Genomic DNA, 55,791 nt, shown 5'->3' with positions numbered 1-55,791 from the left:
ACCCGAACGAGGCCGCCTTCGAGGCCGAGGTCGAGGAGAACCGCAGGAAGGGCAATCCCTGGGTGCCGACCAAGGTCGTCGAGGGCCTCAAGGAGAAGGCCAGGGCGGAGGGGCTGTGGAACCTGTTCCTGCCCGAGTCGAAGTTCGGCGCCGGCCTGACCAACCTCGAGTACGCGCCGCTGTGCGAGATCATGGGCCGCTCGCCCATCGCGCCGGAAGTCTTCAACTGCTCCGCCCCCGACACCGGCAACATGGAAGTGCTGGTGCGCTATGGTTCGCCGGAACACCAGCAGCAATGGCTGCTGCCGCTCCTCGAAGGAAAGATCCGCTCCGGCTTCGCCATGACCGAGCCGGCGGTGGCCTCCTCGGACGCCACCAACATCGAGGCCAGCATTCGGCGCGATGGCAACGAATACGTCATCAACGCGCGCAAGTGGTGGACTTCCGGCGCGCCCGACCCGCGCTGCAAGATCCTCATCTTCATGGGCAAGACCAGCCCGGACAACGTCAACCGCCACCAGCAGCAGTCGATGATCCTGGTGCCGATGGACACCCCGGGCGTGACCATGCTGCGCGCGCTGACGGTGTTCGGCTACGACCACGCCCCGCACGGCCACGGCGAGGTGGACTTCAAGGACGTGCGCGTGCCCGTCTCCAACATCCTGCTCGGCGAGGGCCGCGGCTTCGAGATCGCCCAGGGCCGCCTCGGCCCGGGCCGCATCCACCACTGCATGCGCCTGATCGGCCTGGCCGAACGCGCCTTGGAGCTGATGTGCAGGCGGGCGCTGAAGCGCGTCGCCTTCCATCGCCCGGTGGCCGACCAGGGCGTCACGCGCGAGCGCATCGCCAACGCCCGCATGCTCATCGACCAGGCGCGCTTCCTCACGCTGAACGCCGCCTGGATGATGGACGTCGCCGGCAACAAGGTGGCGAAGAAGGAGATCGCCATGATCAAGGTGGTGGCGCCGAACATGGCCTGCCAGGTGATCGACTGGGCCATCCAGGTGCACGGCGGCGGCGGCGTCTCCGACGACTTCCCGCTGGCGCATGCCTACGCCCACGCCCGTACCCTGCGCTTCGCCGACGGCCCGGACGAGGTGCATCGCAACCAGATCGCCAAGTACGAACTGGGACGCTATCTAGAAGAGAAGTAATGTCCGGCCGGCACTTCGCCTTCTGGCCGAAGGGCCAGCCGCGCGGCATGAGCGTGCCGGCGACCTCGGTGTTCTACAACGCCGAGGTTTCGGCGGCGCGCTATCCCGACAAGCCCTACCTGATCTTCTACGACACGCCGCTCGGCTTCGCCGAATTCCGCGACGAAGCCGAGCGCCTCGCCGGCTGGCTGCAGCAGGAATGCGGCGTGAAGAAGGGCGACCGCGTGCTGCTCTTCATGCAGAACAGCCCGCAGTACGCCGTCGGCTACTACGGCATCCTGCGCGCCGATGCGGTGGCGGTGCCGGTGAACCCGATGAACCTGACCAACGAGCTGCGCCACTACGTCAAGGACAGCGGCGCCGCGGTGGCGCTCGTCGCGCAGGATCTGTACGCGCAGATGGCGCCGCTGCTGGGCGAGGGGCTGCAGCACATCCTGGTCGCCGCCTACTCCGACTACCTGAAGCGGCCCACCGACCTCGAGGTGCCGGAATTCGTCGCCGCGCCGCGCCGGGAGATTCGGGATGACGGCGTCGCGCTGTGGGCCGATGTCCTCTCCGCCAATCTCCGCCCGGGCCCGTCGACGGCCGGCCCCGACGACCTCTGCGTCATGCCGTATACCTCCGGCACCACCGGCCAGCCGAAGGGCTGCATGCACAGCCACCGCACGGTGATGCACACCCTGATCGCCGGCGAGTACTGGTTCTCCTCGAAGCCGGACCTCGTGCGCCTGGCGGTGCTGCCGTTCTTCCACGTCACCGGCATGCAGAACAGCATGAGCGGGCCGCTGTTCACCGGCGCCACCGTGGTGCTGCTGCCGCGCTGGGACCGCGAGGCCGCCGCCCGGCTGATCGCGCGCTACAAGGTCGGCGCGTGGACGTCCATCCCGACCATGGTGGTGGATTTCCTCGCCAACCCGCGCCTGGGCGAGCACGACCTCTCCAGCATCCAGCGCATGAGCGGCGGCGGTGCGGCGATGCCGGAGGCGGTGGCGCAGAAGCTCATCGACACCCTCGGCGTCACCTTCGCCGAGGGCTACGGCCTCACCGAGACCATGGCGCCGACGCACATCAATCCGCCCGAGCGGGCGAAGAAGCAGTGCCTCGGCATCCCCATCTACGACGTCGACAGCCGTGTCGTCGGGCCTGACTTTCGCGAGCTGCCGCCGGGCGAGGCGGGGGAGATCGTCACCAGCGGACCGCAGGTCTTCCTCGGCTACTGGAACAACCCGCAGGCCACCGCGGCGGCCTTCGCGGAAATCGACGGCAAGCGCTTCTTCCGCACCGGCGACATCGGCCGCATCGACGAGGACGGCTACTTCTTCATGGTCGACCGCGCGAAGCGCATGATCAACGCCTCCGGCTACAAGGTCTGGCCGGCCGAGGTCGAGGCGCTGCTGTACGGCCATCCGGCCATCCAGGAGGCCTGCGTCATCGGCGCGAAGGACGCCCATCGCGGCGAGACGGTGAAGGCCGTCGTGGTGGTCAAGGAAGCGAGCCGCGGCAAGGTGAGCGAGCAGGACATCGTCGACTGGGCGCGCGCCAGCATGGCCGCCTACAAGGCGCCGCGCATCGTCGAGATCGTCGATGCCCTGCCGAAATCCGCCACCGGCAAGATCATGTGGCGGGCGCTGCAGGAGAAGGAAGCTAGCGCAGCCTGAACACCACCGGCAGGAGCACCTCGCGCGCGCCGGCGTCCGGCAGGCGGCCCATGGCGAAGGCGGCCTTCACCGCCGCCTCGTCGAGGATGCGATGGCCGCTGCCGGCGGCGACCTGGGCGTCGCGGACCGTGCCGTCGCCGTCCAGCGTCAGCAGCAGGCGCACCTCGCCCTCGAGGCCCCGCGCCACCGCCTCGGGCGGATAGAACAGCACTTCCGACAGCTTGCGCTGGGCCGCCTCCTCCGGCGTGCGCGGCGCCGCGCGGCGGCTTTTCGCGTCGACGGGTTTCGGCGGCGCCGGCACTGCCCTGGTGGATGCCGTTTCCGCCAGCGTGTCCTTCAGCAGAGGCTCCGGCGGCCGCACCGTGGCGGGCGGCAGCAGGCGCGCGCTGATCGCCGTGTTGCGGAGACTGACTTTTTCCTGCGGCAGGCCGAGGCCGAGCAGGGCGAGGTGCAGGGCCAGGGAGGCCGCCAGGGCGAACGGAAAGCGGAGGGAAGGCAAGGTTTCCAAATCCGGATCAAGACCCCGAAAGCCATATTTTGCTATAAATGCCCCATGAGATACGCGTTATGCCTGCTGGCCGCCGTCGCCTGCCTGCTGCGCCCGGCCTGGGCGGCGCCGCCCACCCCCCTCGAATACGGGGTCGCCGTCGAGGCCGGCAACAGCCTGGCTGTGAAGAAGTGGCTGGACGAAGGCCTGCCGCCGGACTATCTGGCCGACCGCATCGGCAGCGGCCTGATGATCGCGGCCTGGAACGGCAACCTCGAACTGATGCGCCTGTTCCTCGATCGCGGCGCCGACGTCCATCTCGCCAACCGCTTCGACGAGCAGGCCCTGCAGCTGGCGGCCTGGCGCGGCCACGCCGACGCCGTGCGCCTGCTGCTCGAGCGCGGCGCCGTCGTGAACCGCGACGGCAAGCGCTGGGGGGCCTTGCACTATGCCGTCTTCGCCGGCCGCGACGAGATCGCCCGCCTGCTGATGGCGAAGGGCGCCGACATCAACGCCCGCACGCCGAACGACTCGACGGCACTGATGCTGGCGGCGCGGGAAGGCCAGGCCGACCTCGCCCGCGCGCTGCTCGACGCGGGCGCCGACACGCAGCCGGAGAACGAATGGGGCGACAACGCGCTCGCCTTCGCCATGCGCAACAGGAACTACGGCATCGCGAAAATGGTGTCCAGCGCCGAGGAGTTCGCGCGGGCGGCGAAGCGGCCGGAGGCCTTCGGCGAGGCGAAAAAATCCGTCCTCGCGCCGCCCGAAATCGGCGAGATCGTCGAGAAGATGCGCCAGGCGCAGGCGGCGGGCAAGCCGACCGGCGAACTGCGCAAGGCGCTGCATGCCGCCATCGCGCTGCACCGCCACGACAGCGAGGTGCAGACCCTGAAGACCAAAAAGGGCAAGGGCGGCAAGCCCGAGGTGCTGGTGATCACCGCCGAGCGCAAGCAGGCCGGCCGCGAGCGCGCCGAGCTGCTCTACGAAGCCGTCAAGGCCGGCGCCGCCGTCACCACGCCGGCGGAAGTGGCCGGCAGCACCGGCGGGCCGTCGGAAATCAGCGGCATCCTCGAGCGCATGCAGAAAGAGAAGGGCAGGAAGGGGAAGAAACGCTCCGCCGCCGAACTGCGCAAGGAACTTCACGAAGCCGTCGCCAAATTCAAGCAGGAAGCCCGGGCCGTCCCCGTCAAACCCGCTGAGTAGCGCCCCTCATGCCCGCCCCGGGCGGGGTGGCGGAGTCGGTACTGATTGTCCTATAATTGGTACCGATATAGATACCGTATGAGGCACCCCATGAATACGCTTACCGCCGCCGAACTCAAGCGCCGCGGCATGGCCGCGATTGAAGATGGCCTGCGCCGCGGGCCGGTGCACCTGATGAAGCACAACAAACCTTCTGCCGTGGTGCTCTCCGAAGAGGAATACGCCCGCCTGGCGCAAGGCAAGGCGGGCGCCGCCCCTGTCGGCATGAGCGCCGTCCAGTGGCTGCTTAGCCAACCCGCCACCGGTACCAAACGGAAGGCGCAGATCGACAAGGCGCTGCGCGAGGAACGCGAAGGTTGGGCGTGATCGCCTTTTTCGATGCCAGCGCCCTGATCTATCTGATCGAGGGCGCGGAGCCGTTCGCCGGCCGGGTGCGCGCCGAATTGGCGCAGATCGCCAGGAAGCACCCGAAGATGGGCGCGGCGGTCAGCCGCCTGTCGTGGCTGGAATGTCGCGTACGGCCCGCACGCAACAACGAACTTGCCACGCTGGCGGCATTCGATGCCTTCTTCTCCCGCCCGGACCTGGTCTGGGTGGAGCTCGGCAAGGACGTGGTCGAACTGGCGACCGCCATTCGCGTCAAGCACGGCTTGCGCACGCCGGACGCGCTCCAGGCGGCAAGCTGCCTCCAGCTTGGCGCCAGGCACATTTTTCTCACCGGAGATGCTTCATTCGGGAAGGTTGCCGGCCTGAATGTCAGAGTGCTGAAGTAGCCCTCAGGTCAGCAGCACCGCCACGATCCCCGTCACGAAGATCCCGTCGAAACTGCCGGCGCCGCCGATCGACGCCATCGGTTCGCCGAGCCGGCCGATGTCCTTCAGCCGCAGGATGTCGGCGCCGATCAGCACGCCCAGCGTGCCGCCGATGTAGGCCAGCGCCGGCGCCTGCTCCGGGTCGAGCATCACCGCCGCGACCGCCGCCGTCAGCGGGGCGACCAGCACCGGCATGGCGATGCCGACGCGCGGGATGGAAAAGCTGATGCCGTAGGACACCATCGCCACCGTCGCGACGGCGACGATCGTGTGCAGCACGCCCGGCTGGCTGAGGTTGAACAGATAGAGGGAAAACGCCAGCGGCACCACGCAGCCGCCGACATTCACGGCGATGACGGTCCTGCCCGGTAAGACCTTGATGCGCCCAAGCAGCGCGCGCGGGATGTCGCGCAGCCGCTTCTCCTGCTCGGCGGGATCGGTGCGCACGGTGAACAGCGGCAGGTTGAGCAGGCTGCCGAACAGCGTGACCATCAGCAGCAGCACCGCCGAATCCGCCGACAGCCCCAGCTTGTGGAAGGCCAGCTGGAGGACGCCGATCTGGACGAAGGCGACCAGGAAGGCGAGGGCGACGACGAGCAGCAGCAGGCGGATGGGGGACACGCGGAACGTCCGTGCAGTCCGCTAGCCCTGCTGCTTGTAGGCGACCAGCTCGTGGCGCTGGGTGATGACGAATCGGCCGCGGTTGCGCACCACCCATTCGTGTTTCACGTAGAAGTTCAGGCCGGGCACGACCCACAGGTTGACCTCGAGCTGCGAGCCGATGCTGCGGTTCCAGCCGCGCCCCTCGATCTTGAAGGCATCGAACTCGCCGGCCGGCACCTTGACCTTCTCGCGGCCGACGATTTGCAGTTCGTAGTAGGCATAGGTGACCTGGCCCTTGTCCGTCCGCTTGAAGCTGGCCGTCCATTTCTTGCCGAGCTGCAGCTCCGCCGGCAGGAATTGCAGGGGCGCATCGAATTCGAGCTGCCCCATCTTCAGCGTGTTGCCCATGGTGTCGGTGACGATGGCGCCGTCATTGAACTCGACCCGGTCGGCGTCCTCGTCCACGCGGGTGATGCGGTTGGTGTAGCGCTTGACCTCGGCGCCCGTGAGGTAGTCGGATTCCAGGAAGCTGGCTTCGTCGCCGACCGTGTATTTGCGGCCGAGCGGGTGGGTGCCGGCCGAGTAGGGGTTGGCGGAAGGCGCCGGCAGCGGCGCCGGCGCGGCCATCGCCTTGGCCGCGGGCTTCGCTGCGTCGGCCCGGCCCATCCCGGCCTGCACCGGCGGGGGAAGCTTGGGCGCCGGCGGCGGGCGCCGCTCGACGCCGGCGAGCAGGCGGCCGAGCCGCACCTGGGCGATCTCGCTGAACTTGCCGTTCGGGTATTCGCGCAGGTAGGCGACCCAGTCCTCGGCGTTCTTCGAGTTCTTGATGCGGGCCCAGGCGGCGAGCTCCGCCTCGAACTGCTTCTCCAGCTCCGCCTCGCCCAGCTTGCGCGCCCCGGGGAAAAGGAAGATGTCGCTTTCCAGCGAGGTCGACTCCCAGGGGATCTGCTGGCCGCGCGAGGCGAGGCGGACGTTCAGGCGCACCCGCTTGAAGGCGTCTTCGATGCGCGTCTCCCGCACCGAGAATTCGCGCAGCAGGTTTTCCGTGTACAGCCCGTGCTTGCCGCCGTTGCCGTCGGCGGCGACGTTGCCCGGCGAGGTGGCATAGGCGAGCAGGCTGTCCGGCGGGGCGTCGAACTGGCTGAGGCCCTGCTGCGACGGCTTGTAGGTCGCGCCGAAGGGATTGTCGCGGCAGGCGTCGAGGATGACGACGAAGGCCTTGTCCTTCGTCTTGGAAAGGTGGCCGAGCAGGTGGCCGAGGTCGATGCAGCGGCTCTTGATGTCCTCGGTGGACGCCACGCTGACGTCGACCGGAAGCAGGTAGTTGCGCCAGTCGACCTGCACGCCGTGGCCGGCGTAGTAGAACAGCGCCAGCTTGACGTCGCTGCCGGCGACGGCCTTGCCGAACGCGTCGATGGCGCCGGCGAGCGTCGCGCGCGAGGCATCCACCTGCAGGTCCACGCCGAAGTTGGCCTGGCGCAGCACGTCGGCCATGGCGCGCGCATCGTTGGCGGCGTTGGCGAGCGGCGACGAAGCGTAGGCATTGTTGCCGACGACCAGCGCGATGCGCGAGGGGTCGCTGGCGGCCAGCGCGGAGAAGGGGCGCGCGGCCAGCACGGCAGGGGCCAGCGACATGGCCTTGAGCAGGGTTCTGCGGGTATTCATGTTCCGGTTTTCTCCCGGGCGAAAGGAGCGAGCATTATCCGCGATGCAGTGCGGTTTTCAACAGCCGGCACGGCTTCAGGCATAATGAGGCTCATCCCGTGAGCCACCGGAGCCTTCTCGATGGACCGCACCGAGCGCTTCTACCGCATCGACCAGCTGCTCAACGAAAAGAAGATCGTTCCCTTCTCGGTCCTCGAGGAGAAGCTGGAGGTCTCCCGCGCGACGATCAAGCGCGACCTCGAGTACATGAGGAACCGCCTCAACGCGCCCATCGTCTGGGACCGCGAGGCGGGCGGCTACAAGTTCGCCGGGCGCGAGGGCGGCGCGGCGCAGTACGAGCTGCCCGGCCTGTGGTTCTCGGCGCAGGAGGTGCACGCCCTGCTCACCATGCAGCATCTCCTCATGAACCTCGACACCGGCGGGCTGCTCGGGCCGCACATCGCGCCGCTCTTGGCGCGCCTGCGCGCGCTGCTCGGCACCGCCGACGACACCACCGAGGAGATCCACAAGCGCATCCGCATCCTCGGCATGGCCTCGCGGCGCCTGGCGCTCGACCACTTCGCGGTGGTCGGCTCGGCCCTGCTGCGGCGCAAACGCCTGCTCATCGCCCACTACGTGCGGGCGCGCGACGAGACCATCGAGCGCGAGGTGTCGCCGCAGCGGCTGGTGTACTACCGCGACAACTGGTACCTGGATGCCTGGTGCCACCTGAGGAACGACCTGCGCAGCTTCGCCGTCGACGCCATCCGCCGTGCCGAGATCATCGAGCAGCCGGCGCGCAACGTGCCGGAGAAGACGCTCGACTCCGTCCTCGGCGCCGGCTACGGCATCTTCTCCGGGCGCAAGGTGCAGTGGGCGAAGCTGCGCTTCACGCCGGAGCGGGCGCGCTGGGTGTCGATGGAGCAGTGGCATCCCAAGCAGAAGGCGCGCTTCGACAAGGACGGCAGCTACCTGCTGGAGATTCCCTACTCGGACAGCCGCGAGCTCGTCATGGACATCCTCAAGCAGGGCGCCGGCGTCGAAGTGCTGGCGCCGGCCGCGCTGCGCAAGGACGTCGCGGCGCAGCTGAAGGCGGCGCTCGACCTCTATTGATCTTCCGCAGGCTCACGCCCTGAGCCTGCCGCCTTCTATCCTGTGGCACATGGAAAGGAGGTCGATCATGAATCCCGATTTCGTGGTGTTCTGGGCGACGACGGGCATGTCCGTCGCGCTGTGGATGTTCGCCTAGGAAGTCAGTCGCCGCCTTGCGGCAGGCCCTCGGCCGGCGCCGGGGCGGAGGCGGCGTGCTCGCGCAGGGAGGCTTTGCGCAGGAGGTCGGCAAGCCGGGCGCTGGCCAGGTTGAAGGCACCCTCGGGCGCCAGGTTCTGCTTCACCAGGTCGAAGCGTTTTTCCCGTATGTTGTGCACGATCTCGCCGGCGACATGGTGGAATTCGGCATGCGCCTCGATGATCTGGCCGTGGATCTCGCTCGGCATCAGGCGGTAGCCCTCTTTGGCGAGCCAGCGGCCGAAGTCGCATTGGTCGGTGACGCCCGCCAGTTCGGTGTCGAAGGCGGTCCGGCCGTTCAGGTAGTCCTTGAACCGCGTGCGCCAGGCGGCATGGGCGTGCAATGCCGCATCGATTTCTTCCCGCATTCCCATGACATTCCTCCTGACGGGTTGCCGTCTCGATGGGAAATATCGGCGCTGCCGTGGAATCCTTGAGGGCATATTAGAATCCGGGCAATGAAATCACTCGACCGCCACCACCTGCAGCGCTTCTGGGCCATCGCCGCCCCCTACTGGCGCCACGAAGAGCGATGGAAGGCCTGGGGCCTGCTGGCGCTGCTGGTGCTGCTGCTGCTCGGCCAGACCCGCTTCGCCGTGCTCTTCAACGAGCAGACCGGCGAGTTCACCTCGGCCCTGGCGGCGCGCGAGGAGGAGCGCTTCTGGGCCGCCATCCGCTACTGCCTCGGTCTGCTGCTCTTCGCCGTGCCGGTGTACGCCTTCTACTACTATGTGCGCGACAAGCTCGGCATCCTCTGGCGGCGCTGGCTCACCGGCCGCTTCCTCGACAGCTACTTCGCGCAGCGCCACTACTACGAGCTGAACGCCAACGCCGCCATCGACAACCCGGACCAGCGCATCGCCGAGGACATCAACACCTTCACCCAGCGCACGCTGTACTTCCTGCTGATCCTGATCGGCGCGGTGCTGCAGCTCTTCGCCTTCAGCGTCGTGCTGTGGGAGATCTCGCGGGTGCTGGTGTACTTCCTCGTCGTCTACGCCATCTTCGGCACCACCGTCACGCTGGCGGTGTTCGGCAGGCCGCTGCTCGGTCTCAACTTCATGCAGCTGAAGCGCGAGGCCGACTTCCGCTTCGGCATGGTGCGCGTCCGCGAGAACGCCGAATCGATCGCCTTCTACCGCGGCGAGGCGCAGGAATCGCAGCAGGTGCGCCGCCGCTTCGCCGCCGCCTTCGACAACTACAACCGGCTGATCCGCAGCCAGCTCTTCCTCAACCTGTTCCAGTACGCCTACGGCCTGCTCACCATCGTCCTGCCCAGCGCCATCATTGCCGGCGAAGTGCTCTCCGGAGAGTTGGAGGTCGGCGCCGCCGTGCAGGCCGCCGGCGCCTTCGCCGCGGTGCTCTCCGCCATCTCGGTGGTGATCGAGAACTTCGAGGGCTTGAGCCGCTTCGCCGCCGGCATCGACCGCCTCAACACCTTCTCGCGCGTGCTCGCTGCCGAGCCGACCTGCCGGGCGCGCAGCCCGAGCCTGATCGAACCGGCGCAGGGCGACCGGCTGGCGCTGGAGCACGTCACGCTGCTGACGCCCGGCGGCGAGCGCACCCTGGTGAAGAACCTCTCCGTCGCCATCGACCACGGCGAGGGGCTGCTCATCGTCGGCGAGAGCGGCAGCGGCAAGAGTTCCCTGCTGCGTGCCATCGCCGGCCTGTGGTACTGCGGCAGCGGCCGCATCGTGCGCCCGCGCCCGGAGGACATCCTGTTCCTGCCGCAGCAGCCCTACATGATCCTCGGCACGCTGCGCAGCCAGCTGCTCTACCCGCAGCAGGAGCGGCCGGTGCCCGACGCCGAGCTGCTGCGCCTGCTCGAGCGGGTGAACCTGCCCGACGTCGCCGAGCGCTTCGGCGGCCTCGACGCCGAGCGCGACTGGGAAAAGGTGCTCTCCATCGGCGAGCAGCAGCGCCTCGCCTTCGCCCGCGTGCTGATCACGCGGCCGCGCTACGTCATCCTCGACGAGGCCACCAGCGCGCTCGACGCCGCCAACGAGGAAAGCCTCTACCGCCAGCTCGCCGCCATGCAGACGACGCTGGTCAGCGTCGCCCACCGCGCGAGCATCCTCAAGTACCACAGGCAGGTGCTGGAGCTGTGCGGCGAGGGGGAGTGGCAGCTGCATCCGGCGGAGGGGTACGACTTCCGGCACTGACGAAAGTCAGTCGCTGCAGGACGGCGCCTGCCATGTGTTTTCTTTCGGCAGAGCGGGTGCTATCATTGATAGCATCCTGGTCAGCGTATGGAGGTCCCTATGGCTCAACTCCTGGTTCGTGATGTCGATGAGGCCCTCGTCAAGGCCTTGCGCGAGCGGGCGGCCCGTCACGGCCGCAGTGCCGAGGCCGAGCACCGCGATATCCTGGCAAAGGCGCTGCGCCGGACAAGGCGGAAAAGCTTCGCCGAACTATTGGCTGCCATGCCCGACGTGGGAGCGGACGAGGATTTTGCGCGGGGCGAAGACCCCGTAGAGGCGCGGCGTGTATCTCGTTGATACGGACGTCATCAGCGAAGCCCGCAAGGGCGGGAAGGCCGACTCCGGCGTGCTAGCTTTCCTTCGCGAGGCCGCCGGGAACGACGATGCGCTCTACCTGTCCGCCATCACGGTCGGCGAACTGCGGCGCGGGGTCGAGATCATTCGCCACCGCGGCGATCGCGCGCAGGCCGACCAGCTCGAACACTGGTTGCAGCGCGTGCTCGACGAATACGCGGAGAACATCCTTCCTCTCGATGCGGAGACCGGGCAGGTCTGGGGACGCTTGCGCGTACCCCATCCCGAGGACCCGCTCGACAAGCAGATCGCCGCAACCGCGTTGATCCACGACCTGACGCTGGTCACGCGCAACGTAAAGCACTTCGAAGGCCTTGGCGTCCGGTTGCTGAATCCGTTCGGGCGTACCGGCTGACGGGCGCTGCGCTACGGAGGCACGGGGGAAAGTCAGTCGCTGCGGTACGGCGATGGCTGGCGGCTTTCAACTTTTCGGACAGGAGAGCTTCTTGACGACCCAACGCCAGGCAATCTTTTTGTCCCACGGCGCAGGACCCTTGCCGCTACTGGGCGACACGTCCCACGAAGAGATGGTCCGCTGCCTGAAGCAGATCGCGGCGACGGTGGGCAGGCCGTCGGCAATCGTCGTCGTCAGCGCGCACTGGGAAGCAGGCAACGCCACCCTGACTTCGGCTGCGAATCCGGCGCTGATATACGACTATCACGGCTTTCCGCAGGCATCCTACGAGATCGAGTACCCCTGTCCGGGCGCGCCCGCGCTGGCGGCACACATCGCCGGGCAACTGGCCGCGGCGGGCATCCATGCCGATCTGGACGGCGAAAGGGGATTCGATCACGGCCTGTTCGTGCCCTTGAAGATCATGTATCCGGGCGCGGACATTCCCTGCGTCCAGCTGTCCCTGCTGAAAAGCCTCGATGCGGCCGAACACATCAGGATGGGGCGGGCCCTTCAAGGCCTGGGCGATGGATCGCTGCTCGTCATCGGCTCCGGGTTCTCGTTCCACAACATGAAGGCATTCTTCGCGCCGGAGACGGACAGCACCAGGGCGATGAATGAAGCGTTCGAAGCCTGGCTGCTCGATACCTGTGGCAGCACGGACATGAAGGAGGAGGCGCGGACGCAAAGGCTTGTCGATTGGGAGGACGCACCTTTCGCGCGCCATTGCCATCCCCGGGAGGAGCATTTGCTGCCGCTCCACGTTTGCTACGGGTTTGCCGCAACGGCCTGCCTGAAATCGTTCGAATTGCGGATCCTGAACAAGAAATCGAGCATGTACCTCTGGCAAGCCGGAAGCTGACCGAGCCTGGACGCCGGCCCAGGCCCGGGCGCCGATCCTCGGCGCCCGCGAAAACGAATTCAGAAAAGACCCGCCTTCAGGATATGCCGTAACTGAAGCGGTCTGCGGACCGAATGAAAGTCAGTCGCCGCAGCACGGCGATGGGTTTTGGTAGCCGGCTTTTCGGCCGAAGCAGGCGTTGCCGTGGGCAGCAAAATATTTCCGCTTTGTGCCCTAAGCGGAAGTAGCAAGCACGAAAGAGCGTACGTTCAACGTTCGACGTTGCCGGCCGGCGGAGGCCGAAGGCCGGAGCGAATATGCAAGCGCAGCTTGCAGACGATCCGGTTGACGGAGGGGTTGGGCATCTGGTGCATAGCGACTCGCTAGAGTTGTACGGAAAGCTGCCAGTTCATCGACTTTGTGCGCGCCAAGATCTCAGGAACAGAGGTCAACAGGAGTTCGCCAGAAAGCTTGTTGTAGAGCGCTACACGATGACGCTGCTGCAAAGCTTCGGCTGCGGCAATTTCGCCCTCTGTCAGGGCGAAGAAGAAGCCAGAGAAGCCAGGGCGAACACGCGTCTGATTGGCTGTCTTGATCTCGATGAAAGTCATTTCTGGCAACGCCGCACGCACGGCAGCCGGATTACCGAAGTCGAGGCGGTCAGCATCTTTACAAGCAATAGCATCGAAACTGGAGCCCTTGATCTTTACGCCAGACTCGGACAAAGCGGCTAGGAGGACTTTCAATCCAGCGCCCTTCGGCCTTGGAACCCAATGCTCCATTTCAGCTAGCGCGGTGAGCTCGCCAGCGGCGCCTGATTGATTGGCCAGCCTAGCAAGGTGCTGTCGCTTGGCCAGAATGACAGCGAGCGGATTCATCTAGATGCCCAACGTTTTAAATCACCGGCCTGCGCGGCTTTTCGCGCAGGCCGGTGGATTGATGGGTTGGGCGTACCCATCACGCACCACGATTCCTACAGGGGAATGTTCCCCAGTTCATGTAGAGCATTAGGTGTTGGCTAAGATCACCGAAATCGAAATTTCGTGTAGCCAGAGTGTAGAAGCCATCTTGTACCAAGCGGTAATAGAAGTCTGATAGCGGAGCAAGTGTCGTGGCGGTTGCGAGCTGTTGACCTGCCTCCAACCATACATGGGCACCGAGTGGACCTTCGCTAGTTGTTTGATCTCGATCATGAACTCGAAGAACGCAGATGCTGCTTGCGGGATCTTGGGGTGAATGTCCATCGAAGTAGTGATCTGCAACCGTGTCAAGGGTGATGCCTGCGCGATAGGCAAAGGCCAACTGAATTATGCCGCCCCATTCTCCCGAACTTGGAAATGCCTCGGTCTGCACCCCCGAAACAATTAAAGCGTTTTTTCGAATCTTTAGAATTTCCTTCTTCACCAGTGTCAGCTTCACTTCAATCGTTGCGATGACCGAATGCAACATCGTTAGGACCGAACCATCCTCGTTTTCAGCAAGAAGCGGGTAACGGGAGTCGATGACCATGACGTCTAGTTCGGGAGACAACTGCCCAGAAGGCGTAACGAAGTGCCCTGACACGGAACGAAAGGAAATGGGCAGATACCGATTGAGAAAAGAGCAAAGAGCCGTTTCGCCGTTCTTACCAAAATTTTGAGAATTTTTTGATGAACTGTAAGCCTTGTCGACTGCCGCAAGAATGCTCGCCTCTTCATGGGCGAAGATTGGATTGATGTGTCCGTGACGTTGTTGTTTAAACCCGGTCATGTGATGTGTTGATGGTTCAGTACGCCCAACGTTTAGCTTGAGGGGCCGCCCGGCGGCGCAGCCGACGGGGAACCGAGAAGCGCAGCTTCTCGGCGGTCCCCTCGAAGCGATAGTTAGAACTCATAGATTTCACTGAACGTACGCGGACTATTGAAGATTGCAATTGCCGGCACTTCTGCGGCTAATACCTCAACTATATTATTACCTCCGCATACGATGTAGTGCTCAAGTTTTGCATTTTCAAACACRGCTTTCATTCCAAGACGCAGATTGCGCATGACCAGTGGCGAATTAACCCATTTGTAGCTTGAGCTCGCCTTTAGTGTATGGCCACCAGCTRCCACCCATTGTGGGTCAGTTGGCGCATTGAGTTCTTCATAAACCATCACTAGCGGCGCATCTTTGAAAACGACTGAATAGCCAGGATATTTCCCAAGGCCTTGCGGCATTACGATCACAATCAGAGAGTTGTCAGAAGCTGAGAATATTGGTTGTACAGCAGGGAAAAGCATGTCTACGAATGGTGTATCCCACCGAACAACTGTTGACTGGTCAGAGACGTGCGGCGCCATGAGTTCTAACAGTTATTAGACGTACCCATGGGTCCGGATATGAATTGATATTGAGCCAAGAGTATGCTCCGGTAATTCATTAATACGCAAGGCGTCTTGCGTAACGGGGTCCGTATAACAACTCCAATATCCCGGACAGCAGGAACTAGGCGAATCGGTCCGCTTCTGACCGAATGCGGAAATCTTCGTCCGCTAGTCGCAGCATCCGCTTAGGCCGAATTCCGGCCTGACGGCCTTTCCCGGATCAATAGTCAGTCCCCGCGGAACGGCGACTCAGTTGCTGTCCGGAATGTCGAACGGCCTTGGCGCACCGTCGAAGAGCTGCCGCAGGATGGCCGCTTCGCGCGTGGCGACGGTGTCGAGGAATTCGGTCGGGTCGCCCATGCGGTGGAAGGCGTTGTAGCCGTCCTCGAGGAACATGTGCAGCTCGGCCAGGCCGGCCAGTTTGGCGGGGCCGCGCATCAGGCGCAGGGCGGCATGGATCAGCGGCTTGCGGGTCAGCGCGGCGAGGGCCTCGCCGATCTCGCCGATCAGCCGGAGCTGCAGTTCGCGCTGGGCCCGCTTGCCGCAGCGGCGATAGGCTTCGGCATAGGCCTTTTCGGTGATCTTCGCCATGGCGCGGGCGCGGCGCAGTTCGGCCACCATGGCGGCGTCGAATTCTTCCGAGAGGGCGTCGACCTCGATGGCCAGGGCGATGGTGCGGATGCCGGCGGCGGGCAGGGTGGCGGAGAGCGTCGGCAGGATGCGCTCGACCTCGTGGTCGCGCTCGCTGAAGTCCTTGGGGCCGTAGAGGTCGGTGAGGAAGAAGCGCGCGGCGTCGCGGTAGCGCTCGGAGTCGAGCAGGTCGCGGTAGGTGGCGGCAAGGCGGTCGGCCTGCCAGGCGCGCAGGCGCAGGCGGTCGGCGGCCATGCGCGGATCGGCAGTGACGGCGGCGCGCAGCGCCTTGGCCTGGCCCAGGTGCCGGCGCAGCAATGCGACCCAGCGCTCCTTTCCCTCCTTGTCCATGGGTGGATTATCTTCCCCGGAACCGGGCGCGGAAAGCCTTTAGAGCCAATTGCCTAACCCGCGGCAAAACGGCTCGGCTACACTGGTGCATCGGGGGGACGCCCCCAGTGCGATGGAAGGGCGATGGGCACCATGGAAATGCAACCTGCCGGCAGCCTGACCGAGATCCACGCCCGGCTGCGCGAGGCGGCGGCGCGCGACGCCAATCCGGATTGGCGCGCGCGCGATGCCTGGCTGGCGTCGCTGGAGCGGCTGATCCGCGAGAACCAGCCGGCCATCGCCGAGGCGATCCGCAGCGACTTCGGCAACCGTTCGCTGCACGAAACCCAGCTCCTCGAGCTTTTCCCCAGCTTCGAAGCCATCCGCCATGCCCGCCGCCACCTGAAGTCGTGGATGCGGCCGGAGCGCCGCGCCGTCTCGATGTGGTTCCTGCCGGGCCGCGCCCGCGTGCTGCACCAGCCGCTCGGCGTGGTCGGCATCATCGTGCCGTGGAACTATCCGCTGCTGCTGGCGGTGGGGCCGCTGGTGGCGGCGCTGGCCGCCGGCAACCGCGTCATGGTGAAGATGTCCGAATTCACGCCGGCCATGTCCGCGCTGTTCGCCCGCCTGGTCGAAAAGTATTTCGCCGCCGACGAGGTGGCGGTGGTGCAGGGCGACGCGCAGGTGGCGCAGGCCTTCGCGCTGCTGCCGTTCGGGCATCTCCTGTTCACCGGTTCGACGAAGGTCGGCTACAGCGTGATGCGCGCCGCCGCCGAGAACCTGACGCCGGTGACCCTCGAATTGGGCGGCAAGTCGCCGGCCATCCTCGGGCCGGACTATCCCCTCGAGACATTCGCCGAGCGCGTCGTCGTCGGCAAGACCATGAACGCCGGCCAGACCTGCATCGCGCCCGACTACGTGCTGGTGCCGGCCGGTCAGGAGCATGCCTTCATCGCCGCGGCGCAGAAGGAGGTGAACGCCTGCTATCCGGACATCCTGCGCACGCCGGACTATTCGTCGATCGTCAGCGAGCGGCATTACCGCCGGCTGCTCGGGCTGATCGAGGATGCGAAAAACCAGGGCGCCGAAGCGGTGCCGCTCGCGTCCGCCGCCGAACCGGACGCGGCGACGCGGCGCATACCGCCGGTGGCGCTGCGCAACGTCACGCCCGGCATGCAGGTGATGCAGGAGGAGATCTTCGGGCCGATCCTGCCGGTGGTGCCCTACCGCGACCTCGACGAGGCGATCCGCTACGTCAATGCGCGGCCGAACCCGCTGGCGCTGTACTACTTCGACCGCGACCGCGGCCGCATCGACCATGTGCTGGAGCAGACGCTCTCCGGCGGCGTCACCATCAACGACACCATCCTGCACATCGCCCAGGACAGCCTGCCCTTCGGCGGCGTCGGCGAGAGCGGCAAGGGCCACTACCACGGCTTCGAGGGCTTCGAGGCCTTCTCGAAGAAGAAGGCGGTGTTCTTCCAGTCGCGGGTGAACGGCATGGGGCTGTTCAAGCCGCCCTACGGCGCGCTGTTCGAGCGCATGGTGAAGTTTCTGATCCGCTGATGCCGACGAGAAGACAATTCATCAAGGCAGGCCTCGTCGGCGGCGCGGTGCTGACGGCGGCGGGCCTGTTCTATTCGCGCAGCCTGAGGGAAGCGCCGGGCAGCGCCGTACCGCACAGACTGACTTTGCAGGAGCGCAGCATCATCGGCGCCATCGTGCCGGCCGTGCTGGCCGGCGTGCTGCCGGCAGCGGGCGAGGCGCGCAGCCGGGCCATTGCGCAGACCGTCGATGGCGTCGGCGTCGCCATCGCCGGCCTCTCCGCCGCGGCGCAGAAGGAGCTCGGCGAGCTCTTCGTGCTGCTCGGCTTCGCGCCGGCGCGCGTGCTGCTGGCGGGGCTGCGGCCGAGTTGGGAAGAGGCCGCGCCGCAGGAGGTCGCCGCCTTCCTCGAGGGCTGGCGCTTCAGCCGCTTCGCCCTGCTGCGCAGCGCCTACGCCGGCCTGCACGACCTGGTGCTGGGCGCCTGGTACGGCACGCCCGAGACGTGGGAACGCATCGGCTACCCCGGCCCGCCGGAGATGCTATGACGATCCGCGATCCGTTCATCGAAGGCATCAACGCCGGCTGGCAGGCGATCGACGCGTCGAAGCTCGTCGCCGACCGCGAGCTCGAGGCCGACGTCGCCATCGTCGGCAGCGGCGCCGGCGGCGGCATCGCGGCGGAGATCCTGACCAAGGCCGGCCTGAAGGTCGTCGTCGTCGAGGAGGGGCCGCTGAAGACCTCGACCGATTTCAAGATGCGCGAGGCCGACGCCTACCCGCAGCTCTACCAGGAGTCGGCGGCGCGCAAGACCAAGGACAAGGCCATCAACATCCTGCAGGGCCGCTGCGTCGGCGGATCGACGACGGTGAACTGGACCAGCAGCTTCCGCACGCCGGCGACGACGCTGGCGCACTGGCAGCGCGAGTTCGGCCTGATGGATCTGACGGCCGAGGCGATGTCGCCGTGGTTCGACGCCGTCGAGCGGCGCCTGAACATCCGCTACTGGGACATCAGCCCGAACGAGAACAACAAGCTGCTGCGCGAGGCGGCCTGGGAACTCGGCGTGCCGGTGGCGCCGATTCGGCGCAACGTCAAGGGCTGCTGGAACCTCGGCTACTGCGGCATGGGCTGCCCGACCAACGCCAAGCAGTCGATGCTGGTGACGACGATTCCGGCGGCGCTGGCCGGCGGCGCCATCCTGGTCCACCGCCTGCGCGCAGAGCGGCTGGTGCTGGCGCAGGACAAGGCAGAGGCGCTGGAGTGCACGGCAATGATGCCGGAAGGCATCCATCCGCTGCCCTGGCGCGTGCGCATCCGGGCGAAGCATTTCGTGCTGGCGGCCGGCGCCATCGGCACGCCGGCGCTGCTGCTGCGCAGCGGCGCCCCCGATCCGCGGCGCCTGCTCGGCCGGCGCACCTTCCTGCACCCGACGACGGTGGCGGCGGCCGTCATGGACCACGAGGTGAAGGGGTACGCGGGTGCGCCGCAGACCATCTACTCCGATCATTACCTGGACAGCGTCGCCGTCGACGGGCCGATCGGCTTCAAGCTGGAGGTGCCGCCGATGCACCCGGTGCTGTTCTCCACCACGCTGCAGGGCTACGGCGAGGCGCATGGCAGGCTGATGGCGGAATTCCCGAACACCCATGCGATGCTCTCGCTGCTGCGCGACGGCTTCCATCCGGACAGCCCCGGCGGCAGCGTGCAGCTGGGCGACGGCGGCGCGCCGGTGCTGGACTATCCGATCACGGATTTCGTCTGGGACGGCGTGCGCCGCTCCTGGCTGGCGATGGCGGAACTGCAGTTCGCCGCCGGCGCGAAGCGCGTCTATGTCGTGCACGAGCAGTGCGCGGGGTATGCGAACATGGCGGAGGCGAAGGCCGGCATCGAAGCACTGCCGCTGAAGAACCAGCTGGCGCGCGTGGTCAGCGCGCACGTCATGGGCGGCTGCGGCATGGCGGCGGAAGAGCAGCGCGGCACCACCGATTCCTGGGGGCGCTATCGCGGGCTGGCCAACCTGACGGTGTGCGACGGCTCGCTGTTCCCGACCAGCATCGGCGCCAACCCGCAGCTGTCGATCTACGGCCTGGCGGCGCGCAACGCCAGCCGGCTGGCCGAGGAACTCACGAAACGGCCGGCGCCGGCGCTGGCCTGAGGAGGACATCTTGGCCGCTTCGACACTTCACCGTTTGATGCTGGCCGGCGAAGCCGTGCTGTACCTGCTGCTGGGCTGGCTGCTGGTGAGCCGCTGCGGCTGGGCGGCGCAGCAGGCCGTCGGACTGGCAATGATTCTTGCCGTGCTCGGCCGCGCGCTCATCATCGCCACCACCTTCGCCTTCTCGCGCGCCTATGCCGCACCGCAGCCGGCGGGCTGCGCCATCGGCGCCGGCCGCGGCATCGTCATGGCGCTGCGCGAGCTGGCGGCCTTCTGCCTGCTGTTCTCCGTGGTGATGCCCTTCGAGCGCTTCTTCATGGCGGCCGACCGCGTCGGCCGCGCCGAGGGCGGGCGCCTGCCGGTGCTGCTGGTGCACGGTTACCAGTGCAATCGCGGCTTCTGGTTCGAATTGCGCGGCCGCCTGGCGCGTGCCGGCTGGCAGGTCGGCACGATCAGCCTCGCCCCGGTGTTCAACGACATCGACGGCTACGTCGAGCAGCTTGCGCGCCGCATCGACGAGGTCTGCGCCGCCGCCGGCACGGAGCGGCTGATCCTGGTCGGCCACAGCATGGGCGGTCTGGTGTCGCGTGCCTACCTGCGCCGGCACGGCAACGCCAAGGTGGCGAAGCTGGTGACGCTGGGCTCGCCGCACCGCGGCAGCCGGCTGGCGGTGCTGGGGCTGGGCGAGAACGGCCGGCAGATGGTGCCCGGCAGCGCCTGGCTGGCCGGCCTCAATGCGCCGGGCGCGGTGCCGCTGCCGGAGACGGTGTCGATCTACAGCTGCCAGGACAACTACGTCATGCCGCAGGACAGTTCGGTTCTGGAAGGGGCGAAGGTGGTGCCGCTGGCCGGCATCGGCCACCTCGAGATGGCCTTCTCGCCGGAGATCGAGCGGCTGCTGCTGGCGGAGCTTGAAGCCTAGAGCAGCTTCAGTACTTCCTCCCCGTGGTTGGGGCAGTTGGGATCGTCGAGGACGTGGGCGATCCTGCCCTTCTCGTCGATGATGAAGGTCACCCGCTCGTTCATGCCCGTCAGGGCGCGCGCCACGCCGAACAGCCCCGAGCCCGCCACGCCGTAGGCCTTGGCCATGGTCCGGTCGGTGTCGGCGAGGAGGGGAAAGTTCAGCTTGTATTTCGAGGTGAATTTCTTGTGCGAGGCCTCGTCCTGCGAGGAGACGCCGAGGATCGCCGCGCCCTTTGCGGCGATGTCGCGGTTGAAGTCGCGCAGGCTGCAGGCCTGGGCGGTGCAGCCGGGCGTGTCGTCCATCGGATAGAAGTACAGCACGATTTTCTTGCCGCGGAAGTCCGACAGCCGGATGGTGCTGCCGTCGGTGGCGTGGCAGGAAAAGTCGGGGGCGGGGTCGCCGGGTTTGGGTCGTGCGCTCATGGGGTGCTCCTGTCGGGGTCGGGGTGTCTTTATCGTTAGAAGTGGATGCCGCGCATCAGCTGGCTGAAGGCGATCTGGTCGGCGGTCTGCTGCGCATCGCCTTCCTTCCTGCCGGTGGCCGCGGACGAGTCGGGGAACATGCGGAAGCTGGTGTTCATGATGATCTGCGCCACCTTCGGCGAGACGGCGTGCACCACCTGGCCGAAGACGCCGAGCCGGGTGGCGATGCGCACCGGCTTGCGCACGATGGCTTCCACCACCAGGTCGGCGGCTTCCTCGGGCGTGAGCGTCGGCACGTTCTGGTAGAGCTTGGTCGGCGCGATCATCGGCGTGCGCACCAGCGGCATGTTGATGCTGGTGAAGTCGATGCCGCGGTCGGCGAACTCCGAGGCGGCGCAGCGCGAGTAGGCCTCCAGCGCCGACTTCGAGGCGACGTAGGCGGAGAAGCGCGGCGCATTGGTCAGCACGCCGATCGAGGAGATGTTGACGATGTGGCCCTTCTTCTTCTCGATCATCTTCGGCAGGAAGCCCATGGTCAGGCGCAGCGCGGCGAAATAGTTCAGCTGCATGCAGCGCTCGAAATCGTGGAAGCGGTCGAAGGAGTTCTCGATGGCGCGGCGGATCGAGCGGCCGGCGTTGTTGATGAGGATGTCGACGCCGCCGTATTCCTCGTTGACCTGCCGGACGAAGTCGTCGCACTGCGCGAAGTCGGAGATGTCGGCGGAGTAGGCGACGAGTTCGAGGCCGTCGGCCGCGAACTCGCGCTTGGCCTCGGCCAGCTTCTCCTCGTCGCGGGCGACGATGACGGTGATGGCGCCGGCCTCGGCCAGCTTGCGCGCGGTGGCCTTGCCGATGCCCGAGGAGCCGCCGGTGACCAGCACCACCTTGCCCTTGACCTGGCCCTTGAGGGTGCGGTCGATGAAGAGGTCGGGGTCGAGGTGGCGCTCCCAGTAGTCCCACAGCCGCCAGGCGTAGTCCTCCAGCGGCGGCACGGCGATGCCGGTGCCGGCCAGCGCCTTCTCGGTCTCGCGGCAGTCGAAGCGCGTCGGGTAGTTCACGAAGTCGAGGATGTCGTCGGGCAGGCCGAGGTCCTTCATGAGGGCGTTGCGGATGCGCCGCACCGGGGTGAGGGCCATCAGGCTCTTCTTGACGCCGCGCGGGATGAAGCCGAGCAGGGCGGCGTTGATGCGCATGCCCATGTCCGGCGCGTGGGCGGCGCGGGCGAGGATCTGCAGCACGTCACCGACGCGGTGCGGGTGCGGGTCGGTGAGGTGGAAGCACTTGCCGTCCTGGCCCTCGAGGTGGGCGATGTGGTCCATGGCGCCGACGACGAAATCCACCGGCACGATGTTGATGCGGCCGCCCTCGAGGCCGACGGTCGGCATCCACGGCGGCAGGATCTTGCGGATCTTCTGGATGATCTTGAAGAAATAGTAGGGGCCGTCGATCTTGTCCATCTCGCCGGTGCGCGAGTCGCCGACCACCGAGCTGGGCCGGTAGATGCGCCAGGGCACCTTGCATTCCTTGCGCACGATGCCCTCGGCCTCGTGCTTGGTGCGGAAGTAGGGGTGGTCGAGGTTCTCCGCCTCCTCGAACATGTCCTCGCGGAAGATGCCCTCGAACATGCCGGCGGCGGCGATCGAGCTCATGTGGTGGAAGCAGCGCGCCTCGACGGCCTCGGCCAGGTCGAGGGTATGGCGGGTGCCGACGATGTTGACGGCCTCGTCCTCTTCGGCGGAAGCGGCCAGATCGTAGAGGGCGGCGAGGTGGAAGAAGTGGTCGATGCGGCCTTTCAGCCTTTTCTGCTCGGCCCGGGAGACGCCGAGCTGCCTTTCCTTGAGGTCGCCGACGACGGGAATCGCCCGGCTCCTGTCGACGCCCCAGAATGCGTAGAGGGCTTCGAGCCTCTCCGGGTCGCTGGCGCGGGTGAGGAAATGCACCGTGCTGCCGGGGCGGGCGAGCAGCTTTTTGACGAGACGCTTGCCGATGAAACCGGTCGCACCGGTGACGAAATAGTCCATGCGGGCCTCCTCTTGAAGAAGAAATATCATACATGGGAAGCCTGCGGCCGCGCAGGCCCGGGCAGAGGCTTTTCTAGAGTGAACTCCCCAGCTTTTTAGTGTGCCTTGCCTAATTATTCCCGCTAGATTGCCAATGCAGGACGGCAGTCCGGAAGGTTCGCAATACAACTTTGCACAGGAGGCAGCACCATGGTCAAGAAACTCAAGGCATTGGCAGGCGGCGCGTCGGCGGACAGCGAATTTGCGCAGACGGTCCGCGAATCGGCGCAGCAGATCTGGTTGGCGGGGCTTGGCGCGTTTGCCAAGGCCCAGGCCAGCGGCACGAAATTCCAGGCGGAGGGTATGAAAATGTTCGAGGCGCTGGTGAAGGAGGGCGAGGCCCGCCAGTCGTTCGTGCGCAAGGTGACGGGCAAGAAGATGGCCGAGGCGGCCGCCAAGGCGTCCGGCACCTGGGACAAGCTGGAGCAGGTCTTCGAGGATCGCGTCGCCCGCTCGCTGTCGAGCCTCGGCGTGCCGACCAAGAAGGACATCGAAACCCTCTCGAAGCGCGTTGCCGAGCTGACCGAGGTCGTGCAGAACCTGAGCGGGGAGAAGCCGGCTCCGCGCCGCCGCACCGCGAAGAAGTAAGCGTCCCTCCGGCTCGAGGGACGGATCATGGTGCAGGCGCGCGCTGCGCGCGTGAAGGGGCGCAAGGCCGTTCCTTCCCGCGTGGGGCTGGCTCTTGCCGGGGGGGGACCCCTGGGGGGGATTTATGAACTCGGAGCGCTGCTGGCGCTGTCCGAGTCGCTCGAGGGCGTCGACTTCAATGCGCTCGACGTCTATGTCGGCGTGAGTTCCGGCGGCTTCCTCGCCGCCGGGCTGGCGAACGGGCTGACGCCCGAGCGCATGCGCCACATGTTCATCGAGAGCGACACCGCCGAGGAGCCCTTCGAGCCGCAGCTGCTGCTCAAGCCGGCGTTCCGCGAATATGCCCTGCGCGCGCTGTCGGTGCCGCCGCTCCTGCTGGCCTCGATCTGGAACTACCTGGCGAACCCCTGGAGCCAGAGTTTCTTCGAGTCCTTCCAGCGCCTGTCGCAGGCCATCCCGACCGGCATCTTCAACAGCGCCGGCATCCACCAATTCCTCAGCCGCATCTTCACCGCGCCCGGCCGCAGCAACGATTTCCGCCAGCTGAAGCGCCGCCTGTTCCTCGTCGCGACCGACCTCGACTCGGGCGAGTCGGTGGTGTTCGGCGCGCCCGGCCGCGAGCATGTGCCGATTTCCACGGCGGTGCAGGCCAGCGCGGCGCTGCCGGGGCTGTTCCCGCCGGTGGAGATCGACGGCCGGCATTACGTCGACGGCGCCCTGAAGAAAACGCTGCACGCCTCGGTGGCCCTGAAGGAGGGCGCCGAGCTGGTGCTGTGCGTCAATCCGCTGGTGCCCTTCGATTCCGAACTGGCCGGCAAGCGCGGCGCCGGCCGCCGCCACAAGCTGGTGGAGGGCGGCCTGCCGGTGGTGCTGGCGCAGACCTTCCGTTCCATCATCCACTCGCGCATGCAGGTGGGGCTGTCCAAGTACCAGACCGATTACAAGCATGCCGACGTGGTGCTGTTCGAGCCGAACAGCGACGATGCCGAGATGTTCTTCACCAACATGTTCAGCTACGCCAGCCGCCGCCGCCTGTGCGAGCACGCCTACCAGAAGACGCGCATCGAGCTCTACCGGCGCCGCCACGAGCTGGGGCCGATCCTGGCCAGGCACGGCATCCGCATCCGGCTGGAGGCGCTCAAGGAGAAGCGCTCCCTGATCCACCATGACGTCGCCGGCCATGCCGAGAAGGAGGACACCCTCCTGGCGGCGAGCCATCGCCTGGGAGATTCCCTCGGGGAACTGGAGCGCTGGCTGAAACGGCGGGCGGAAACGGGGCGCAAGGCGGCCTGACGCCGGTTTTTCCCCCGGCGAGGGAGTGTTATGCTTTGCAGGCCATGGAGAAGAAACCGAAACGGCGCACCCGCGAGCGCATCCTCGAAGCCGGCCTGCGGCTGTTCAACGAATTCGGCGAGCCCAACGTCACCACCTCGGTGATCGCCGACGAGCTGAACATCAGCCCGGGCAATCTCTACTACCATTTCCACAGCAAGGACGAGATCGTCAACGCGCTCTTCGCCGAATTCGAGCGCGAGATCGAGGGGACGCTGACGGCGCCGGCCCGACGTGCGCCCAACGTCGAGGACATGTGGCTGTTCCTGCACCTGCTCTTCGAGGAAATCTGGAAGTACCGCTTTCTTTACCGCGACCTCGACGACCTGCTGTCGCGCAACCGGCTGCTCGAGGTGCATTTCAAGCAGATCCTGGCGCACAAGGTGAAGACGGCGGCGGCCCTGTGCGAGGGGCTGGTGGCGACCGGCGAGATGCAGGCCAACGCCGGCGAGATCCAGGCGCTGGCGACCAACATGGCGGTGATCGCCACCTACTGGCTGCCCTTTGAATATGCCCGCGACCCGCGCCGCCGCGACGCCGGCAGCGGCCTCGGCCGCGGCGTGTACCAGGTGATGTCGATGATGGCGCCCTTCCTGCTGGGGGCGTCGCGCCTGCACCTGCAGCAGCTTTCGAAAGAGTACGTCGAACAATAGAACGAGGAGTCACGATGGCCAAAGGAAACTGGAAGAAGTTCCCCCATGCGGACAAGGCTTATGTTTACGCCGGGGCGGCGCTGAAGAAGAACTGGGAGCGCCTGCATCGCGGCGACCGCGAGCCGTTTCCCGCCGACGAGCAGGTGCAGGAAGCCTGGCGGCTCTACCACCAGGGCGAGTTCCAGCCGGCCTGCGAATTGGGCCTCTCGCTCGGCCTGCCCGGCTATGCCGTCGCCAACAAGGCGGCGACCATCTACGCCACTTACCTCGAGGACAACGAGAAGAAGAAACTGGCGCTGTTCGAGGAGGCCGCCGCGCGCGGCGAGGAGCAGATGGCGAAGATGCCGAAGTATCCGAATGCCTTCTACTTCCACGCACTGGCGCTGGGCCGCTACAGCCAGGGCATCTCGGTGGCGAAGGCGCTGGCGCAGGGCCTCGGCACCAAGGTGCGCGACGCCCTCACCGCGGCGCTGAAGCTGAACCCGGACCACGCCGACGCGCACATCGCGCTGGGTGCCTTCCATGCCGAGGTGATCAACAAGGTCGGCGCCATGGTCGGCGGCCTGACCTACGGCGCGAAGAAGGATGCGGCCGTCGAGCACTACGAGAAGGCGCTCAAGCTCAATCCGGATTCGGCCATCGCGCGCATCGAGCACGCCAACGGCCTGGTGATGCTGTTCGGCGAGTCGAAGATGAAGCAGGCCGAGAAGCTCTACCACGATGCCGCCGCCTGCAAGCCGGCCGACGCGATGGAGCGGCTCGACGTCGAGTTGGCGAAGGCAGAGCTGGAAGAGTAGAAGTCAGTCCGTGGAGGACGGCGGAGGGGCCGCCGCCTGGGCGGCGGCGGGCCTTTTGCGCGGCTGTCGCGGCTTTATTTCGGCTTTGCGCGGCGCGGCCGGCAGTTCCTCCTTCAGGCCCAGCTCGATTTCCTCCGGCGTGCGCAGTTCCTCCCAGGGCTCCAGCAGCAGGGCATACAGCAGCTTCTCGAATTCCGGCTGGAAGCGCGAGACGATGTTCTCCGGGTCGGTGACGAAGTGGCGGTCGGTGACGAGGCCGAACTGCACGCGGCCGTTGTAGCTGAGGATCGACACCCCGACGCCGATGTCGCCGCTCTGCGGCACCCAGAACATCTGCTGCGCGAGGCGCGTGCCGGCCATGTAGAGCGGCTGCTGCGGCCCCGGCACGTTGGTCATCACCGCGGAGGCCTTGTTGGCGAGGATGTCGAGGGCGATGTCCTGCACGAATTTCGGCGCCATGCCGGTGGCGGCTAGCACGCCGAGGGCGACGACGGGCTGGTAGGAGCCCTTCAGCTCTTCCATGCGCCGCCGCACCTCGAACACCCGTTCGAACGGGTTCTCCATGTACACCGGCAGCAGCAGGGTGACCAGGCCGAAGCGGTTGCCGAGCTTGCCCTCGTCGGCCTTCGATCGCATGTTGACCGGCACCATGGCGCGCACCTCGACGCCGTCGAGGGCATCGCCGCGTTCCGCAAGGTAGACGCGCATCGCACCGGCCACCGAGGAGAGCAGCAGGTCGTTCACCGAGCAGCCGAGGGCGCGGCCGACGGCCTTGATCTCGTCGAGCGGCATCGGCTCGGACCAGGCCACGGCCTTGGTGCCGCCCGGCTTGCCCTTGAAGCGGGTCGGCGAGTCGGCCGGCATGATGAGCAGGTTGGCGAGTTCCGCCGCCATGCCGGCGCCCTGCCGGCTGTAGTCGAGCAGCTGGGCCGGGTGGGTGAGCAGCTCGAAGTACTTGAGCCAGGCCTGGGTGCCCAGGTTGATGGCCGTGATCATGCCCTGGGTGACCGGCTCGAAGACGCGGTTCCAGAAGAAGCTGTCTGGGCCGTCCTCCTTCGCCATGTCCAGCGGCGGGCCGGGCCGGTCGGGGGCGTCGGGCGAGAGGTCGGTGAGCGAGAGCATGACGCCGATGAGGGCGATGCCGTCGGCGATGCAGTGGTGGATGCGCACGACCAGCGCGGAGCCGCCGTCGTAGCGGTCGACGAGGTGGAAGCTCCACAGCGGACGGTTCGGGTCGAGCGGCGTGGACATCAGCTCCGCCGCCATCTTCTGCAATTCGACCTTGTGGTCGCCGGGCGGCAGGACGACGTGGTGCAGGTGGCCGTCGAGGTCGAATTCGGCGTCGTCCTCCCACCAGGCGCCGGTGGCGTCGTGCACGACCTTCTGGCGGAAGCGGCGGAACGGCAGCAGGCGCGCCTCGAGCGTGCGCCGCAGGCGGCCGTAGTCCATGGCGCCGTCGAACATCATGATGCCGACGATCATCATCAGGTTGGTCGGCCGGTCCATGCGCAGCCAGGCGGTGTCGACCGGGGAGATGCGCTCGCGCTTGCTCATCGGATTACGGGTCCGGAGGGGGTGGACGGTTCGCTTATAATACCGGACGGACGGCGGCCCGGGCTCGGCCGCCGCGCACAATCCGGGAGGAAAAAAATGGCAGACCTGCAGGCAAGCTTCGAGGCGGCGGTGGCGGCGTCGAAAACGCTGAGCGAACGGCCGGACAACCGGACGCTGTTGCAGCTGTACGCCCTGTACAAGCAGGCGACGGCCGGCGACGTCGAGGGCAAGCGTCCCGGCTTCAGCGACATGATCGGGCGTGCCAAGTTCGACGCCTGGGCGGCGATCAAGGGCACCGGCAAGGACGATGCGATGCAGCGCTACATCGCCCTGATCGAATCCCTGAAGGGCTGATCACACCTTCGGGCCGGCGTCCGGCCCGAAGTTCTCGTCGAAGAAGCGGTGGATCTCCTCCTCGACGCGCGGCTTGATCGCGAAGAGGAGGAAGCCGAGCCGGACACGGATGTGCACTTCCTTCTTTTCCACGACCAGTTCCCCGCTGACGCCGCTGCGCTTGAAGGTGAGGACGTTGTCGTCCCACTCGTAGGCCAGGTCGAATTCCTCGTCGAGCTGGCGGGCGATCTTCTCGGCGGCCTGGCGGGCCGCCTTGGCGGTCATGGTGTGGCTGCGGCGGATCAGGATGTCGCTCATCGGTGTCGTCCGGATTTCGGAAGGGTTCCGGGATTGTATTCGAGTCGTTCCGCCCCGTCAGCGGCCGTGAGATTTCGCACATTCCCGCTCCCGGCGCGAGACTAAGATAGGCGGCATCGGGGCGGCCTTCGCCGCCGGGCAAGTCGACCATGTTCAGCATTCCGGTCCAGACCGCGATCGTCAATTCCATCATCGGCAACGCCGTCCTGGCGGGGATCTTCCTTTACCTGTGGCGGGTGGACCGGCGCGAGAAGGCGCTCGGCTACTGGGCCGCCGCCTACGCGGCCAGCGCCTGCCGCGTCATCTTCCGCATGATCGGCCTGGCGGGTTATCCGGCCGCGATCTACGGCGAGGCGCTGTTCGGCACGGCGGTGGTGGTCCTGCTGGGGATGGGGGCGCGCGTCTTCATCGGCGGCACCTTCGCGGCGCCCTGGCGGATCGGGCTGCTGGCCGCGGCGGCGATGGGCACGATATCGGGTTTGGCCGCAGCGGGCCGTCTGCCCCTCATCGTCCCCTACCTGATTGCCGGGGCGGTCTTCTTCTTCGCCGGCCTGGCGATGCTGCGGCGCGGGCGGGAGTTCCCGGGCGTCGGCTACAGCATCGTCGGCTTCCTGTTCGCCCTCTATGGCGGCTATGTGCTCGCCTTTTCCGAGCTGGCGGCGGCATCCGAGGATCCGCGCTCCTATGTCTTCGGACCGATCATCAACCTGGCGATCGGCATGGTGCTGCTGGTGGTCACGCAGCGCAAGCAGCACCTGGAGGCGGAGAAGCTGACGGCCGCGCTGCTGCGCGAGGCGGAAGGGCGCCGTGCCGCAGAGGATGTGGGCATCCAGAGCGAGCAGCGCTACCGCGCCATCGTCGATACCACGCGCAGCCTGATCGGGCTGCTGACGCCCGACGGCACGCTGATCGACGTCAATCGCACGGCGCTGGAACGGGCCGGCATCCGCCGCCAGGATGCGGTCGGCAGGCCGTTCTGGGATACGCCGTGGTGGGCGCACGACGATGAGCAGCGGCAGCGGCTGCGGCAGGCCATCCGGCGGGTGTCGGCGGGCGGCCACGACCGCTTCGAGGCGACCCATCCCGCGGCCGGCGGGGAGCTCAGCTATTTCAACTTCTTCCTGACGCCCATACGCGACGCCGCAGGACAGGTGGTCTACCTGGTGTCCGAGGCCCACGACGTCACCGCGCGCAGACGGGTCGAGCAGACGCTGCATGCTGCCGAGCAGCGCTTCCGCGCCATCAGCGAAGGCTCCATGCTCGGGGTGTTCGCCACGGACGCGGAGGCCACGGTCACGTATTTCTCGCGGCGGGCCATGGAAATCACCGGCATCACCGAAGCCGACGCCTTGAGCGGCCGCTGGGCGGAGTACGTGCATCCGGAGGACCGGGAACAGCACAGGCAGCAGTGGCGGATGGCCCTGGCGGAACGCAAGCCCTTCGTCAGCGAGCGCCGCTACGTGCGGCGGGACGGCAACCTGTCCTGGGCGCGCGTCCACGTCGCGCCCATCGTCGAGGGGGACAGCCTGCTCGGCTTCGCCGGCACCATCGAGGACGTCAATGCGCGCAAACAGTCGGAGCAGGCCCTGCGCGAGAGCGAGGAGCGCTTCTCCAGCTTCTTCGCGCTGTCGCCCGAGCCGTTTGCCGTCGCCCGCTATCCGGGCGGGGAATACCTCCAGGTCAACGAGGCCTGGGAGCGCACCTTCGGCTATAGCCAGGGCGAGGTGGTCGGGCGCAGCGCGCTGGACCTCGGCCTGTGGGAAAACCCCGAGGACCGCAGCCGGATGTACGAGGACATCCTTCGCCGCAACCAGGCCCGCAGCGGCGAGATCCGGCTGCGGCGCAAGAACGGCGATTTCATCGTCGTGCAGATCTCGGCGCGGGTCGTGACGGTCGGGCAGGCCCGGTACATCCTGTGGGGCACCCACGACGTGACCGAGCGGCGGCGCATGGAGAAGGCGCTGCAGGAGAGCGAGGAACGGGTGTCGCGGGTGTTCTACCTGCTGCCCGACCTGGTGACGATCAGCAGCCTCGACGAGGGCCGGTTCGTGGACATGAACCATCAGTGGGAAACCATGATGGGCTACACCCGCGAGGAGGCGGTCGGCAGGCCGACGGCCGAGCTCGGCATCTGGGTGCATCCGGAGCAGCGCCAGCGGCTGGTCGAGGACGTGATGCGCGAGGGCATGGTGCGCAGCCGGGAAATTTCCATACGCCGCAAGGACGGCCGCGAGATGATCTGCGAGGCCTCCGGCAGCATCTTCGACTGGCAGGGCCAGCGCCTGCTGCTGCTGGTGACGCGCGACGTGACGGCGCAAAAGGCGCTGGAGCGGGCGCGGGCGGCGGCCGAGGCGGGCCTGCGCGAGAGCGAGGAAAAATTCCAGAAGTTCTTCGCGCTCGGTCCCGAGCCGATGGCCGTGGTGCGCTACGAGGACGCGGTCTATATTGACATCAACGAGGCCTGGTTGCGCAAGTTCGGCTACCGGCGCGAGGAGGTGGTCGGGAAAACCCCCCAGGAGCTGGATTTCTGGGTGGACTTCGAGGAGCGGCGACAGGTGATCGAGACCCTCGGCAGGACCGGCGAGGTCGACGGGCGGGAAGTCTGGTACAAGGCCAAGGACGGCACGCCCATCCTGGCCGACATCTCCGCCAAGGTCTTCGAGCTCAACGACACGCGCTACGTGCTGTGGGACGTGCATGACATTACCGAGAAGCGGCAGGCGGAGGCCTTGTTGCGCATCTCCGAGGAGAAGTTCTCGACGATCTTCCATCGCTCGCCGGTGGCTCTCGGCGTGACCTCGATCCCGGAAGGTGTCTACCTCGACGTGAACGAAACCTGGGAAAGGCAGTTCGGCTATCCGCGCGAGCGCATGCTCGGCAAGACCAGCCTGGATATCGGGCTCTGGCTGGATCCGAGGGAAAGGCGCCAGCTGTTCGCCGACCTCGATGCGCATCCGCAGGTGCTCAACCGCGAGGTGCGCTTCCGCCGCGGCGACGGGGCGGAGATGCTCTGCGAACTGTCGGGGCAGGTCTTCGAGCTGAACGGCAGGAAGGTGCTGCTGTGGGGCGCGCATGACGTGACCGAGCATCGCCGCACGCAGTGCGAGATCGAGGAGCTCAACATGCGGTTGGAGGCCCGCGTCTTCGAGCGGACCGCCAGGCTGGCCAGCGCCAACGCCGAACTGGCGGAAACCCTGGAGTCGCTCAAGCTGGCCCAGCATGAACTGGTCCGAGCGGAGAAGCTCGCCGCGCTGGGATCGCTGGTGGCGGGCGTCGCCCACGAGCTGAACACCCCGATCGGCAACAGCGTGACCGTCGCCAGCACCCTGCAGGACAAGACGCATGAGTTCGGCAGGGCGGTCGCGGCGGGCAGGCTGAAGCGATCGACCCTGGACAATTTCCTGGAGGATGCGCGCACCGCCAGCGAATTGCTGCTGCGCAGCCTGTCCCAGGCGAACGACCTGGTCAGCAGCTTCAAGCAGGTGGCGGTCGACCAGGCCAGCGCCCAGCGGCGCCGCTTCGACCTCAAGCTGGTTGTCGAGGAGGTGGCGACCACCCTGGCGCCGATGCTCAAGAAAACACCATTCAAGCTCGAACTGGAACTGGCCGATAACGTCGTTATGGACAGTTACCCGGGTTCGATCGGCCAGGTGATAACGAACCTGGTGACCAATTCGCTGGCCCATGCCTTCGAGGGCCGCGAGGCAGGCACCATGCGCCTGAAGACACGGCGGCGCGGCCTGCACGGGGTGGAACTGATGTTTACGGACGACGGCGTGGGCATTCCGGAAGACGACATGAAGCGGGTCTTCGATCCTTTCTTCACCACCAAGCTCGGCCGCGGCGGCAGCGGCCTGGGGCTGCACATTGTCTACAACCTGGTGACGCGGGTGCTGGGCGGCCGCATCGAGGCAAGCAGCCAGCCCGGCAGCGGCACCCGCTTCCAGGTCAGCCTGCCCATGAAGGCGCCCGACCAGGCCGGGCGGGAGCCATGAGCCGGGGCGCCCGGAAGGCGGGCAAGGACGACTTCATCGACATCGTCGACGATGCGGGGGCGGAGCGTCCTGCGCCGGCCGGGACGGTCCCGGCATGGCGGATCCTGATCGTCGACGACGAACGCGAGGTGCACTCGGCCACGCTGTTCGCCCTCAAGGACCTCATCATCGCCGGCCGGCCGCTGGAATTCCTGCATGCCTATTCGGCCGAGGAGGCGCGCAGCGTCATGGAAAGGACGCCGGGCATTGCCGTCGTGCTGCTCGACGTGGTCATGGAAAAGGGCGATGCCGGCCTGCAGCTGGTGCGCATCATCCGCGACGAGCTCGGCTGCGCCGATACCCGCATCATCCTGCGCACCGGCCAGCCGGGCTATGCACCCGAACTCGAGGTCATCCGCGACTACGACATCAACGACTACAAGACCAAGTCGGAACTGACGCGCACGCGCCTGATCACTTCGCTGACGACGGCGATCCGCTCCTACGAGCAGATCCGCCTGGTCCTCGAGAGCGAAAGGGGCATGGACCGGATCGTGCGCTCGGCGCCGATGCTGCTGGCGCAGCGGAACATCGAGGATTTCGCCGACAAGGCGCTCGGCCTGATGGCCGAGCTGCTCGGCGACGCGGGGGCCGACGGCGTGTTCTGCACGCGGCGGCTGCCGAACGGCGACGCGAACGGGGAGGACCAGCTCTTCATCGCCGCCGCCATCGGCGCGTTCGCCCCGTTCGGCGGGCAGGACGTGGTCGCGATCAGCGATCCCGGCCTGCTCGAGGCGCTGGAGCGCTGCGGCATGTCCGGCGGCCGCCTGCACGAGAGCAATGGCATCGCCTTGTGCGTGGGCAGCGGCGAGAACCGGGCGCTGCTGTATTTGCGGACCGGCCGGCCGCTGAACGATCTGGGGCGCCGGATGGCGGAAGTCCTCTCCGTCAGCATCGCCACCGGCCTGGAGAACGTGGCGCTGTTCCAGAAGCTGGATTTCTTCGCCTACTTCGATCCGCTCAGCAGGCTGCCGAACCGGGCGAACTTCGTTTCCAGGATCGACGACTGCCTGCGGCGCGGCGAAAAGGACCGGACGGTGGCGGTGGTCGAGGTCGACCACTTTTCCGACATCAATGCGGCGCTGGGACACCCGACGGGCGACCTGCTGCTGAAGGCCGTCGCCAAGCGCCTGCGCGCCGGCTTCCCGGACGAGGTGACGCTGGCGCGGGTCTCCGGCGGCACCTTCGGCCTGCTCGGGCCCGACGGCCTGCTGGAACCCGCGCAGGTGCTCGCCTTGTTCGAGGAGCCGAGCGTGGTGGATGGCCAGTCGCTGATGATCCAGCCCTACATCGGGCTGGAACGGCTGAGCGAGGCCGAGGGCAGCGGCGCCGACGTGTTCAAGAACGCCACCATCGCGCTTTCGCGTGCCAAGAACGAGCGGCGCGGGCACTGGCAGTATTTCACGCGCGACATGCAGGTCGCCGCGCAGCGGCGCCTCGGCCTGCTGCACGACCTGCGGCATGCCGCCGAGGCCAAGCGCGGCCTGTCCCTGCATTTTCAGCCGCAGGTGGACATCGCTTCCGGCAGGGTGGTCGGCGCCGAGGCCCTGATGCGCTGGCAGAACGACCGCGGGGAGGACATACCGCCGAACCGCTTCATTCCGGTGGCGGAATATTCCCACCTCATCATCGAACTGGGGGAATGGGTGCTGTGTTCCGCCTGCGAGCAGCTGCGCGACTGGGACCGCGCCGGCCTGCCGGGGCTGCGCATGTCGGTCAACGTCTCGCCGGCGCAGTTCCGCGACCCCGACTTCATCGGCATGGCGCGCCGCTGCATCGTCGGCTCGGGCGTCGACCCGGGGCGCATCGAACTGGAGATCACCGAGAGCATGGCGCTGACCGAGACCGAAACGGTGGTGGAGACGCTGCGCCGGATGAAGCGCTTCGGCGTCAGCATCGCCGTCGACGATTTCGGCAGCGGCTTCTCCTCGCTGGGGCATTTGCAGCGCCTGCCGCTCGACCGCCTGAAGATCGACCGTGCCTTCGTGGCCGACCTGTCGCCCGGCAGTTCCGGCTCGACCATCGCCGAGACGATCGTCAAGCTGGGCCACCTGCTCGGCCTGACCGTGATCGCCGAGGGCGTCGAGACGCGGGAGCAACTCGACACCCTGCGGCGGATGGGCTGCCAGGAGGTGCAGGGCTTCTACTTTTCCCCGCCGGTGCCGGCCGGCGAGTTCCCCGCGCTCCTCAAGAAAAGACTCTAGGCCGCCTTCAGCGCCTGGTCGAGGTCGGCGATCAGGTCGTCGATGTGCTCGATGCCGATGGACAGGCGGATCATGTCTTCCGACACGCCGGCCTTGGCCATCTCGTCCGCCCCCAGCTGGCGGTGGGTGGTCGTCGCCGGGTGGCAGGCCAGCGTCTTGCAGTCGCCGATGTTGACCAGCCGCGTGACGAGCGCGAGCGCGTCCTGGAACCTCCCGCCCGCGTCACGACCGCCCTTCACGCCGAAGTTGAGGATGCCCGAGGCCTTGCCGCCCATGTACTTCTGCACCAGCGGAAAGTCCTTGTGGTCCTTGAGGCCGGCGTAGTTCACCCAGCCCACCTTCGGATGCGACTTGAGGAATTCGGCGATCTTCACGGCGTTCTCGCAGATGCGCTCCATGCGCAGGGCCAGCGTCTCGACGCCCTGCAGGATGAGGAAGGCGTTGAAGGGGGAGATCGCCGCGCCCATGTTGCGCAGCGGCACGACGCGGGCGCGGCCGATGTAGGCGGCCGGTCCCAGGGCCTCGGTGTACACCACGCCGTGGTAGGAGACGTCCGGCTCGTTGAGGCGCTTGAACTTGGCCTTGTGCTCGGCCCAGGGGAACTTGCCGGAGTCGACGATCATGCCGCCGATGGAGTTGCCATGGCCGCCGAGGTACTTGGTCAGGGCGTGCACGACGATGTCGGCGCCGTGCTCGAAGGGCCGGCAGAGGTAGGGCGAGGGCACGGTGTTGTCGACGATCAGAGGAATGCCGTGGCGATGCGCGATCTCGGCCAGCTTCTCGAAGTCGGTGATGTTGCCGAGCGGGTTGCCGACGGATTCGCAGAAAATCGCCTTGGTGCGTCCGTCGATGTGCATTTCGAAGGCATGCGGCTCGCGGTAGTCGGCGAAGCGCACGTCGATGCCGTACTGCGGCAGGGTATGGGCGAACAGGTTGTAGGTGCCGCCGTAGAGGGTGCTCGCAGAGACGATGTTGTCGCCGGCCTCGGCGATGGTCTGGATGGCGTAGGTGATCGCCGCCATGCCGGAGGCCAGGGCCAGGCCGGCAATGCCGCCTTCCATCGCGGCGACGCGCTTCTCCAGCACGTCCTGCGTCGGGTTCATGATGCGGGTGTAGATGTTGCCCGCCACCTTGAGGTCGAACAGGTCCGCGCCGTGCTGGGTGTTGTCGAAGGCGTAGGAGGTGGTCTGGTAGATCGGCACCGCCACGGCCTTGGTGGTCGGGTCGGGGCTGAAGCCGCCGTGGACGGCGATGGTTTCGAGTTTCATGTGGTTGGTCTCTTGAGTAAAAAGTCAGTCTTCAGGATGCGGCGACCGCCTGCTTGAGCGCGGCCGCCATGGTTTCGTCGAAGGCCACCAGCAGCACCTGTTCTAGGCCCGGGTTGTCCGCCAGCGCCTGGCGGCATTCGGCCACGGCGATGCGGGCGGCGGCTTCCGGCGGATAGCCATAGACGCCGCAGCCGATGGCCGGGAAGGCGAGGCTGCGCAGGCCATGCTCCTTCGCCAGGCGGAAGCAGTTGCGGTAGCAGGAAGCCAGCCGCTCCGGCTCGCCGCGGTTGCCGCCGTGCCAGACCGGCCCGACGGTATGGATGACGTGCTTCGCCGGCAGGCGGAAGCCGGGGGTGAGCTTCGCCTCGCCGGTCGGGCAGCCGCCCAGCGTCCGGCAATGCGCCAGCAGTTCCGGGCCTGCCGCACGGTGGATGGCACCGTCGACGCCGCCGCCGCCGAGCAGCGACTCGTTGGCGGCATTCACGATGGCGTCGACGGCGAGGCGGGTGATGTCGCCGGAGGCGACCTCGAGGCGTCCGGGCATGGCTACTTCAGTTTGGCGTCGCGCAGGATCGACAGCCAGGCCTCGCGTTTTGCTTCGGACAGCCGGTGGGTCTTGGCGGCGTAGGCGAGGATGTGCACGCCGTCCTTGGCGACGACGACGCGGCGGTATTCGAACTGATGCCCGGTGATGCGGCAGTCGCCTTCCCACTGCAGCAGGACCGTTTGCGGTTCCTGCTGCAGCGGCTTCACCTTGTACGGCCGGCAATGTTCGTTGAGGAATTCCAGGAAGGCGGGGAGGTAGTCATCCGGCGTGAAGGCCATGCGCTGGTGGCCGATGACGAGTTTTTCGTTCCAGAAGTATTCGCTCTCGCCGGGCGCGACGTAGACGCGCTCGGTGAGGCGGCCATCGCGGTTCTCGGCGGCGAGCTTCCAGTCGCGCGGATCGAAGGGGATGTCCCAGCGCTCGGGTGTCTGGGCGAAGGCCGGGGCGGCCATCAGGAACAGGGCCAGGGTTCTGAAGCGCATCATGTGCAGTCCCGATGAAAACTACGCGCTAGTATAGAGCCTATCCCTTCACGCAGACCAGCGGCTCCAGCCGCGCCACCTTGCGCGCCAGGCCGGCGGCGTCGGCGGCATCGACCACCGCCGAGACGTCCTTGTAGGCGAGCGGCGCCTCCTCGGCGACGCCGCGCAGGCTGGGGCTGCGGATGAGGATGCCGCGCCCGGCCAGTTCGTCGACGAGGGCGCGGCCCTGCCAGCGCCGGGAGGCCTCGTGGCGGCTCATGGCGCGCCCGGCGCCGTGGCAGGCCGAGCCGAAGGCGCGCGCCATGCCGGTGGCCAGCCCGGCGAGGATCCAGGAGCCGGTGCCCATGCTGCCGCCGATCAGCACCGGCTGGCCGGCTTCGCGGAATTCCGGCGGCAGTTCCGCATGGCCCGGGCCGAAGGCGCGGGTGGCGCCCTTGCGGTGCACGAAGAGGCGCCGCTTGCGCCCATTCACCTCGTGCGTCTCCTCCTTGCAGGTGTTGTGCGAGACGTCGTAGAGCAGCGGCAGCCGCGCTTCCGGCAGCACTTCGCGGAAGGCGGCGCGGGTGAGGTGGGTGAGGATCTGCCGGTTGGCCAGCGCGCAGTTGATGGCGGCGCGCATGGCGCCGAGGTAGCGCCGGCCCAGCGACGAGGCGAGCGGCGCGCAGGCCAGCTCGCGGTCCGGCAGCTCGATGCCGGCCGCGCGCGCGGCGATCGTCATTTCCTTGAGGAATTCTGTGCCGATCTGGTGGCCGAGCCCGCGCGAGCCGCAATGGATGCTGACGACGACGTCGCCGGCCCCGATGCCGTAGGCGGCGGCGACGGCGGCGTCGAACACCTCGGCGACGTGCTGCACCTCGAGGTAATGGTTGCCCGAGCCGAGCGTGCCCATCTCGTCGCGCTGGCGCTTGCGCGCCTGTTCCGAGACGGCCTTCGGATCGGCGCCTTGCATGGTGCCGCGCTCCTCGATGCGGGCGAGGTCGGCCTCGCCGCCATAGCCGCGCTCGACGGCCCAGCGCGCGCCGCCCTTGAGCATGGCATCCATCTCCGCCGCCGACAGGCGCAGCTCGCCGGTGCTGCCGACGCCGGCCGGGATGCGCGCGAACAGCGTGTCGGCCAGGCGCGCCTGGACGCGGACGATGTCTTCCCGCCGCAGGCCGGTGAGCAGGGTGCGCACGCCGCAGGAGATGTCGAAGCCGACGCCGCCGGCCGAGACCACGCCCTCGTCCGGATCGAAGGCGGCAACGCCGCCGATGGGAAAACCGTAGCCCCAGTGCGCGTCGGGCATGGCATACGAGGCCTGGACGATGCCGGGCAGGGCGGCGACGTTGGCCGCCTGCTCGAGCACCTTGGCATCCATCGCCTGCATCAACTCGCGGGAGGCGTAGATGACGACCGGCACGCGCATGCGGCCGCGCGCCGGGTAGGCCCATTCGTAATCCGTGCGCCGTTCGAAAGCGGAAAGATCCATCGACGATCCCTCAGACGTCCACCACGCATTGCGCCAGCCAGCTGCCGTCGGGCAGCCGGCGCACGTCGAGTTCGGTATAGGTGGCGCCCTTGATCTCGACGGCGGGGCGGTGCTTTTGGATATCCACCGGCTCGCCCCAGGCCGTGGCCTCGAGATGACCGTCGGCGATGCGGACCTCGAAACGGGCGAACAGCATGTGCCGCGTCGCCATCTCGTAGATCAGGGCATTCAGCCAGTCGCAGAACAATAGTGCATCGTCGGGCGCGCTGCAGGCGATGCGCACGGCGCGTTGCGGCGCGACGCGCTCCAGGTCGGTGAGCACGGCGGTCAGGGCGAGCGCCGCCTGCTCGAAGGCGGCCTCGCGCGTGGATCCCAGGCCGCGCACGCCGATGTCGGCTTCATGGCGGAAATGTTCCCAGTGCGGAATCATCGGGCGATGTTATCCGCTCGCCACATCCTTGTCTTGCTTTGACGCCGGATTCCGGTGTTAAACTTGCCCACGTTTCATCATTCCCTGGAAAACGCATGCTGCAAGCCGGACAAGCCGCACCCGCCGTCGAGTTGCCCGACGCCGACATGGAGTCGTTCGACCTGGCGGAGCTGCGCGGCAAGAAGCACGCCGTCCTCTACTTCTATCCGAGGGACGACACGCCCGGCTGCACCATGGAGGCGATCGATTTTTCCGACCACGAGGACGAGTTCGCGCGCCACGGCTGCGTCGTCATCGGCGTGTCGCGCGACGACTGCATCAGCCACGCCGAGTTCCGCGACAAGCACGGCCTCTCCGTGCGCCTGCTGGCGGACACGGAGGGGGAAATCTGCAAGCGCTACGGCGTCTGGCAGATGAAGGAAAAGGACGGCGTGAAGAAGCCGGGCATCGTGCGCTCGACCTTCATCATCGACAAGAAAGGCGTCTTGCGTCACGCATTGTATGGCGTCAACCCGAAAGGCCATGCGCTGGAGGTCCTGGCGCTGGTCAAGCAGCTGGACTAAAGTTAAAGGCAAAAGGAACCGCCATGCAGATCGCCAAGGACACCGTCGTCACACTCAACTACCGCGTCACCGATCCCGACGGCAACCTCATCGACGACGGCCAGCGCCCGCTGGTCTACCTCCACGGCGGCTACGACGGCATCTTCTCGCGCATCGAGGAGGCGCTGCACGGCAAGACGGTCGGAGAGCAGCTGGAGGTCAAGCTGCAGCCGGAGGACGCCTTCGGCGAATACGATGCGGAGCTGGTGCGCGTCGAGCAGCTGGCCATGTTCCCCGAGGGCATCCAGGTCGGCATGCAGTTCGAGCGGGCGACCGAGGACGGCGACGACGACATGGTGTACACCATCACCGACATCGAGGGCGACAAGGTGGTGGTCGACGGCAACCATCCCCTGGCCGGCACTGCGCTGGTCTTCAATTGCACCGTCTCCGACGTCCGCGCGGCGACCGCCGAGGAACTGGAGCACGGCCACGTGCACGGCCCCGAGGGACACCACCACCACTGAGCGGTCGCCGCCTTGCGGCGACTGACTTTCCTCTCCGCGGCTTACTTGGCGAGCCGCGCCAGCTCGTAGAGTTTTTCCAGGGCCTCGCGCGGGCTCAGTCCGTCCGGATCGAGCGCGCGCAGGGCGTCGAGCGCCGGGTGGGGTTCCGCCTCGACCGGCTCCGGCGCGGCGGCGAAGAGGTCGCCCTGCGGACCCGTGTCGATTTCCCGATTTTCCAATTGGCGCAGGCGGCGCTTGGCCTCGCGGATGACGCTGCCGGGGATGCCGGCGAGTGCCGCCACCTGGATGCCGTAGCTCTGGCTGGCCGGGCCTTCCTCGACGGCGTGCAGGAAGACGATGCTGTGGCCGTGCTCGACGGCATCCAGATGCACGTTTGCGCACTCGGCGTAGTCCTCGGCCAGCCGCGTCAGCTCGAAGTAGTGGGTGGAGAACAGGGCGTAGCCGCGGTTCTTCTCCAGCAGGTGGCGGGCGATGGCGAAGGCCAGCGCCATGCCGTCGAAGGTGGAGGTGCCGCGGCCGACCTCGTCCATCAGCACCAGGCTGTGTTCGGTGGCGCCGTGCAGGATCGACGCCGCCTCGGTCATCTCGACCATGAAGGTGGAGCGGCCCGAGGCGAGGTCGTCGGAGGCGCCGATGCGCGTGTAGATGGCGTCGACCGGACCGATGCGCGCAGCCTTCGCCGGCACGAAGGCGCCGCAGTGGGCGAGCAGCACGATCAGCGCCACCTGGCGCATGTAGGTCGACTTGCCGCCCATGTTGGGGCCGGTGACGAGCAGCATGCGCCGGGTTGGGTCGAAGCGGCAGTCGTTGGCGATGAAGCTGTCGACCTGGACCTCCACCACCGGATGGCGGCCGGCCTCGATCTCGAGCGAGAAGGAATCCGAGAATTGCGGCCGGCACCAGTTGGCGCGCACCGAGATGGCGGCGAAGGCGGCGAGGCCGTCCGCCAGCGCCACGGCGCGGGCGATGCGCTGCAGCGCCGGGATGTCGTCCGCCAGCCGCGTCAGCAGTTCCTCGTAGAGCAGCTTTTCGCGCGAGAGCGCGCGCTCCTGCGCCGACAGCGCCTTGTCCTCGAAGGCCTTCAGTTCCGGCGTGATGTAGCGCTCGGCGTTCTTCAGCGTCTGCCGGCGGCGGTAGTCGTCCGGCACCTTGGCCGTATTGGCGTGACTGACCTCGATGTAGAAACCATGCACGCGGTTGTACTCGACGCGCAGGTTGGCGATGCCGGTGCGGGCGCGCTCGCGCGCTTCCAGCTCGAGCAGGAAGGCGCCGCAGTTCTGCTGGATGGCGCGCAACTCGTCGAGCTCGGCATCGAAGCCCTCATGGATGACGCCGCCGTCGCGCAGTACCGCGGCAGGTTCCGGCGCAATCGACCGCGTCAGCAGATCGAGGCACTCCTGTGGCGTGGCGAGGTCGGCGCGCAGGGCGGCAAGGCGGGCGGATTCCGCCGCCGCCAGCGGCGCGCGCAGCGCCTCCAGGCCGGCCAGGCTGTCGCGCAGGGCGGACAAGTCACGCGGGCGCGCGCTGCGCAGGGCGATGCGCGCGGTGATGCGCTCGACGTCGGTAAAGCCGCGCAGCGCCGACTGCAGCGCGGCGAAGGGGCCGTTGCCGGCCTCGCCGGCGAGTTCCGCGACGGCTTCGTGGCGCGCCGCCGCGGCGCTGCGATCGGCGAGAGGATGGTGCAGGCAGTGGCGCAGCCAGCGCGAGCCCATGGAGGTGCGGCAATCGTCGAGCAGGGAGAGCAGGGAGGGCGACGGCTCGCCGCGCAGGGTCTCGGTCAGCTCCAGGTTGCGCCGGGTGGCGGCGTCCAGGCGCAGCCATTCGCTTTCGCGCTCGAGCGTGAGGGTGGTGATGTGGGCCAGCGCCTGGTTCTGCGTGGTCTTGGCGTATTGATACAGTGCGCCGGCGGCGGCCAGCGCGGCGGTCGGCGCCTCGGGCCCGGCATCCGGCAGGAAGGCGGCGAGGTCGCGCGTGCCGAAATGCAAAGTCAGTCCGCGCGAGGCGGCGTCGCGGTCGAAGTGCCAGTCGGGCAGGCGCCGGATTGGCGCCGCGGCCCCCGCCGGGAAGCCCTCGGGGGCGCCGTCGGGCAGCAGGATCTCCGCCGGGCGCAGGCGCTCGAGTTGCGCGGCAAGGGCACCAGGACCGACTTCCAGCAAGCGGAAATCGCCGTTGGCGAGGTTCAGCCAGGCCAGACCGACCAGGTTTTTCTGCGGCGCGAGCGCCAGCAGCAGGCTGTCGGTCTTGTCGTCGAGCAGGGCCGAATCGGTGAGGGTGCCGGGGGTGACGATGCGCGTCACGGCGCGCTCGACCGGCCCTTTCGAGGTGGCCGGGTCGCCGATCTGCTCGCAGATCACCACCGATTCGCCCAGCTTCACCAGCCGCGCCAGGTACTGCTCGACGGCGTGGAAGGGCACGCCGGCCATGCGGATCGGCCGGCCGGCCGACTGGCCGCGGGTGGTCAGGGTGATGTCGAGCAGGCGGGCAGCCTTCTCGGCGTCCTCGTAGAACAGCTCGTAGAAGTCCCCCATCCGATAGAACAGCAGCAGGTCCGGGTACTGCGCCTTCAGGCGCAGGTACTGCTGCATCATCGGGGTGTGCTGGGACAAGTCGGTTTGGGCGTTCATGGCGGCCGGCGGGAAGGCGCGTATCTTAGCCGAGATTGGCGGGGAAGGCCGTTGCGTTGCGCCACAACAACCCGGAAGGCCTTGTGGACATTAAAGAAACCCGCAGGTTTGCCGATAGGATCATTGATAAAGGCGGTATCATTATTTCGATTACCGGCTGACCATTGATTCCATCCTGCCCCGACCCTGCAGGGATTCGTAACGGCGCGAGCCTTCACGCTCGCGCCGGGGAACTCCCTCCCATGCAGGCTGAAGAGCAGACAATCCAGGCAGGCGCACCGGTCGAGGCATCGACAGGGCGGCGCTTTGTGCGCCTGACCATCAGCCGGAAATTCCTGCTCGTCTTTGCCGCCCTGGCCGTGGTCGGCGTGTCGAACTGGCTGGTCATCGACTCGACGTTGTCACTGCTCAGGGGTGCGACGACCCTAGTCAATGTCATCGGCAGCATACGCTGGACCAGCCAGCGCATCCAGCTGGACACCATCCGGATGGCGGAGGGCAAGTCCAGCCGGGCATCGGTGGAGCAGGGCCTGGAACGACTCGACGAGGTGATCCGCACGCTTTCCGGCGGCGGCAATGCGCTGGGGTTCGAGGTGCGCGAACCGCCTGAAGAATTGCAGCCGCTGATCGAGCCCTTGCGCCTGATCCTGCACGACTACCGTGCCGAAGTGAACGCCGCGCTGGACGTCTTCCGGGCCGGCCGCGACCCGGATCGCGCCCTCGACGCGCTGTTCGAGCGCGGCAACGAGATGCTGACCCGCGCCGATGCCCTGGCTGCCGTGCTGAGCCGCCAGATCATGGAGATCGAGAACAGCGCCGCCTTCGGCCTGTATCTCCTGGCCTTCCTCGACCTGGCCATCCTCGCTGCCGCCCTGCTGGCCATCCGCGTCCAGATCGTGCAGCCATTGCAGAAGCTGACGCTGGCCAGCCAGCGCTTCGCCAAGGGGGACTACGACATCCGCACGAAGCTCGACTCGGCAGACGAGATCGGCGACCTGGCGCGCACCTTCGACCGCATGGCCGGCGACATCCAGCGCGACATGAGCCGGATCGCAGGCAATGTGACCGAACTCGAGAAATCGCAGGCGCTCCTGCGCAAGGTGCTGGACACCCTGCCCGTCGGCGTCTGGGTGACCGACGGCGGCGGACGGGTCATCGTGGAGAATCCGGCCGGCCAGCGCATCTGGGCCGGGGCGGAACGGTCCGCAGTGCAGGGCCGGGGGAAATACAAGGGCTGGTGGGCGGACAGCGGCAAGCGCATCGAACGCGGGGAATGGGCGCTGGAGCGCGCCATCTCCGGGGGGGAAACCTCGATCGGCGAAGCGATCAACATCCAGTGCTTCGACGGCAGCTTCAAGACCGTGCTGAATTCGGCGGCGCCGCTGGTGGGACCGCAGGGCGAGATCGAGGGCGCCATCGTCGTCAACGAGGACATCACCGAGCGGCAGCGGGCGGCCGAGGAGCTGCGCGTCAGCAAGGAACTGTTCCAGACCACCTTCGATTCGGCGGCGGTGGGCATCACCCTGTATGACCTGACCGGGCGCTTCCTGCTGGCCAACAGCGCCTTGTGCGAGACGCTCGGCTACAGCGAAGAGGAATTGCTGCACAAGCGCCTGAAGGAGATCACCCACCCGGACGATCTGGCCAAGGCCGCCGAATTCGAGCGCCAGGTGCTGGCGGGGAAGCTCAGGCACTACGGGATCGAGTTGCGCCTTTACCATCGGCAGGGACATGTCGTCTGGGGCGTGCTGTCCGTCGCCCTCGTGCTGGACCGGGAGCAGGCGCCGCTGTATTTCATCGGGCAGGTCCTCGACATCACTTCGCGCAAGACGATGGAGCAGGAGCTGATCGAGTCGCGCACGCGCCTGCGCGAACTGGCGGCCCACCACGATGCCGTCCGCGAAGGGGAGCGCAAGCGCATCGCCCTGGAGATCCACGACGAGCTCGGGCAGCTCCTGACCGCCCTGAAAATGGACATCTCCCTGCTGCGCATGCAGTCCGGCGCCGATCCGGAGGTCGGCCGGCGCACGGACGACATGCGCGAGCTGGTGGAGAAGACCATCCGCGTGGTGCGCCAGGTGGCGAGCAACCTGCGGCCGGCGGCGCTCAACCTGGGCATCGGGCCGGCGCTGGAGTGGCTGGTGGAGGATTTCGGCCAGCGCACGGGCATCGCCTACGAACTGAACCTCTCCGGCGGCGAGATCGACCTGGACGACGCGCTGGCCACGGCCGTATTCCGCATCGTGCAGGAGTCGCTCACCAACGTGATGCGCCATGCCGACGCCGCCTCGGTCGCGGTTTCCCTGAAGCGCGACGGGGATGCGCTGCGCCTGGAAGTCAGGGACGACGGCCGCGGCTTCGACTACGAGGCGGCAAGCCATGGTCCTTCCTTCGGTTTGCTGGGCATCCGCGAGCGGGTGCAGGTGCTGGGCGGCTCGCTCACGATCGACAGCGGCGCCGGACGCGGAACCACGGTCTCGATTCACATTCCCCATTTACCCGAAGGACAGACATGATCCGGATACTGATTGCCGACGACCATGCCATCGTGCGCGGCGGCCTGAAGCAGATCATCGCGACCACGACGGACATCGTTGCGGCCGGCGAGGCCACCCACGGGGCGGAGGTGATCGACAAGGTCCGGCAGGCCGACCCCGACCTGCTGCTGCTGGACATGACGATGCCCGGCCTGAGCGGGGTCGACCTGGTGCGCCGGGTGCGCGGCGACAAGCCGGACCTGCCGATCCTGGTGCTGAGCATGCATAACGAAGGCCAGGTGGTGTCGCGGGCCTTGCGCGCCGGCGCCTCCGGCTACGTCACCAAGGACAGCGATCCGGCCATCCTCCTCTCCGCCATCCGCAAGGTGGCTGGCGGCGGCCGCTTCATCGACCCGGCCCTGGTCGACGCCATCGTCTTCGAGGTCGGCGACAGCGACAAGGCGCCGCACGAATGCCTCTCCGACCGCGAGTTCCAGGTGCTGCGGAGGATCGTCGGCGGCGAGGCCATCGGCGAGATCGGCGCCTCGCTCAACCTGAGCGCGAAGACCATCAGCACGCACAAGATGCGGCTGATGCAGAAGCTCGGCGTGGACAACAATGCCGACCTTATCCGCTATGCCATCCGGCACGGCCTGGCGCAGGAATAGCGCCCTTCCCCTTTTCTCTCCTTGTAGGTGTTTGTCTGACATGCCGTAGGCGTATTCCGACGGCAAGGACGGTTAATGCCTAAAGCAATATCCGGCATTTCCGACTCCTGAACCCCAAGCCTGGCGTCGTTACTCAGTCTGACAGGACGGAACACGTGACGATGAGATTGCTGATAGTTGAGGATTCGCGGCCGGTGAGCGAACGGCTGCGCACCATCATGGCGAGCCTGCCCGGCGTGCAGGCCGAGGTGGCGGGAGATCTGCGCCAGGGCACCGAGCGATTCCGCGAGCTGAAACCGGAAATGGTGATCCTCGACGTCCAGTTGCCGGATGGCAGCGGACTGGATCTGCTGGAGACGATCAAGCACGAGCGGCCGACGACCCGCGTGCTGATGTTCAGCAACTACGCGCTGTATCGCAAGCGCTGCGTGGCGGGCGGGGCGGATTACTTCTTCGACAAACCGATGGATCTGGAAAGCCTGACGGCGACCGTCAGGCGATTGGCGGAGGTGGAAGCATGACGGACAAGAATGTTCCGGCAATGAGCGAGGCGGGCCTGCCGTGGCTGCATGCGCCCGCAGTCGCGGTGCTGGGCGGGATCCTGCTGCTCGCCGCGGGGGACGGCGGCGGCATCCGCGTCGCGCTGGCGACGCTGCTGGTGGTGGCCGGCGTCGTGGCGGGCCGTTTATCCCTGGCCGCCTGCCGGCGGCATGTCCGACAGGTCCTGGAGCAGGCGGAGGCGGAGCACCGGGCCGAGGCGGCCGCCAGGGCGGCCGAACGCCGCGGGGACGGACTGGATGCGCTGTGTCGAAGCGTCCTGCCCGTGTGGGCGCGGCAGATCGATGCCGCGCGCAGGCAGACCGAGGACGCGATCACGTCATTGTCCGGACGCTTCGCGGGCATCGCCGAGAAGCTCGAGGCGGCCGAGGCGGCCTCGCGCGATGCCGCCGGCGGCATGGGCAGCGGCGGCATGGTGGCGACGCTGGAGGCCAGCCGGACCGAACTGGAGGCCATCACGCGCTCCCTGCACAAGGCCCTCGAGAACAAGCGGGAGATGCTGCGCGAGATTGCCTGCCTGGCGGGGTTCACCGGCGAACTGAAGCAGATGGCGGCCGACGTCGGCAGCATCGCCGGCCAGACCAATCTGCTGGCGCTGAATGCCGCCATCGAGGCGGCACGGGCGGGCGAAGCCGGGCGCGGCTTCGCCGTGGTCGCCGACGCCGTGCGCAAGCTGTCGACCCAATCCGGCGAGACCGGCAAGCGGATCACCGAAAAGGTCGATGCGGTCAATGCCGCGATCGCCGCCACGCTGGATGCGGCGGACCAGACGGCGAAGCTCGACGAGACGACCATCCGGGGCGCCGATTCGGCGGTGGCGGGCATCCTCGGGCGGTTCTCCACGGCGGCGGATGCGCTGGGAACGTCGTCGGAGATCCTGCAGCGGGAAAGCACCGGCATCCGCGGCGAGGTGACCGACGTGCTCGTTTCGCTGCAGTTCCAGGACCGCGTCAGCCAGATGCTCGTGCACATCCAGAACGACCTGGAAAAGCTCGGCCAGCAGGTTTCCGCATCGGGCGGCGGGAACGCAGCCTTCGATGTCGAAGGCTGGCTGAACCAGCTGGCGAACACCTACACCATGGTCGAGCAGCATGCCGTCCATGCCGGCGGCCAGGATGCGCGGCCGCAGGAATCCGAAATCACCTTCTTCTGACAGGAGAGCAAGCATGGCAAAGACGATTCTCGTGGTGGACGATTCCAGTTCGCTGCGCCAGGTCGTGGGCATCGCCCTGAAAGGGGCGGGCTACGACGTGATCGAGGCCTGCGACGGCAAGGATGCGCTCGGCAAGATTGCCGGCCAGAAAGTGCATCTCATCATCAGCGACGTGAACATGCCGAACATGGACGGCATCACCTTCGTCAAGGAGGTGAAGAAGATCCCGGAGCACAAATTCGTGCCGATCATCATGCTGACGACCGAATCGCAGGAAGCCAAGAAGCAGGAAGGACAGGCCGCCGGCGCCAAGGCCTGGGTGGTCAAGCCATTCCAGCCGGCGCAGATGCTGACCGCGGTTTCCAAGCTGGTGATGCCCTGAGGGCGGAGAGGAAGGGCGACATGGAGATCAGCGTGCAGAACACGAACGGCCGGTGCGCGGTGGCGCTCGGCGGCGAACTCACGATCTACGCTGCCGCCGAACTGAAGGAAGGCCTGATCGGCGCCGTCGGCGCATGCGCCGAAATGGAGATCAACCTTTCGGCCGTATCGGACATCGACACGGCCGGCCTGCAGGTGCTGGTGCTGGCCAAGCGCCACGCCGCCGCCGCGAACAAGACATTGCAGCTCGTCGGTCACAGCCGCCCGGTGATGGAACTGATCGAACTATATGACATGGCGGCCCTGTTCGGCGATCCGGTGGTGATCCCGGCGCAGGAACCGGGCCGCACCGCGAATGGAGGCAAGGCATGAACCTCGAAGCCGCATTGCAGACCTTCATCGTCGAAAGCCGGGAGCTGCTCCTGAGCATGGAGGATTCCCTGCTGGAACTGGAGCGGCACCCCGACGATGCCGACGCGATGAACGCCACCTTCCGCGCCATCCACACCATCAAGGGCTCGGCCGGGCTGTTCGGGCTCGACGACATCGTCCGCTTCACCCACGTGGTGGAAAGCCTGCTCGACCGCGCCCGCAACAACGAAGTGCCGGTGAACGACACCCTGACCGCGCTGATGCTGGAGTGCGGCGACCATATCGGCCATCTGGTCGGCACCGCCGCAGGCGACCAGCCGGCCGACCCGGCGGCGATGGAAGCGCGCCAGGCGGCCCTGCTCGAACGTCTCGGCAAGTTCTCCCCGGCCGGCGTGCCCGAGGTCGCGCAGGCCATCGAGCCGCCGGTCGAGCAGGAGGCCAGCCTGGCCCGGGACGGGGGCGAGCCGGTCGGCAACGGCGCCTGGCACATCTCCCTGCGCTTCGGTCGCGATGTCCTGCGCAACGGCATGGACCCGGCCTCGTTCCTGCGCTACCTGACCACGCTGGGCGACGTCGTCAGCACGACGACCCTGTGCGATGCCATGCCCGAGGCCGCCGAAATGGACCCCGAGTCCTGCTACCTGGGCTTCGAGATCGACCTCAGGAGCGAAGCCAGCAAGGAAACGATCGAGGGCGCCTTCGAATTCGTGCGCGAGGATTGCCAGATCCGCATCCTGCCGCCGAACAGCCGGATCGGGGAATTCGTCCAGCTGATCGCCGCCCTGCCGGAAGACAACGACCGCATCGGCGAAATTCTCGTTGCCAGCGGCGCCGTCACGCAGGCCGAACTGGCGCATGCGCTGGCGGAGCAGCAGCAGGCGGCCGGCGGCAAGCCGCGCGTCGGCGAGATCCTCGTCGAGGAGAACGTCGTGCAGGAGGCCGTGGTCCAGGCGGCGCTCGACAAGCAGAAGCAGATCAAGGACAAGCGTGCCACCGAGAATCGCTTCATCCGGGTCGACGCCGACAAGCTGGAGGAATTGATCAACCAGGTCGGCGAGATGGTGATCGCCGGCGCCTCGGCGACGCTGCTCGCCCGGCGCACGGCCGACGGCGCCTTGCACGAGGCCATGTCGCTGATGGGGCGGCTGGTCGAGGAGATCCGCGACAGCGCGCTGAGCCTGCGCATGGTCGAGATCGGCGAGACCTTCAATCGCTTCCAGCGCGTCGTGCGCGATGTCAGCCGGGAACTGGGCAAGGAGATTGCCCTGGCGATCAGCGGCGGCGAGACCGAACTGGACAAGACCGTCGTCGAGAAGATCACCGATCCGCTCACGCATCTCGTGCGCAATTCCATCGATCACGGCATCGAGCCGGCTGAGGTGCGCGCGTCGCGCGGCAAGCCGGCCGGCGGCACCATCCGCCTCAACGCCTTCCACGAATCGGGCAGCATCGTCATCGAGGTTGCGGACGACGGCGGCGGATTGAACCGCGACAAGATCCTCGGCAAGGCGATCGAGAAGGGCATCGTCGCCCCGACGCAGACGCTGGCCGACCATGAAATCTACAACCTGGTCTTCGAACCCGGCTTTTCCACCGCGGAGCAGGTGACCAACCTGTCCGGACGCGGCGTCGGCATGGATGTCGTCCGCCGCAACATCGAGGCCCTGCGCGGCAGCATCGATCTCGACAGCCGCCCGGGCGAGGGCACCACCTTCCGCATTCGCCTGCCGCTGACGCTGGCCATCATCGACGGCTTCCTGATCGAGGTGGGCGAATCCTCCCTCGTCGTTCCGCTCGACATGGTGGTCGAGTGCCTCGAGCTGTCCGAGGCGGACCGGCAGTCGGCCGAGACGCGCCGCTACCTGAACCTGCGCGGCGAAGTGCTGCCCTTCATCCGCCTGCGCGAACTGCTGGCGATCGAGGGCGAGCCGGCGCGGCGGGAGAACGTCGTCGTCGTGCAGTTCGGCGGCCAGAAGGCCGGACTGGTGGTCGACCAGCTTTTAGGCGAGTTCCAGACGGTGATCAAGCCGCTGGGGCAGGTTTTCCGCCACCTGCGCGGCATTTCCGGATCGACGATCCTGGGAAGCGGCGAAGTGGCATTGATTCTGGATGTGCCGGCACTCGTTCAGCAGGCGGCGAGCCGGGAAAACGAACAAACCGCCAGCGTCATGCAATCCGTCCGGCCAGGAATGGCCCCAACTGCAATCTTGTAAGGAGGTACCGTTATGTTTAGCAACATGAAGATAGGAGTGCGACTTGCGCTGGGCTTCGGCATCGTGGTGGCCCTCCTCGTCGCCATCGCCGTGATCGGCGTGACGCGCCTGGCCAATCTCAACGCCTCGATGGAGAACATCACGAAGAACATGTGGCCGAAGGTGCTGCTGCTGCAGGACGGCCTGGCCGGCGTGAACGAAATCGGGCTCAGCGCGCGCGACATGCTGCTGGCCGAGGACAAGGGCGGCCAGCAGCGCGCCAAGGAGCGCATCCTCGCGGCGCGCGTCAGCATCGCCAAGGCCTGGGATACGCTCAAGCCGACGCTGGCGCATCCGAAGGGCAAGGAGATGTTCGAGCAGATCCTGCAGGCACGCGAGCGCTACATCGGCACGCAGAACCAGATCATCAAGTTCGTCGAGGACGGCAAGGTCGAGGAAGGCCGCGCCTTCCTGGATTCCGGCTTCCGCCCGGCGGCGACCGAGTACCGCCTGCGGGTCAACGACCTCGTCAAGTTCCAGGGCGACCTGATGACCGAACTGGGCGAAGCGGCTTCGGCGGAATACCAGCAGGCCCGCACGCTGACGCTGTCGATGGCCATTGCCGCCTTCCTGTTCGCCTTCGGCATCGCCTTCTGGATCGTGCGCAGCATCACCCGGCCCCTCAATGAGGCGGTCTCGGTGGCCAATCGTCTCGCCGAAGGCGACATGGCGGTGCGCATCGAGGTCACCTCGCGCGACGAGACCGGCAAGCTGTTGGAGGCGATGAAGAACATGGTCGAGAAGCTCTCGCAGATCATCACCGAGGTGCGCAGCGCGGCGGACAACCTGTCGAGCGCCTCGGAAGAGGTCAGCGCGACGGCGCAGTCGCTGAGCCAGGGCTCGAGCGAGCAGGCCGCCAGCGTCGAGGAGACCAGCGCCTCGATCGAGCAGATGAGCGCCTCGATCAGCCAGAACACCGAGAACGCCAAGGTGACCGACGGCATGGCCTCGAAGGCCGCCAAGGAGGCCGGCGAGGGCGGCGAAGCCGTCGGCCAGACCGTCTCGGCGATGAAGAGCATCGCCGAGAAGATCGGCATCATCGACGACATCGCCTACCAGACCAACCTGCTGGCGCTGAATGCCGCCATCGAGGCGGCGCGTGCCGGCGAGCACGGCAAGGGCTTCGCCGTCGTCGCCGCCGAGGTGAGGAAGCTGGCCGAGCGCAGCCAGGTCGCCGCGCAGGAGATCGGCGAGGTGGCCAAGGGCAGCGTCGCCCTGGCCGAGAAGGCCGGCAAGCTGCTCGACGAGATCGTGCCGTCGATTCGCAAGACCTCCGACCTGGTGCAGGAGATCACCGCCGCCTCCGAGGAACAGTCCGCCGGCGTCGGCCAGATCAACACCGCCATGAGCCAGCTCAACCAGACCACGCAGCAGAACGCCTCCGCCTCGGAGGAGCTGGCGGCCACCGCCGAGGAGATGAGCAGCCAGGCCGAGCAGCTGCAGCAGACAATGTCCTTCTTCAAGACGGGCAGTGCGCCGGCAGGCCGCGCCGTGGCGGCGCGCAAGGAGGGCAGCAAGCTGAAGACCAAGATCGCCCATATCAAGGACAGCGGCGCGCGCCTTGCTTCCAGCCTGGCCGAGCCGGTCCCCGGCGAAGCCGAGTTCGTCAAGTTCTAGGAGATGGCCATGGGTGCTTTGGTCAAAGCCGGACAGCAGCTGCCTGCGGAGCAGCAGGCAGCTGCCGAGCAACAGCAGTACCTGACCTTCGTGCTGGGCGGCGAGATGTTCGCGATCGGCATTCTCTGTGTGAAGGAGATCATCGAGTACGGCGATCTCACGGTGGTGCCGATGATGCCGGAGTGCATTCGCGGGGTCATCAACCTGCGCGGCGCGGTGGTGCCGGTGGTCGATCTCGCCTGCCGTTTCGGCAGGCGTTCGACGGATCTCACCCGCCGCACCTGCATCGTCATCGTGGAGGTGGAAGGCGAGGGCGAGCGGCAGGACATCGGCGTGATCGTCGATGCGGTGAGCGAGGTGCTGGAAATCCAGTCCAGCCAGATCGAGCCGGCGCCGGCGTTCGGTGCCCGCATCCGCACCGACTTCATCCACGGCATGGGCAAGCTCGACGGCAAGTTCGTCATCATCTTGAACGTCAACAAGGTGCTGTCCCTCGACGACCTGGCCCTGCTCGGCCAGATGGTCGGGCAGGAATCCGCCGATGCCCTGACCGCCGCCGCCTGAAGGAAATTGCCTGACGCGGGGAGGCCAGCAAAAACAAAACGCCCCCGCGCCGTTCCTGCGGCAATGTAGCGACAACCCGGCAATAGAGAGAGGGAGGATACCGAGATGAAGATGAAACTCTTAAGCAATATGCGTATCAGCCGCAAGCTCGTGCTGATGCTGGCCATCCCGCTGGCTGCCTTGCTCTATTTCGCCGTTGCGGGAATGAGCGAGAAGGCGGCTGCCAAGGATGACATGGCGCGGCTCGAGCAGCTCGCGCAACTCGCCGTAAAAGTCGGCAATGTCGCACATGAAATGCAGAAGGAGCGCGGCATGTCGGCCGGTTTCATCGGCAGCAAGGGCGAGAAATTCGCAACCGAGCTGTCATTGCAACGGCCGGCGACGGACCGGAGCATCGGCGAGATGGAAGCCCAGCTGAAGGAATTCGATTTGTCCGCCTTTGCCGGGCTGAAAGAGGATCTCGAGGCGGGAAGAGGCGGGCTTGCCCAGCTCAAGGGCAAGCGCGAGGCGGTCAGTGCGCTGGACATTGCCGGCGCCGAGGCGGTCTCCTACTACACCAAAACAATCGGCGCCTTCCTCGTCGCGGCAGGAAGAATCGGCACGCTGAGCAAGAACGGCACTGCAGCGGTCGGCGCTTCGGCCTATGCCAATCTGCTTCAGGCCAAGGAGCGCAACGGCGTCGAGCGCGCATTGCTGACCAATGCCTTCGCCGCAAACCGGTTCGAGCCGGGCGCCTTCAACAGGTTTCTTGCCAACAGTGCGCAGCAACAGGCTTATCTGGCGGTATTCCAGTCGTTCGCCGACGCCGGGCAGAAGGAGTTCTTCATGAAGAAGATGGCCGCCAGGGAGGTGGCGGATGTCGACGCCATGAAGGCGGTGGCCATCGAGCGGGCGAGCGTGGGGAACTTCGGCGTCGAAGCCGACCGCTGGTTCAAGACGATGACGTCAAAAATCGACCTGCTGAAGGAAGTCGAGGATCGTCTTGCGGGAGACCTGATCGCAACCTCCGGCAAGCTGAAAAGCGAGGCTAGCATCGCCATGATGGCGTTCACGGTCATCGCGGCGGTTGCCCTGTTTCTCTCGGCGTTGCTGGCCTTCCTGATCGTACGCGGCATCACCCGGCCGCTGAACGAGGCGGTCTCGGTGGCCAACCGGCTGGCCGAGGGCGACCTGGCGGTTCGCATCGAGGTCACCTCGCGCGACGAGACCGGCAAGCTGCTGGAGGCGATGAAGAACATGGTCGAGAAGCTCTCGCAGATCATCACCGAGGTGCGCAGCGCGGCCGACAACCTGTCGAGCGCCTCGGAAGAGGTCAGCGCGACGGCGCAGTCGCTGAGCCAGGGCTCGAGCGAGCAGGCCGCCAGCGTCGAGGAGGCCAGCGCCTCGATCGAGCAGATGAGCGCCTCGATCAGCCAGAACACCGAGAACGCCAAGGTGACCGACGGCATGGCCTCGAAGGCCGCCAAGGAGGCCGGCGAGGGCGGCGAAGCCGTCGGCCAGACCGTCTCGGCGATGAAGAGCATCGCCGAGAAGATCGGCATCATCGACGACATCGCCTACCAGACCAACCTGCTGGCGCTGAATGCCGCCATCGAGGCGGCGCGTGCCGGCGAGCACGGCAAGGGCTTCGCCGTCGTCGCCGCCGAGGTGAGGAAGCTGGCCGAGCGCAGCCAGGTCGCCGCGCAGGAGATCGGCGAGGTGGCCAAGGGCAGCGTCGCCCTGGCCGAGAAGGCCGGCAAGCTGCTCGACGAGATCGTGCCGTCGATTCGCAAGACCTCCGACCTGGTGCAGGAGATCACCGCCGCCTCCGAGGAACAGTCCGCCGGCGTCGGCCAGATCAACACCGCCATGAGCCAGCTCAACCAGACCACGCAGCAGAACGCCTCCGCCTCGGAGGAGCTGGCGGCCACCGCCGAGGAGATGAGCAGCCAGGCCGAGCAGCTGCAGCAGGTCATGTCGTTCTTCAAGACCGGCGAACCGGCGTCCGCGCGCACGGCGAAGGCTGCGCGCAGGGAAGGCGGCAAGCTCAAGGTCGGCGATTTCGCCATGGTGGCCTGAGACTCATGCAAGCGATGGCGATGGCTTCGAATGAAAGAAAGGAGGCGGGATTCCGCCTCCTCGACAGTGAGTTCTCGCAGTTCCAGGGCCTACTCTACCGCCTGGCGGGCATCAGCCTGTCGCCGGCCAAGAAGGCCCTGGTCTGCGGCCGGCTGGCCAAGCGCATCAAGCACCACCGGCTCGACAGCTACGGCGACTATTTCCAGCTGCTCACCAGCGGTCGCGAGCCGCAGGAGCTGCAGATCGCCATCGACCTGCTCACCACCAACGAAACCTATTTTTTCCGCGAGCCGAAGCATTTCGAGTTCCTGCGCTCGCGCATCCTGCCGGCGCGGCGGCCCGGCAGCGCCTTCCGCGTCTGGAGCGCGGCCTGCTCGAGCGGCGAGGAGCCCTACAGCATCGCCATGCTGCTGGCCGATTGCCTGCGCGAAGCGCCCTGGGAGATCGTCGCCTCGGACATCAGCACGCGCGTCCTGGAGCGTGCCCGGAACGGGCATTACGCGATGGAGCGGACGGAGCACATTCCGCAGGATTACCTGCGGGCCTATTGCCTGAAGGGCGTCGGGCGGCAGGAGGGCTTCTTCATGATCGACAAGCGGTTGCGGGGCAAGATCGACTTCAGGCAGGTCAACCTGAACGAGCAGCTGCCCCGGCTGGGCGAGTTCGACGTGGTCTTCCTGCGCAACGTGATGATCTATTTCGACGTCGAGACCAAGCGCAAGGTGGTGCAGCGCCTGATGGCGGCGATCAAGCCGGGCGGCCACCTCCTGATCGGCCACTCGGAAAGCCTCAACGGCGTCTGCGACGACCTGCAGGTGGTGGCGCCGTCGATCTACCGCAAGCCATGAGAAAGCCGCCCCACGTCATCGAGGTGTTCCTGCAGCCGGGGGAGTGGTAT

53 protein-coding genes (2 of these 53 running past the window's edge) are annotated in these 55,791 nt (G+C 66.9%); 35 read left to right on the top strand and 18 right to left on the bottom strand.

The features are described 5' to 3' along the window. Together ROZ00_06670 and ROZ00_06665 are read left to right on the top strand one after the other, a co-directional pair. On the top strand, positions 1-1,154 hold the 3' portion of the coding sequence (locus tag ROZ00_06670) for an acyl-CoA dehydrogenase family protein (protein MDT3735887.1). Its footprint begins 73 nt before the window's first position; only the last 1,154 of its 1,227 coding nucleotides appear in the window; its start codon lies off the left edge, out of view; it ends in the stop codon at positions 1,152-1,154. Then, positions 1,154-2,812 carry a long-chain fatty acid--CoA ligase gene (locus ROZ00_06665; protein ID MDT3735886.1) on the top strand — a complete coding sequence of 553 codons (1,659 nt, stop codon included), beginning with the start codon at positions 1,154-1,156 and terminating at the stop codon, positions 2,810-2,812. Before ROZ00_06670 ends, ROZ00_06665 begins: the two co-directional genes overlap by 1 nt. On the opposite strand, the gene ROZ00_06660 is transcribed toward ROZ00_06665, so the two are convergent. After that, positions 2,799-3,311: a TonB family protein gene (locus tag ROZ00_06660; protein MDT3735885.1), complete on the bottom strand. Its 513-nt coding sequence runs from the start codon at positions 3,309-3,311 to the stop codon at positions 2,799-2,801. The two genes, ROZ00_06665 and ROZ00_06660, sit on opposite strands and share 14 nt — an antisense overlap. A 54-nt stretch (positions 3,312-3,365) precedes the next feature. On the opposite strand from ROZ00_06660, the gene ROZ00_06655 reads away from it, so the two are divergent. The 3 genes from ROZ00_06655 (at position 3,366) to ROZ00_06645 (ending at position 5,278) form a co-directional block, all read left to right on the top strand. Further along, the gene (locus tag ROZ00_06655; protein MDT3735884.1) at positions 3,366-4,505 is read left to right on the top strand and encodes an ankyrin repeat domain-containing protein; all 1,140 of its coding nucleotides are present in this window, start codon (positions 3,366-3,368) and stop codon (positions 4,503-4,505) included. Positions 4,506-4,595: 90 nt separating this feature from the next. After that, positions 4,596-4,871: a hypothetical protein gene (locus tag ROZ00_06650; GenBank protein MDT3735883.1), complete on the top strand. Its 276-nt coding sequence runs from the start codon at positions 4,596-4,598 to the stop codon at positions 4,869-4,871. Continuing rightward, complete coding sequence (locus ROZ00_06645; GenBank protein ID MDT3735882.1) at positions 4,868-5,278, top strand: PIN domain-containing protein; 411 nt, start codon at positions 4,868-4,870, stop codon at positions 5,276-5,278. Before ROZ00_06650 ends, ROZ00_06645 begins: the two co-directional genes overlap by 4 nt. A 3-nt stretch (positions 5,279-5,281) precedes the next feature. Here ROZ00_06645 and ROZ00_06640 read toward each other — a convergent pair whose 3' ends face one another. Together ROZ00_06640 and ROZ00_06635 are read right to left on the bottom strand one after the other, a co-directional pair. Further along, complete coding sequence (locus ROZ00_06640; protein ID MDT3735881.1) at positions 5,282-5,938, bottom strand: DUF1614 domain-containing protein; 657 nt, start codon at positions 5,936-5,938, stop codon at positions 5,282-5,284. Between the two features lie 21 nt (positions 5,939-5,959). Beyond that, positions 5,960-7,585 (bottom strand): caspase family protein, encoded by a 1,626-nt coding sequence (locus ROZ00_06635; GenBank protein ID MDT3735880.1) that lies wholly within the window; start codon positions 7,583-7,585, stop codon positions 5,960-5,962. Positions 7,586-7,705: 120 nt separating this feature from the next. On the opposite strand from ROZ00_06635, the gene ROZ00_06630 reads away from it, so the two are divergent. Beyond that, positions 7,706-8,677 (top strand): WYL domain-containing protein, encoded by a 972-nt coding sequence (locus ROZ00_06630; protein MDT3735879.1) that lies wholly within the window; start codon positions 7,706-7,708, stop codon positions 8,675-8,677. A 140-nt stretch (positions 8,678-8,817) separates the two neighbouring features. On the opposite strand, the gene ROZ00_06625 is transcribed toward ROZ00_06630, so the two are convergent. Next, positions 8,818-9,225, bottom strand: coding sequence for a CZB domain-containing protein (locus tag ROZ00_06625; protein MDT3735878.1), 408 nt, complete (start codon positions 9,223-9,225; stop codon positions 8,818-8,820). A gap of 84 nt (positions 9,226-9,309) precedes the next feature. On the opposite strand from ROZ00_06625, the gene ROZ00_06620 reads away from it, so the two are divergent. The 4 genes from ROZ00_06620 to ROZ00_06605 all read left to right on the top strand — a co-directional run bounded on the left by ROZ00_06620 (position 9,310) and on the right by ROZ00_06605 (position 12,662). Beyond that, positions 9,310-11,013 (top strand): ABC transporter ATP-binding protein/permease, encoded by a 1,704-nt coding sequence (locus ROZ00_06620; GenBank protein MDT3735877.1) that lies wholly within the window; start codon positions 9,310-9,312, stop codon positions 11,011-11,013. Positions 11,014-11,112: 99 nt separating this feature from the next. Beyond that, positions 11,113-11,349 carry a DNA-binding protein gene (locus ROZ00_06615; GenBank protein ID MDT3735876.1) on the top strand — a complete coding sequence of 79 codons (237 nt, stop codon included), beginning with the start codon at positions 11,113-11,115 and terminating at the stop codon, positions 11,347-11,349. Next, positions 11,336-11,761, top strand: coding sequence for a type II toxin-antitoxin system VapC family toxin (locus tag ROZ00_06610; protein MDT3735875.1), 426 nt, complete (start codon positions 11,336-11,338; stop codon positions 11,759-11,761). The genes ROZ00_06615 and ROZ00_06610 overlap by 14 nt, the downstream gene beginning before the upstream one ends. A 91-nt stretch (positions 11,762-11,852) precedes the next feature. Further along, positions 11,853-12,662, top strand: coding sequence for a class III extradiol ring-cleavage dioxygenase (locus ROZ00_06605; GenBank protein MDT3735874.1), 810 nt, complete (start codon positions 11,853-11,855; stop codon positions 12,660-12,662). Between the two features lie 362 nt (positions 12,663-13,024). Here ROZ00_06605 and ROZ00_06600 read toward each other — a convergent pair whose 3' ends face one another. The 4 genes from ROZ00_06600 to ROZ00_06585 all read right to left on the bottom strand — a co-directional run bounded on the left by ROZ00_06600 (position 13,025) and on the right by ROZ00_06585 (position 15,967). Continuing rightward, positions 13,025-13,519 (bottom strand): hypothetical protein, encoded by a 495-nt coding sequence (locus ROZ00_06600; protein MDT3735873.1) that lies wholly within the window; start codon positions 13,517-13,519, stop codon positions 13,025-13,027. A 79-nt stretch (positions 13,520-13,598) separates the two neighbouring features. After that, positions 13,599-14,390, bottom strand: coding sequence for a hypothetical protein (locus ROZ00_06595; GenBank protein MDT3735872.1), 792 nt, complete (start codon positions 14,388-14,390; stop codon positions 13,599-13,601). Between the two features lie 113 nt (positions 14,391-14,503). Next, positions 14,504-14,962, bottom strand: coding sequence for a hypothetical protein (locus tag ROZ00_06590; GenBank protein MDT3735871.1), 459 nt, complete (start codon positions 14,960-14,962; stop codon positions 14,504-14,506). Positions 14,963-15,235: 273 nt separating this feature from the next. Beyond that, positions 15,236-15,967 (bottom strand): hypothetical protein, encoded by a 732-nt coding sequence (locus ROZ00_06585; GenBank protein ID MDT3735870.1) that lies wholly within the window; start codon positions 15,965-15,967, stop codon positions 15,236-15,238. 132 nt (positions 15,968-16,099) lie between these two features. On the opposite strand from ROZ00_06585, the gene ROZ00_06580 reads away from it, so the two are divergent. From ROZ00_06580 to ROZ00_06565, 4 genes are read left to right on the top strand one after another with little or no spacing between them, the layout of a single operon-like run. Then, a complete protein-coding gene (locus ROZ00_06580) occupies positions 16,100-17,512 on the top strand; it encodes a coniferyl aldehyde dehydrogenase (protein MDT3735869.1) in 1,413 nt (470 codons plus the stop codon). Then, positions 17,512-18,036 (top strand): twin-arginine translocation signal domain-containing protein, encoded by a 525-nt coding sequence (locus tag ROZ00_06575; protein ID MDT3735868.1) that lies wholly within the window; start codon positions 17,512-17,514, stop codon positions 18,034-18,036. Before ROZ00_06580 ends, ROZ00_06575 begins: the two co-directional genes overlap by 1 nt. Beyond that, complete coding sequence (locus ROZ00_06570) at positions 18,033-19,646, top strand: GMC family oxidoreductase (GenBank protein ID MDT3735867.1); 1,614 nt, start codon at positions 18,033-18,035, stop codon at positions 19,644-19,646. Before ROZ00_06575 ends, ROZ00_06570 begins: the two co-directional genes overlap by 4 nt. A 10-nt stretch (positions 19,647-19,656) precedes the next feature. Continuing rightward, positions 19,657-20,568, top strand: coding sequence for an alpha/beta fold hydrolase (locus tag ROZ00_06565; GenBank protein ID MDT3735866.1), 912 nt, complete (start codon positions 19,657-19,659; stop codon positions 20,566-20,568). Here ROZ00_06565 and ROZ00_06560 read toward each other — a convergent pair. Next, positions 20,565-21,032, bottom strand: a complete 468-nt coding sequence (locus tag ROZ00_06560) for a peroxiredoxin (GenBank protein ID MDT3735865.1) — start codon at positions 21,030-21,032, stop codon at positions 20,565-20,567. The two genes, ROZ00_06565 and ROZ00_06560, sit on opposite strands and share 4 nt — an antisense overlap. Positions 21,033-21,067: 35 nt before the next feature. Further along, entirely contained in the window at positions 21,068-23,053 is a 1,986-nt protein-coding gene (locus ROZ00_06555; GenBank protein ID MDT3735864.1) for an SDR family oxidoreductase, read from the bottom strand. A gap of 189 nt (positions 23,054-23,242) precedes the next feature. On the opposite strand from ROZ00_06555, the gene ROZ00_06550 reads away from it, so the two are divergent. From ROZ00_06550 to ROZ00_06535, 4 genes are read left to right on the top strand one after another with little or no spacing between them, the layout of a single operon-like run. Further along, entirely contained in the window at positions 23,243-23,680 is a 438-nt protein-coding gene (locus ROZ00_06550) for a phasin family protein (protein ID MDT3735863.1), read from the top strand. A 27-nt stretch (positions 23,681-23,707) separates the two neighbouring features. After that, a complete protein-coding gene (locus ROZ00_06545; GenBank protein MDT3735862.1) occupies positions 23,708-24,973 on the top strand; it encodes a patatin-like phospholipase family protein in 1,266 nt (421 codons plus the stop codon). A 44-nt stretch (positions 24,974-25,017) separates the two neighbouring features. Then, on the top strand, positions 25,018-25,665 hold the full coding sequence (locus ROZ00_06540) for a TetR/AcrR family transcriptional regulator (GenBank protein ID MDT3735861.1): 648 nt from the start codon (positions 25,018-25,020) through the stop codon (positions 25,663-25,665). A 14-nt stretch (positions 25,666-25,679) separates the two neighbouring features. Beyond that, positions 25,680-26,462 carry a hypothetical protein gene (locus ROZ00_06535; GenBank protein MDT3735860.1) on the top strand — a complete coding sequence of 261 codons (783 nt, stop codon included), beginning with the start codon at positions 25,680-25,682 and terminating at the stop codon, positions 26,460-26,462. Positions 26,463-26,465: 3 nt separating this feature from the next. Here the strand turns inward: ROZ00_06535 and ROZ00_06530 are convergent, their stop codons facing one another. Next, positions 26,466-28,016, bottom strand: a complete 1,551-nt coding sequence (locus tag ROZ00_06530; GenBank protein MDT3735859.1) for a wax ester/triacylglycerol synthase family O-acyltransferase — start codon at positions 28,014-28,016, stop codon at positions 26,466-26,468. 96 nt (positions 28,017-28,112) lie between these two features. Here ROZ00_06530 and ROZ00_06525 point away from each other — a divergent pair, with 96 nt between their 5' ends. Then, the gene (locus tag ROZ00_06525) at positions 28,113-28,370 is read left to right on the top strand and encodes an acyl-CoA-binding protein (GenBank protein MDT3735858.1); all 258 of its coding nucleotides are present in this window, start codon (positions 28,113-28,115) and stop codon (positions 28,368-28,370) included. Here the strand turns inward: ROZ00_06525 and ROZ00_06520 are convergent, their stop codons facing one another. Beyond that, on the bottom strand, positions 28,371-28,667 hold the full coding sequence (locus tag ROZ00_06520; protein ID MDT3735857.1) for a polyhydroxyalkanoic acid system family protein: 297 nt from the start codon (positions 28,665-28,667) through the stop codon (positions 28,371-28,373). A gap of 149 nt (positions 28,668-28,816) precedes the next feature. Between ROZ00_06520 and ROZ00_06515 the strand changes: the two genes are divergently transcribed. After that, positions 28,817-32,662 carry a PAS domain S-box protein gene (locus tag ROZ00_06515; protein MDT3735856.1) on the top strand — a complete coding sequence of 1,282 codons (3,846 nt, stop codon included), beginning with the start codon at positions 28,817-28,819 and terminating at the stop codon, positions 32,660-32,662. Beyond that, complete coding sequence (locus ROZ00_06510) at positions 32,659-34,905, top strand: EAL domain-containing protein (protein MDT3735855.1); 2,247 nt, start codon at positions 32,659-32,661, stop codon at positions 34,903-34,905. Before ROZ00_06515 ends, ROZ00_06510 begins: the two co-directional genes overlap by 4 nt. Here the strand turns inward: ROZ00_06510 and ROZ00_06505 are convergent. The 5 genes from ROZ00_06505 to ROZ00_06485 are packed head-to-tail and all read right to left on the bottom strand — an operon-like array spanning position 34,902 to position 39,100. Next, a complete protein-coding gene (locus ROZ00_06505; protein MDT3735854.1) occupies positions 34,902-36,173 on the bottom strand; it encodes an aminotransferase class I/II-fold pyridoxal phosphate-dependent enzyme in 1,272 nt (423 codons plus the stop codon). The genes ROZ00_06510 and ROZ00_06505 overlap by 4 nt on opposite strands. 31 nt (positions 36,174-36,204) lie before the next feature. Beyond that, positions 36,205-36,717 (bottom strand): O-acetyl-ADP-ribose deacetylase, encoded by a 513-nt coding sequence (locus ROZ00_06500; protein ID MDT3735853.1) that lies wholly within the window; start codon positions 36,715-36,717, stop codon positions 36,205-36,207. A 2-nt stretch (positions 36,718-36,719) separates the two neighbouring features. After that, complete coding sequence (locus ROZ00_06495) at positions 36,720-37,205, bottom strand: hypothetical protein (GenBank protein ID MDT3735852.1); 486 nt, start codon at positions 37,203-37,205, stop codon at positions 36,720-36,722. 37 nt (positions 37,206-37,242) lie between these two features. Further along, on the bottom strand, positions 37,243-38,670 hold the full coding sequence (locus tag ROZ00_06490) for an RtcB family protein (protein ID MDT3735851.1): 1,428 nt from the start codon (positions 38,668-38,670) through the stop codon (positions 37,243-37,245). A 10-nt stretch (positions 38,671-38,680) separates the two neighbouring features. Next, positions 38,681-39,100: an archease gene (locus tag ROZ00_06485; GenBank protein MDT3735850.1), complete on the bottom strand. Its 420-nt coding sequence runs from the start codon at positions 39,098-39,100 to the stop codon at positions 38,681-38,683. A 95-nt stretch (positions 39,101-39,195) separates the two neighbouring features. Here ROZ00_06485 and ROZ00_06480 point away from each other — a divergent pair, with 95 nt between their 5' ends. Next, positions 39,196-39,663, top strand: coding sequence for a peroxiredoxin (locus ROZ00_06480; protein ID MDT3735849.1), 468 nt, complete (start codon positions 39,196-39,198; stop codon positions 39,661-39,663). 23 nt (positions 39,664-39,686) lie between these two features. After that, positions 39,687-40,169, top strand: coding sequence for a peptidylprolyl isomerase (locus tag ROZ00_06475; protein ID MDT3735848.1), 483 nt, complete (start codon positions 39,687-39,689; stop codon positions 40,167-40,169). Between the two features lie 41 nt (positions 40,170-40,210). Here ROZ00_06475 and mutS read toward each other — a convergent pair whose 3' ends face one another. Next, complete coding sequence (gene mutS, locus ROZ00_06470) at positions 40,211-42,793, bottom strand: DNA mismatch repair protein MutS (GenBank protein MDT3735847.1); 2,583 nt, start codon at positions 42,791-42,793, stop codon at positions 40,211-40,213. A gap of 242 nt (positions 42,794-43,035) precedes the next feature. Between mutS and ROZ00_06465 the strand changes: the two genes are divergently transcribed. The 12 genes from ROZ00_06465 to ROZ00_06410 form a co-directional block, all read left to right on the top strand. Continuing rightward, complete coding sequence (locus tag ROZ00_06465) at positions 43,036-45,309, top strand: PAS domain S-box protein (GenBank protein MDT3735846.1); 2,274 nt, start codon at positions 43,036-43,038, stop codon at positions 45,307-45,309. After that, complete coding sequence (locus tag ROZ00_06460) at positions 45,306-45,938, top strand: response regulator transcription factor (GenBank protein MDT3735845.1); 633 nt, start codon at positions 45,306-45,308, stop codon at positions 45,936-45,938. Before ROZ00_06465 ends, ROZ00_06460 begins: the two co-directional genes overlap by 4 nt. A gap of 161 nt (positions 45,939-46,099) precedes the next feature. Next, positions 46,100-46,459 carry a response regulator transcription factor gene (locus ROZ00_06455; protein ID MDT3735844.1) on the top strand — a complete coding sequence of 120 codons (360 nt, stop codon included), beginning with the start codon at positions 46,100-46,102 and terminating at the stop codon, positions 46,457-46,459. After that, positions 46,456-47,649, top strand: coding sequence for a methyl-accepting chemotaxis protein (locus tag ROZ00_06450; protein ID MDT3735843.1), 1,194 nt, complete (start codon positions 46,456-46,458; stop codon positions 47,647-47,649). Before ROZ00_06455 ends, ROZ00_06450 begins: the two co-directional genes overlap by 4 nt. Before the next feature lie 13 nt (positions 47,650-47,662). After that, positions 47,663-48,031 carry a response regulator gene (locus ROZ00_06445; GenBank protein MDT3735842.1) on the top strand — a complete coding sequence of 123 codons (369 nt, stop codon included), beginning with the start codon at positions 47,663-47,665 and terminating at the stop codon, positions 48,029-48,031. Between the two features lie 20 nt (positions 48,032-48,051). Next, positions 48,052-48,402, top strand: coding sequence for an STAS domain-containing protein (locus ROZ00_06440; GenBank protein MDT3735841.1), 351 nt, complete (start codon positions 48,052-48,054; stop codon positions 48,400-48,402). Further along, a complete protein-coding gene (locus ROZ00_06435) occupies positions 48,399-50,615 on the top strand; it encodes a chemotaxis protein CheA (GenBank protein ID MDT3735840.1) in 2,217 nt (738 codons plus the stop codon). Before ROZ00_06440 ends, ROZ00_06435 begins: the two co-directional genes overlap by 4 nt. 12 nt (positions 50,616-50,627) lie before the next feature. Further along, entirely contained in the window at positions 50,628-52,271 is a 1,644-nt protein-coding gene (locus tag ROZ00_06430; protein ID MDT3735839.1) for a methyl-accepting chemotaxis protein, read from the top strand. 9 nt (positions 52,272-52,280) lie between these two features. Then, positions 52,281-52,835, top strand: coding sequence for a chemotaxis protein CheW (locus ROZ00_06425; protein ID MDT3735838.1), 555 nt, complete (start codon positions 52,281-52,283; stop codon positions 52,833-52,835). 105 nt (positions 52,836-52,940) lie between these two features. Next, complete coding sequence (locus ROZ00_06420; protein MDT3735837.1) at positions 52,941-54,893, top strand: nitrate- and nitrite sensing domain-containing protein; 1,953 nt, start codon at positions 52,941-52,943, stop codon at positions 54,891-54,893. Positions 54,894-54,913: 20 nt separating this feature from the next. Further along, on the top strand, positions 54,914-55,741 hold the full coding sequence (locus ROZ00_06415; GenBank protein MDT3735836.1) for a protein-glutamate O-methyltransferase CheR: 828 nt from the start codon (positions 54,914-54,916) through the stop codon (positions 55,739-55,741). Beyond that, positions 55,738-55,791 carry the 5' portion of a chemotaxis protein CheD gene (locus ROZ00_06410; GenBank protein MDT3735835.1) on the top strand. The gene runs 519 nt beyond the window's last position, so the window shows 54 of its 573 coding nt (coding positions 1-54); it begins with the start codon at positions 55,738-55,740; its stop codon lies off the right edge, out of view. The genes ROZ00_06415 and ROZ00_06410 overlap by 4 nt, the downstream gene beginning before the upstream one ends.

The organism is Denitratisoma sp. (assembly GCA_032027165.1).
In the GTDB taxonomy this organism is placed as follows: domain Bacteria; phylum Pseudomonadota; class Gammaproteobacteria; order Burkholderiales; family Rhodocyclaceae; genus Desulfobacillus.
This window is presented reverse-complemented; position numbering and strand designations above follow the sequence as displayed.

Bases quoted from the DNA above. Each gene is read 5' to 3' on its own strand.
- ROZ00_06665 (MDT3735886.1), top strand. From the start codon at position 1,154: ATGTCCGGCCGGCACTTCGCCTTCTGGCCGAAGGGCCAGCCGCGCGGC.
- ROZ00_06655 (MDT3735884.1), top strand. From the start codon at position 3,366: ATGAGATACGCGTTATGCCTGCTGGCCGCCGTCGCCTGCCTGCTGCGC.
- ROZ00_06650 (MDT3735883.1), top strand. From the start codon at position 4,596: ATGAATACGCTTACCGCCGCCGAACTCAAGCGCCGCGGCATGGCCGCG.
- ROZ00_06635 (MDT3735880.1), bottom strand. From the start codon at position 7,585: ATGAATACCCGCAGAACCCTGCTCAAGGCCATGTCGCTGGCCCCTGCC.
- ROZ00_06630 (MDT3735879.1), top strand. From the start codon at position 7,706: ATGGACCGCACCGAGCGCTTCTACCGCATCGACCAGCTGCTCAACGAA.
- ROZ00_06625 (MDT3735878.1), bottom strand. From the start codon at position 9,225: ATGGGAATGCGGGAAGAAATCGATGCGGCATTGCACGCCCATGCCGCC.
- ROZ00_06620 (MDT3735877.1), top strand. From the start codon at position 9,310: ATGAAATCACTCGACCGCCACCACCTGCAGCGCTTCTGGGCCATCGCC.
- ROZ00_06615 (MDT3735876.1), top strand. From the start codon at position 11,113: ATGGCTCAACTCCTGGTTCGTGATGTCGATGAGGCCCTCGTCAAGGCC.
- ROZ00_06600 (MDT3735873.1), bottom strand. From the start codon at position 13,519: ATGAATCCGCTCGCTGTCATTCTGGCCAAGCGACAGCACCTTGCTAGG.
- ROZ00_06595 (MDT3735872.1), bottom strand. From the start codon at position 14,390: ATGACCGGGTTTAAACAACAACGTCACGGACACATCAATCCAATCTTC.
- ROZ00_06585 (MDT3735870.1), bottom strand. From the start codon at position 15,967: ATGGACAAGGAGGGAAAGGAGCGCTGGGTCGCATTGCTGCGCCGGCAC.
- ROZ00_06580 (MDT3735869.1), top strand. From the start codon at position 16,100: ATGGAAATGCAACCTGCCGGCAGCCTGACCGAGATCCACGCCCGGCTG.
- ROZ00_06575 (MDT3735868.1), top strand. From the start codon at position 17,512: ATGCCGACGAGAAGACAATTCATCAAGGCAGGCCTCGTCGGCGGCGCG.
- ROZ00_06570 (MDT3735867.1), top strand. From the start codon at position 18,033: ATGACGATCCGCGATCCGTTCATCGAAGGCATCAACGCCGGCTGGCAG.
- ROZ00_06560 (MDT3735865.1), bottom strand. From the start codon at position 21,032: ATGAGCGCACGACCCAAACCCGGCGACCCCGCCCCCGACTTTTCCTGC.
- ROZ00_06555 (MDT3735864.1), bottom strand. From the start codon at position 23,053: ATGGACTATTTCGTCACCGGTGCGACCGGTTTCATCGGCAAGCGTCTC.
- ROZ00_06550 (MDT3735863.1), top strand. From the start codon at position 23,243: ATGGTCAAGAAACTCAAGGCATTGGCAGGCGGCGCGTCGGCGGACAGC.
- ROZ00_06545 (MDT3735862.1), top strand. From the start codon at position 23,708: ATGGTGCAGGCGCGCGCTGCGCGCGTGAAGGGGCGCAAGGCCGTTCCT.
- ROZ00_06540 (MDT3735861.1), top strand. From the start codon at position 25,018: ATGGAGAAGAAACCGAAACGGCGCACCCGCGAGCGCATCCTCGAAGCC.
- ROZ00_06535 (MDT3735860.1), top strand. From the start codon at position 25,680: ATGGCCAAAGGAAACTGGAAGAAGTTCCCCCATGCGGACAAGGCTTAT.
- ROZ00_06530 (MDT3735859.1), bottom strand. From the start codon at position 28,016: ATGAGCAAGCGCGAGCGCATCTCCCCGGTCGACACCGCCTGGCTGCGC.
- ROZ00_06525 (MDT3735858.1), top strand. From the start codon at position 28,113: ATGGCAGACCTGCAGGCAAGCTTCGAGGCGGCGGTGGCGGCGTCGAAA.
- ROZ00_06520 (MDT3735857.1), bottom strand. From the start codon at position 28,667: ATGAGCGACATCCTGATCCGCCGCAGCCACACCATGACCGCCAAGGCG.
- ROZ00_06515 (MDT3735856.1), top strand. From the start codon at position 28,817: ATGTTCAGCATTCCGGTCCAGACCGCGATCGTCAATTCCATCATCGGC.
- ROZ00_06510 (MDT3735855.1), top strand. From the start codon at position 32,659: ATGAGCCGGGGCGCCCGGAAGGCGGGCAAGGACGACTTCATCGACATC.
- ROZ00_06505 (MDT3735854.1), bottom strand. From the start codon at position 36,173: ATGAAACTCGAAACCATCGCCGTCCACGGCGGCTTCAGCCCCGACCCG.
- ROZ00_06500 (MDT3735853.1), bottom strand. From the start codon at position 36,717: ATGCCCGGACGCCTCGAGGTCGCCTCCGGCGACATCACCCGCCTCGCC.
- ROZ00_06495 (MDT3735852.1), bottom strand. From the start codon at position 37,205: ATGATGCGCTTCAGAACCCTGGCCCTGTTCCTGATGGCCGCCCCGGCC.
- ROZ00_06490 (MDT3735851.1), bottom strand. From the start codon at position 38,670: ATGGATCTTTCCGCTTTCGAACGGCGCACGGATTACGAATGGGCCTAC.
- ROZ00_06485 (MDT3735850.1), bottom strand. From the start codon at position 39,100: ATGATTCCGCACTGGGAACATTTCCGCCATGAAGCCGACATCGGCGTG.
- ROZ00_06480 (MDT3735849.1), top strand. From the start codon at position 39,196: ATGCTGCAAGCCGGACAAGCCGCACCCGCCGTCGAGTTGCCCGACGCC.
- ROZ00_06475 (MDT3735848.1), top strand. From the start codon at position 39,687: ATGCAGATCGCCAAGGACACCGTCGTCACACTCAACTACCGCGTCACC.
- mutS (MDT3735847.1), bottom strand. From the start codon at position 42,793: ATGAACGCCCAAACCGACTTGTCCCAGCACACCCCGATGATGCAGCAG.
- ROZ00_06465 (MDT3735846.1), top strand. From the start codon at position 43,036: ATGCAGGCTGAAGAGCAGACAATCCAGGCAGGCGCACCGGTCGAGGCA.
- ROZ00_06460 (MDT3735845.1), top strand. From the start codon at position 45,306: ATGATCCGGATACTGATTGCCGACGACCATGCCATCGTGCGCGGCGGC.
- ROZ00_06455 (MDT3735844.1), top strand. From the start codon at position 46,100: ATGAGATTGCTGATAGTTGAGGATTCGCGGCCGGTGAGCGAACGGCTG.
- ROZ00_06450 (MDT3735843.1), top strand. From the start codon at position 46,456: ATGACGGACAAGAATGTTCCGGCAATGAGCGAGGCGGGCCTGCCGTGG.
- ROZ00_06445 (MDT3735842.1), top strand. From the start codon at position 47,663: ATGGCAAAGACGATTCTCGTGGTGGACGATTCCAGTTCGCTGCGCCAG.
- ROZ00_06440 (MDT3735841.1), top strand. From the start codon at position 48,052: ATGGAGATCAGCGTGCAGAACACGAACGGCCGGTGCGCGGTGGCGCTC.
- ROZ00_06435 (MDT3735840.1), top strand. From the start codon at position 48,399: ATGAACCTCGAAGCCGCATTGCAGACCTTCATCGTCGAAAGCCGGGAG.
- ROZ00_06430 (MDT3735839.1), top strand. From the start codon at position 50,628: ATGTTTAGCAACATGAAGATAGGAGTGCGACTTGCGCTGGGCTTCGGC.
- ROZ00_06425 (MDT3735838.1), top strand. From the start codon at position 52,281: ATGGGTGCTTTGGTCAAAGCCGGACAGCAGCTGCCTGCGGAGCAGCAG.
- ROZ00_06420 (MDT3735837.1), top strand. From the start codon at position 52,941: ATGAAGATGAAACTCTTAAGCAATATGCGTATCAGCCGCAAGCTCGTG.
- ROZ00_06415 (MDT3735836.1), top strand. From the start codon at position 54,914: ATGGCTTCGAATGAAAGAAAGGAGGCGGGATTCCGCCTCCTCGACAGT.